This is a genomic window from Micromonospora sp. NPDC005174 (assembly GCF_040608495.1).
Lineage (GTDB): Bacteria > Actinomycetota > Actinomycetes > Mycobacteriales > Micromonosporaceae > Micromonospora.
This window is the reverse complement of the sequence record NZ_JBEXIJ010000024.1, coordinates 55,793-103,851: the sequence shown is the minus strand read 5'-3', so window position 1 is coordinate 103,851 and position 48,059 is coordinate 55,793. Positions and strand designations below refer to the sequence as shown.

At 71.5% G+C, this 48,059-nt stretch carries 38 protein-coding genes, 1 tRNA gene and 1 pseudogene (1 of these 40 cut by a window edge); 7 read left to right on the top strand and 33 right to left on the bottom strand.

What is annotated here, in order from left to right; all coding sequences use genetic code 11:
- Positions 1–612: 612 nt before the first annotated feature.
- A tRNA-Asn gene (locus tag ABZU91_RS23740) sits at positions 613–685 on the bottom strand.
- 296 nt (positions 686–981) lie between these two features.
- Between ABZU91_RS23740 and ABZU91_RS23735 the strand changes: the two genes are divergently transcribed.
- Positions 982–1,380, top strand: coding sequence for a hypothetical protein (locus ABZU91_RS23735; RefSeq protein ID WP_355244314.1), 399 nt, complete (start codon positions 982–984; stop codon positions 1,378–1,380).
- A 125-nt stretch (positions 1,381–1,505) separates the two neighbouring features.
- Here ABZU91_RS23735 and ABZU91_RS23730 read toward each other — a convergent pair whose 3' ends face one another.
- The 23 genes from ABZU91_RS23730 to ABZU91_RS23620 form a co-directional block, all read right to left on the bottom strand.
- Positions 1,506–2,513: a sugar phosphate isomerase/epimerase family protein gene (locus ABZU91_RS23730; RefSeq protein WP_355244312.1), complete on the bottom strand. Its 1,008-nt coding sequence runs from the start codon at positions 2,511–2,513 to the stop codon at positions 1,506–1,508.
- Between the two features lie 212 nt (positions 2,514–2,725).
- On the bottom strand, positions 2,726–3,220 hold the full coding sequence (locus ABZU91_RS23725) for an ATP-binding protein (RefSeq protein ID WP_355244309.1): 495 nt from the start codon (positions 3,218–3,220) through the stop codon (positions 2,726–2,728).
- Positions 3,221–3,389: 169 nt separating this feature from the next.
- Positions 3,390–5,504: a ThuA domain-containing protein gene (locus ABZU91_RS23720; RefSeq protein WP_355244306.1), complete on the bottom strand. Its 2,115-nt coding sequence runs from the start codon at positions 5,502–5,504 to the stop codon at positions 3,390–3,392.
- Positions 5,505–5,565: 61 nt separating this feature from the next.
- Positions 5,566–8,421, bottom strand: a complete 2,856-nt coding sequence (locus ABZU91_RS23715; protein ID WP_355244303.1) for a PQQ-dependent sugar dehydrogenase — start codon at positions 8,419–8,421, stop codon at positions 5,566–5,568.
- A gap of 216 nt (positions 8,422–8,637) precedes the next feature.
- Positions 8,638–9,705, bottom strand: coding sequence for a polyprenyl synthetase family protein (locus ABZU91_RS23710; RefSeq protein WP_355244300.1), 1,068 nt, complete (start codon positions 9,703–9,705; stop codon positions 8,638–8,640).
- On the bottom strand, positions 9,702–11,117 hold the full coding sequence (locus ABZU91_RS23705; protein WP_355244297.1) for a nucleotide pyrophosphatase/phosphodiesterase family protein: 1,416 nt from the start codon (positions 11,115–11,117) through the stop codon (positions 9,702–9,704). Before ABZU91_RS23705 ends, ABZU91_RS23710 begins: the two co-directional genes overlap by 4 nt.
- Positions 11,114–12,313: a metabolite traffic protein EboE gene (eboE, locus tag ABZU91_RS23700; protein ID WP_355244294.1), complete on the bottom strand. Its 1,200-nt coding sequence runs from the start codon at positions 12,311–12,313 to the stop codon at positions 11,114–11,116. The genes ABZU91_RS23705 and eboE overlap by 4 nt, the downstream gene beginning before the upstream one ends.
- Positions 12,313–13,170 (bottom strand): TatD family hydrolase, encoded by an 858-nt coding sequence (locus tag ABZU91_RS23695; protein ID WP_355244291.1) that lies wholly within the window; start codon positions 13,168–13,170, stop codon positions 12,313–12,315. The genes eboE and ABZU91_RS23695 overlap by 1 nt, the downstream gene beginning before the upstream one ends.
- Entirely contained in the window at positions 13,171–13,779 is a 609-nt protein-coding gene (locus ABZU91_RS23690) for an EboA domain-containing protein (RefSeq protein WP_355244288.1), read from the bottom strand.
- Positions 13,780–13,911: 132 nt separating this feature from the next.
- The gene (locus ABZU91_RS23685) at positions 13,912–14,949 is read right to left on the bottom strand and encodes a sugar phosphate isomerase/epimerase family protein (RefSeq protein WP_355244285.1); all 1,038 of its coding nucleotides are present in this window, start codon (positions 14,947–14,949) and stop codon (positions 13,912–13,914) included.
- Positions 14,946–15,911: an SCO3242 family prenyltransferase gene (locus ABZU91_RS23680; RefSeq protein WP_355244282.1), complete on the bottom strand. Its 966-nt coding sequence runs from the start codon at positions 15,909–15,911 to the stop codon at positions 14,946–14,948. Before ABZU91_RS23680 ends, ABZU91_RS23685 begins: the two co-directional genes overlap by 4 nt.
- Complete coding sequence (locus ABZU91_RS23675) at positions 15,895–17,061, bottom strand: inositol-3-phosphate synthase (RefSeq protein WP_355244279.1); 1,167 nt, start codon at positions 17,059–17,061, stop codon at positions 15,895–15,897. The genes ABZU91_RS23680 and ABZU91_RS23675 overlap by 17 nt, the downstream gene beginning before the upstream one ends.
- Positions 17,062–17,712: 651 nt before the next feature.
- Entirely contained in the window at positions 17,713–18,936 is a 1,224-nt protein-coding gene (locus tag ABZU91_RS23670; protein WP_355244277.1) for a Gfo/Idh/MocA family oxidoreductase, read from the bottom strand.
- 21 nt (positions 18,937–18,957) lie between these two features.
- Positions 18,958–20,010: a substrate-binding domain-containing protein gene (locus ABZU91_RS23665; RefSeq protein ID WP_355244274.1), complete on the bottom strand. Its 1,053-nt coding sequence runs from the start codon at positions 20,008–20,010 to the stop codon at positions 18,958–18,960.
- 98 nt (positions 20,011–20,108) lie between these two features.
- On the bottom strand, positions 20,109–21,236 hold the full coding sequence (locus ABZU91_RS23660; RefSeq protein WP_355244271.1) for an ABC transporter permease: 1,128 nt from the start codon (positions 21,234–21,236) through the stop codon (positions 20,109–20,111).
- The gene (locus ABZU91_RS23655) at positions 21,233–22,777 is read right to left on the bottom strand and encodes a sugar ABC transporter ATP-binding protein (RefSeq protein ID WP_355244329.1); all 1,545 of its coding nucleotides are present in this window, start codon (positions 22,775–22,777) and stop codon (positions 21,233–21,235) included. The genes ABZU91_RS23660 and ABZU91_RS23655 overlap by 4 nt, the downstream gene beginning before the upstream one ends.
- A 74-nt stretch (positions 22,778–22,851) precedes the next feature.
- Entirely contained in the window at positions 22,852–24,030 is a 1,179-nt protein-coding gene (locus ABZU91_RS23650; protein WP_355244268.1) for an ROK family protein, read from the bottom strand.
- Between the two features lie 268 nt (positions 24,031–24,298).
- Positions 24,299–25,420: a YihY/virulence factor BrkB family protein gene (locus ABZU91_RS23645; RefSeq protein WP_355244265.1), complete on the bottom strand. Its 1,122-nt coding sequence runs from the start codon at positions 25,418–25,420 to the stop codon at positions 24,299–24,301.
- A 64-nt stretch (positions 25,421–25,484) separates the two neighbouring features.
- A complete protein-coding gene (locus ABZU91_RS23640) occupies positions 25,485–26,294 on the bottom strand; it encodes an ABC transporter permease (RefSeq protein WP_355244262.1) in 810 nt (269 codons plus the stop codon).
- An 8-nt stretch (positions 26,295–26,302) separates the two neighbouring features.
- On the bottom strand, positions 26,303–27,094 hold the full coding sequence (locus ABZU91_RS23635; RefSeq protein WP_355244259.1) for an ABC transporter permease: 792 nt from the start codon (positions 27,092–27,094) through the stop codon (positions 26,303–26,305).
- Between the two features lie 204 nt (positions 27,095–27,298).
- Complete coding sequence (locus ABZU91_RS23630; protein ID WP_355244256.1) at positions 27,299–27,493, bottom strand: DUF397 domain-containing protein; 195 nt, start codon at positions 27,491–27,493, stop codon at positions 27,299–27,301.
- A gap of 170 nt (positions 27,494–27,663) precedes the next feature.
- The gene (locus ABZU91_RS23625; RefSeq protein WP_355244254.1) at positions 27,664–27,855 is read right to left on the bottom strand and encodes a DUF397 domain-containing protein; all 192 of its coding nucleotides are present in this window, start codon (positions 27,853–27,855) and stop codon (positions 27,664–27,666) included.
- Entirely contained in the window at positions 27,846–28,649 is an 804-nt protein-coding gene (locus ABZU91_RS23620; protein WP_355244252.1) for a helix-turn-helix transcriptional regulator, read from the bottom strand. The genes ABZU91_RS23625 and ABZU91_RS23620 overlap by 10 nt, the downstream gene beginning before the upstream one ends.
- A gap of 247 nt (positions 28,650–28,896) precedes the next feature.
- Between ABZU91_RS23620 and ABZU91_RS23615 the strand changes: the two genes are divergently transcribed.
- Entirely contained in the window at positions 28,897–29,103 is a 207-nt protein-coding gene (locus ABZU91_RS23615) for a flavin reductase (protein WP_355244249.1), read from the top strand.
- A 127-nt stretch (positions 29,104–29,230) separates the two neighbouring features.
- Here the strand turns inward: ABZU91_RS23615 and ABZU91_RS23610 are convergent, their stop codons facing one another.
- Positions 29,231–30,163: an ABC transporter ATP-binding protein gene (locus ABZU91_RS23610; RefSeq protein ID WP_355244246.1), complete on the bottom strand. Its 933-nt coding sequence runs from the start codon at positions 30,161–30,163 to the stop codon at positions 29,231–29,233.
- A gap of 122 nt (positions 30,164–30,285) precedes the next feature.
- Here ABZU91_RS23610 and ABZU91_RS23605 point away from each other — a divergent pair, with 122 nt between their 5' ends.
- The gene (locus ABZU91_RS23605) at positions 30,286–32,670 is read left to right on the top strand and encodes a TRAP transporter fused permease subunit (protein WP_355244243.1); all 2,385 of its coding nucleotides are present in this window, start codon (positions 30,286–30,288) and stop codon (positions 32,668–32,670) included.
- Positions 32,667–33,686 carry a TAXI family TRAP transporter solute-binding subunit gene (locus ABZU91_RS23600; protein WP_355244240.1) on the top strand — a complete coding sequence of 340 codons (1,020 nt, stop codon included), beginning with the start codon at positions 32,667–32,669 and terminating at the stop codon, positions 33,684–33,686. Before ABZU91_RS23605 ends, ABZU91_RS23600 begins: the two co-directional genes overlap by 4 nt.
- 9 nt (positions 33,687–33,695) lie before the next feature.
- Here the strand turns inward: ABZU91_RS23600 and ABZU91_RS23595 are convergent, their stop codons facing one another.
- Positions 33,696–34,229, bottom strand: coding sequence for a hypothetical protein (locus ABZU91_RS23595; protein WP_355244237.1), 534 nt, complete (start codon positions 34,227–34,229; stop codon positions 33,696–33,698).
- Positions 34,230–36,132 (bottom strand): annotated as a pseudogene (gene dnaG / locus ABZU91_RS23590) (DNA primase).
- 114 nt (positions 36,133–36,246) lie between these two features.
- Here dnaG and ABZU91_RS23585 point away from each other — a divergent pair.
- A complete protein-coding gene (locus tag ABZU91_RS23585) occupies positions 36,247–37,452 on the top strand; it encodes a low temperature requirement protein A (protein WP_355244234.1) in 1,206 nt (401 codons plus the stop codon).
- Positions 37,453–37,464: 12 nt separating this feature from the next.
- On the opposite strand, the gene ABZU91_RS23580 is transcribed toward ABZU91_RS23585, so the two are convergent.
- From ABZU91_RS23580 to ppdK, 4 genes are all read right to left on the bottom strand, one after another.
- The gene (locus ABZU91_RS23580) at positions 37,465–38,295 is read right to left on the bottom strand and encodes a siderophore-interacting protein (RefSeq protein WP_355244231.1); all 831 of its coding nucleotides are present in this window, start codon (positions 38,293–38,295) and stop codon (positions 37,465–37,467) included.
- A 14-nt stretch (positions 38,296–38,309) separates the two neighbouring features.
- Positions 38,310–39,566 carry a deoxyguanosinetriphosphate triphosphohydrolase gene (locus tag ABZU91_RS23575; protein ID WP_355244228.1) on the bottom strand — a complete coding sequence of 419 codons (1,257 nt, stop codon included), beginning with the start codon at positions 39,564–39,566 and terminating at the stop codon, positions 38,310–38,312.
- Positions 39,563–39,910, bottom strand: a complete 348-nt coding sequence (locus ABZU91_RS23570) for a VOC family protein (protein ID WP_355244226.1) — start codon at positions 39,908–39,910, stop codon at positions 39,563–39,565. Before ABZU91_RS23570 ends, ABZU91_RS23575 begins: the two co-directional genes overlap by 4 nt.
- 155 nt (positions 39,911–40,065) lie before the next feature.
- Positions 40,066–42,774 carry a pyruvate, phosphate dikinase gene (gene ppdK / locus ABZU91_RS23565; protein ID WP_355244225.1) on the bottom strand — a complete coding sequence of 903 codons (2,709 nt, stop codon included), beginning with the start codon at positions 42,772–42,774 and terminating at the stop codon, positions 40,066–40,068.
- 271 nt (positions 42,775–43,045) lie between these two features.
- On the opposite strand from ppdK, the gene ABZU91_RS23560 reads away from it, so the two are divergent.
- Entirely contained in the window at positions 43,046–44,743 is a 1,698-nt protein-coding gene (locus ABZU91_RS23560) for a beta-N-acetylhexosaminidase (protein ID WP_355244326.1), read from the top strand.
- A 499-nt stretch (positions 44,744–45,242) separates the two neighbouring features.
- Complete coding sequence (locus ABZU91_RS23555) at positions 45,243–45,902, top strand: C39 family peptidase (protein WP_355244222.1); 660 nt, start codon at positions 45,243–45,245, stop codon at positions 45,900–45,902.
- Between the two features lie 407 nt (positions 45,903–46,309).
- On the opposite strand, the gene dusB is transcribed toward ABZU91_RS23555, so the two are convergent.
- The gene (dusB, locus tag ABZU91_RS23550; RefSeq protein WP_355244219.1) at positions 46,310–47,482 is read right to left on the bottom strand and encodes a tRNA dihydrouridine synthase DusB; all 1,173 of its coding nucleotides are present in this window, start codon (positions 47,480–47,482) and stop codon (positions 46,310–46,312) included.
- A gap of 64 nt (positions 47,483–47,546) precedes the next feature.
- A protein-coding gene (locus tag ABZU91_RS23545; RefSeq protein WP_234587283.1) for a glycine--tRNA ligase crosses the window boundary here: on the bottom strand, positions 47,547–48,059 show its 3' end. Its footprint extends 867 nt past the window's final position; 513 of the gene's 1,380 nt are visible here — the last part of the coding sequence; the start codon falls outside the window, past its right edge; it ends in the stop codon at positions 47,547–47,549.

The window sequence follows — 48,059 nt, the reverse complement described above, 5'->3', positions numbered from 1 at the left end:
TCGTGCTCAACTGTGCTGGTGGCCCGCGCCCCGCGCCCCGCGCCCCGCGCCCCGCGCCCCGCGCCCCGCGCCCCGCGCCAAGATCCTCACAACTTCACCGATGTTGCTGCCTCAGACGCGCCGGAAGCAGCAACATCCCTGATGTTGCGCGGATCTTGGGCGGCAAGATCGCGCTACATCCTGGATGTAGTGGCGTCCCGCGTTGTCGAGGCCACTACATCCAGGATCGAGCACGATCTTGCGGGGCACGGCACGGCGCGGCACGGCACGGCGGGGCGGGGCGGCGCGGCACGGCAGGGCGGCGCGGCACGGCAGGGCGGCGCGGCACGGCGGGGCGGGGCGGGGCGGCCGAAGCAGACCGCGCGGGGCGGGGTGGACTCGGCACGGCGCGGCACGCACGACCGGCAGGTCGCGGCGGGGCAGGGCAGCTGGGGTCGAGCCGGCCGGCCGGAGCAAGGCGGGCCGGGGCAGCGCGGGGCAGCCGGAGCGAGGCGGGGCCGGGGCAGCGCGGGGCAGCCGGAGCGAGGCGGGGCCGGGGCAGCCCGGGCCGGAGCGAGGAGAGGATATGGGAATGCCCGTCGGCGGGTGGCCGACGGGCATTGGGTGGAGAAGCTCCCCCGATTGGACTCGAACCAATAACCTGCCGGTTAACAGCCGGCTGCTCTGCCAATTGAGCTACAGGGGATCGTGCACCGCTCGGATAACCGGATCTCGCCGGCACCGTGCGACGGGGACAAGAGTACAGGACATCCCCCGCTGGCGGTCCAGTGGGTTGCACCCGCATCTGCCTTGATCCAGTTTCGCAGGTCAGGATTACGCCGCGAATCGCAATCGGGGCAAATCGCCATCCGGGCACAAGCAGGCTTGAGCGGGGAGCAGGATGGGTAGTTAGCTGCGGACAGAGGACGCAGGCGCGAATTGGTCGTGCCCGACGGGGCAACCCGATGGGGCGACGGCGCGTCAGGTACGGAAGGAGCCGCCATGCGCGGAAAGATCATGTTTCTTGGCGGGCTGGCTGCGGGATTCGTCCTGGGCGCCCGTGCCGGCCGGGAGAAGTACGAAGAGCTCGTGGTCCGGGGCCGCAAGGTGCTCGACCACCCGACCGTGCAGGAGGCGGCCGGGGTCGCGCAGGCCCAGGCCAACCGGCTCTACAGCGAGGGCAAGGACAAGCTCGGCCAGACCAAGCTCGGCGAGAAGCTGGGTAACGGCAGCACCGGCAACCAGGAGCTGACCGCCGCCGACGACGCGTTCGCCGGCACGCCCGCCACGGTGGGCGCCAAGGCGGGCTCCAGCTCGGTCGGCACGACCTCCGGGTCGCCGTCGGCCACCACCCCCCGCACCAAGCCGTCCGGCTCGGGCACCAACGCAAGCACGCTCTGACCCACCCGCACGTCGACGGGCCGGCCGCCGCGAGGCGACCGGCCCGTGTTGTGTGCAGATCATGGTCCGGACGCACCGAGCCGTGGCCCGGCCCGGTGGTCGTCGGGCCGGGCGCGGGGGCTCGGTCAGTCCTTGCTGCTGAACGCCGCGTCGAAGGCGGCGCTCGGCGCGTCGAAGGCGAGCCGGCGGACGAACTGCAGCGCCTCCGGGGCACCCAGCAGGCGGTCCATTCCGGCGTCCTCCCACTCGACGGAGATCGGGCCGGTGTAGCCGATCGCGTTCAACGCCCGGAAGCAGTCCTCCCACGGGACGTCGCCGTGGCCGGTGGAGACGAAGTCCCAGCCGCGGCGCAGGTCGGCCCAGGGCAGGTGCGAGGCGAGCCGGCCGCGTCGGCCGTCGCCGGTACGCACCTTCGCGTCCTTGCAGTCGACGTGGTAGATCCGGTCGGCGAAGTCGAAGATGAAGTTCACCGGGTCCAGCTCCTGCCAGACGAAGTGCGACGGGTCCCAGTTCAGCCCGAACGCGGGCCGGTTGCCGATCGCCTCCAGCGTCCGCTTCGTCGTCCAGTAGTCGTACGCGATCTCGCTGGGGTGCACCTCGTGCGCGAACCGCACCCCCACCTCGTCGAACACGTCGAGGATCGGGTTCCACCGGTCGGCGAAGTCCTGGTAGCCGCGCTCGATCATCGACGGCGGCACGGGCGGGAACATCGCCAGGGTGTGCCAGATCGACGAGCCGGTGAAGCCGACGACGGTGTTCACCCCGAGCTTCGCGGCCGCCCGCGCGGTGTCCTTGATCTCCTCGGCGGCCCGCTGGCGGACGCCCTCGGGTTCCCCGTCGCCCCAGATGCGGCCGGGCAGGATGTCCTGGTGCCGCTCGTCGATCGGGTGGTCGCAGACCGCCTGACCGACCAGGTGGTTGGAGATCGTGAAGACCTGGAGGTTGTGCTTCGCGAGGGTCTCCTTCTTACGCTCGACGTACGAGTCGTCGGCGAGCGCCTTGTCGACCTCGAAGTGGTCGCCCCAGCAGGCGATCTCCAGACCGTCGTAGCCCCACTCGGAGGCGAGCCGGCAGACCTCCTCGAACGGAAGGTCGGCCCACTGGCCGGTGAAGAGCGTGATGGGTCGCGCCATTGTCCTTCTCCCCTGATGTGATGGGGATTCCGTTGTGCGGACCGGGGCGAGGGTGACCGGTCAGATCGGTACGCGGGACCGAGGCGGATCGCCGGTGGGTGCCGAGCGCACCTGAGCCCGGCGGGTTGCGCCTCCCACCGGGTCACCGGCCACCGTCACGGTCGCCGCCCCCACCCTATTTCCGTCGAGCCCATCGCGAAAGCCCTGGGGTGTCAGCCGACCGCTTCTTCGGGTGCGGGCAGGAACGCCCGGACGGTGAAACCGCCGTCGGGGTTCGGGCCGGCGTTCAGGGTGCCGCCGACCCGCTCGACGCGGCGGCGGACCGCCGGCAGACCGCCACCGGCACGCGCAGCGCCTTCCACAGGTGGCCCGCCGTCGTCGCGTACCTCGATGGTGATGCCCTGGTCGTCGTAGCGCAGGCGGACCGCGACGGCCGCGCCCGGCGCGTGCCGGCACGCGTCGGTCAGGGCCTCTTCGATGATCCGGTACGCCGCCACGTCCACCGCCTCGGGCAGCGGCCGGGGCGCCCCTCCCAGGCTCCAGCGCACTGGCTGACCTGCGACGAAGCCCTCCACCAGAGCGTCGAGGCGGTTCAGGCTGGGTGGCGGGCCGGTCAACGGGTCGGGCTCGTCGACCTGGCGCAGCGCGTCGTGCAGCCGGCGCCCCTGCGCCTCGACGACCTGGCGCCATCGCGCGTAACGCCCCATGCCGGTCAAGGTACTCCCAGCCGGCCGGGTGTCAGCCTGCCGCATCGGCACAACCGGCATGACGCCGTCGGCGCGGCGGCGGTGAGGTACCGCCGCGCCGACAGCGTCATCGGATGGTTCGCCGGGGCCGTCGGTCACGTCCGACGACCCCGGCGAGTGCTGCGCTCGATCAGGGCAGGGTCCACTTCTGGTTGGCCGCGCCGTTGCAGGTCCAGAGGTGGACGATCGTGCTGTCCGCCGAGTTGTTGCCGGAGACGTCGAGGCACTTGCTCGTGGCCGCGTTGCGCAGGCTGCCGTCGGACTGGGCCGCCCAGTTCTGCGCGCCGGTGCCGTTGCAGGTCCAGAGCTGGATCTTGGTGCCGTCGGCGGTGGCGCTGCCGGACACGTCGAGGCACTTGCCGAGCGCCTTGACCGTCGAGTTCGGCGTCACGGTCCAGGTCTGCGCCGTACTGCCGTTGCAGGTGTAGATCTGGATCTGGGTGCCGTCGGCCGTGGCGCCGCTGCGGACGTCCAGGCACTTGCCGGCGAGGCCCTTGACTGGGCCGACCCCGTTGGTACCGCCGGTCCCCCTGTTCAGGGTGAAGTCGTCCACGTCGAAGAGCCCGGTGCCGCTGCCGTTGAACGTCAGGTACAGGTTCTGGGTGCCGGACGGGACGTTGGACAGCGCGGCCGTGACGTTGGCGTACGTGCTCCAACCGCCGGTGTTCGGCACCGTGACCGTGCCCAGCAACGGCCCGGTGGCGGAGCCGGTACGGACTCCGATGGTGCCGCCCGTGCCACCCGAGACGACCCGGGAGGTGAACGAGGTGACGCCGGTCAGGTCCACGCCGTTGTACGCGGCCCAGTCGCCCGGCTCGATGTAGCCGAGGGTCTGACCGCCGTTGGCGCCCGCCTTGGTGAACGCGCTGACGCCGTTGGCCGAGCTGAACGCCTCGGCCTGGATCGTGGTGTTGCCGGTCGGCGGGTTGCTGCCGCCCAGCTCCTTGATCCGGATGTTGCGGAAGTAGGCGTCGTCACCCGTACCGTGGTTCTGGATGCCGATGTGGCCGGCCAGCGACCGTACCGGATCGGTGTTGGTGAAGTCGTTGATCTTCACGCCGTTGAGAAAGATCTGTAGGCGCTCACCCTCGACCAGCAGCTCGTAGGTGTTCCACTCCCCTGGCGCGTTGAGCGCCGCGTCGCGGGCCGCGAGGTCCGCGGACTTGAAGGTGTAGACCGATCCGGTGGTACGGTCCGCCGCGTCGGTGGCGTCGATCTGGATCTCGTAGCCGTTGTCCACGGCCGACCACGGGTCGCTCGACGGCGGGAAGCCGATGAAGATGCCCGAGTTGTCGTCGCCGGCCAGCTTCCAGTCCAGCTTCAGCGAGTAGTTCGTGAACTGCTTCGCGCTGTACCAGTACAGGCCCATGCCGCCCACCGAGGTGAGGGTGGCGTCGGAGTTGGTGAAGTTGCCCGGACCGGCCTGCGACCAGCCGGTGGTCGAGCCGTTGTAGAGCGGCGTGTAGCCGGTCTCCGGCCGGCAGTCGGCCTTGCTGCGGCCGGCCGCGTACCGGATGCCGCCGAGCAGGTGGTTACGGAAGGCCGGCTCGGCGTACGACGCCTGGGTGTGCCCGCTGCCGGTGTAGAAGGACCGGCCACCGCTGTAGCTCTTGCACCAGGAGTGCGGGTGGTCGGCGCCCATCCCGCCACCGGAGTACGACGACTCGTCGAGCGTGGCGAGCACGTGTGCGGTGGACCGGGCGTTGGTGCGGTAGTTGTACCACTCGTCGGTGCGGGTCCAGGTCTGCGGCAGGTGGCCGGTCGCCGCGTGCCCCCGGTCCTCGACCTTGACGTTGGCCTGCTGGATGGCCGGGTGCGAGGCGAACCACGCGCCGACCAGGTTGCCGTAGAACGGCCAGTCGTACTCGGTGTCGGCGGCGGCGTGCACGCCCACGTATCCGCCGCCCGAGCCGATGTACGACTCGAAGGCGGTCTGCTGGGTGGCGTTGAGCACGTCGCCGGTGGTGTTGAGGAAGACGACCGCCTCGTACTGGGCGAGGTTGCCGGTGGTGAACGCGGCGGCGTCCTCGGTGGCGGTGACGGTGAAGCTGTTCGCGGCGCCCAGGTCACGGATGGTCTGGATGCCGACCGGGATCGCGTCGTGCCGGAAGCCGGCGGTCTTGGAGAAGACCAGCACGTCGTACGGGGCGTCGGCGGCGCTGGCCGGGGTGGCCGGGGTCGTGCAGGCGATGACGGCGAGGACGGCGGCGCTCGCGCCGAGGACGTTTCGCAGGAGTCTGCGCATGTCGCTCTCCTTCGGGACGGTGGGGAGGGGCTCCCGTGCGGCGGGAGCCCCTCCGCTCAGCTCAGGGCAGGGTCCACTTTTGGTTCGCGGCGGCGGTGCAGGTCCAGAGGTCCACCACGGTGCTGTCCGCGGAGTTGCTTCCGGACACGTTCAGGCACTTGCCGGACGCGACGTTGCGCAGCGTTCCGTCGGCCTGCGCGGCCCAGTTCTGCGCCCCGGTGCCGTTGCAGGTGTAGAGCTGGATCTTGGTGCCGTCGGCGGTGCCGGCACCGGAGACGTCCAGACACTTACCCAACGACTTGATGGTGGAGTTCGGCGTGACCGCCCAGGTCTGCGCCGCGCTGCCGTTGCAGGTGTAGATCTGGATCTGCGTGCCGTCCGCGGTGGCGGCGTTCCGCACGTCCAGGCACTTCCCGCCCAGACCCTTGATCGGACCGGTCCCGCCGGTGGGGGCCGAGCCGGTGGTGAAGGTGAAAGCGTCCAGGTCGTACAGCGCGCCGGTGCCCGTACCCGCGAAGGTCAGGTAGAGCGTGGTGGTGCCGGTCGGCGGGTTGGCGATCGCCCCCGTGACGGTGGTGAAGGTTTCCCAGCCGCCGGTCACCGGGACCGTGGCCGAGCCGAGCACCGTGCCGGTGGCCGAGCCGGCCCGCACCTGGAGGGTGCCACCGGAGCCTGCCGACGAGACCCGGGCGGTGAACGAGGTGACGTTGCCCAACCGGTACGGCTGGAACGCGATCCAGTCGCCGTTGTTGATGTCGCCGACGGTCTTACCGCCCTCGGCCGGGGTCTTGCTGAACACGTTGACACCGGACGAGCTGCCGAAGAACTCGGCCTGGCGGTGGCGCGGCGGCAGGGTGTGCTGCGTGTGCGTGGTCAGACCACCGGCGTCGGTGTACTCGGCGTCGAAGATGGCGAAGATGTTCGCGGCGTCGTCGTGCTCCCCGTCGACCGGGATCGTGATCGAGCCGGAGCAGCCGGTCTTCGAGGTGATCTGGTGCCCGTGCTGGTCGTGGCCGAGCACGTAGGTCATCTTGACCTTGGTGCAGTCGACGGTGCCGTCCTCGGGGTCGGTCACGGTGATGCTGTACGGCACCGTGTCACCGAAGCTGAAAAGCTGCCCGTTGCCGGGGTTGTTGATGGTCACCGTGGGCGCGGTGTTGCCGACGTTGATCTGCACGCTGGCGCTGCCGGTGGCGCCCTGCGGGTCTCGTACGGTCAGCGTCGCCGTGTAGGTGCCGTTGGTGCTGTAGGTCTTCGTCGGGTTCGCCGCCGTGGAGGTGGTGCCGTCGCCGAAGTTCCACGAGTAGGTCAACGCCCCACCCTCGGGGTCGGACGAGCCGGCCGAGGAGAACGTCACCGCCAGTGGGGCCGCGCCGGACGTCTTGTTGGCGCTCGCGGCGGCGTTGGGCGCCCGGTTGCCGCCGGCGACGTAGTCGAAGCGGTAGAGCGCCGAGTTGACGTCGCCGTTGAAGTAGCCGGTGCCGTAGTCGAGCACGTAGTAGGCGCCGTCCGGGCCGAAGGCCGAGTCCATCACCTGCTTGCCGACCCACGGGAAGGTGTCGATGGTGCCCCGGGAGCCGTCGGAGTTGACGTGGATGGGCTTGATCCAGCCCCGGCCGAACTCGGTGGCGAAGAACTGCCCGTCGAACGACTGCGGGAACTTGGTGGTGGAGGTCGACGAGGCGTTGTACCGGTAGACCGGGCCGCCCATCGGCGACTCGGAGCCGCCGCCGAACTCGGTCGGGGTGCCGGCGTCGCCGGCGTACCGGATCCAGGCCGGCTGGGCCGGCGGCAGGGTGGTCAGGCCGGTGTTGCGGAACGAGTTGTTGGTCGGCCCGCCGGTGCAGTTGTACTTCGCCCCGCTGGCGTTGGTGGCGAAGTCCCACTCGTTGTACGTCTCGGTGCTGGTGTTGGTGCCGGTGCAGTACGGCCAGCCGTAGTTGCCCGGCGCCGCGACCCGGTTGAACTCCACCTGACCGGACGGCCCACGGGTGGAGCTGGTGGAGCCGGCGTCCGGCCCGTAGTCACCGACGTAGACGACCCCGGTGCCCTTGTCCACGCTGATCCGGAACGGGTTCCGGAACCCCATCGCGTAGATCTCGGGTCGGGTCTTGGCCGTGCCGGGCGCGAACAGGTTGCCCGACGGGATGGAGTACGTCCCGTTGGTGTTCACCTTGATCCGCAGGATCTTGCCCCGCAGGTCGTTGGTGTTGCCGGCGCTGCGCTGCGCGTCGTACGCCGGGTTGCGGTTGGTCCGCTCGTCCAGGGGCGAGTAGCCGGCCGACTCGAACGGGTTGGTGTCGTCGCCGGTGGACAGGTAGAGGTTGCCGGCGGCGTCGAAGTCGATGTCACCGCCGACGTGGCAGCACAGGCCGCGATCGGCTGGTACGTCGAGGACGTCGACCTTGCTGGCCTGGTTGACGGTGAAGTCGCTGTTGAGGGTGAACCGGGAGAGGCGGTTCACTCCCTGCCAGGCCGAGAAGTCGGTGCCGGTAGCGGGCGCGTCACCCGCGGGGGTGGACAGCGGGGGCGCGTAGTAGAGGAAGATCTGCCGGTTGCTGGCGAAGTTCGGGTCGACGCCGACGCCCTGCAGCCCCTCCTCGTCGTGGTTGTAGACCGACAGGGTGCCGATCACCGAGGTGGTGCCGTTCGCGTCGGTGCGGCGCAGGGTGCCGTTGCGGGCGGTGTGCAGGACCGAGCGGTCCGGCAGGACGGCCAGCGACATCGGCTCGCCCATGTCGGAGACCCCGCGGGCGAGTTCGACCTGCTGGAAGTCGGTGGCGTTGATCGTGTGCGCCTGGGCCGGTGTCGCGCTGGCGGTGAGGGTGACCGTGCCGGCCGCGGCCACGAGGAGCAGGGCCGATCCGGCGGAGAACCATCGTCGGGACCGTGGAGTGGGTCTGTCCTTCATGGACATGTGTGCTGTCCCTTCCTGACGGGTAGCCAGGGCGGGGCGCGCGCCGTCGCGCCGGATGCCGTAGCGGGTGGTGGGGTCGATGGGTTACCGCGCCGCCGGTTCACCTCGACGAAACATTGTCGTGTTGGCCCCGACACTAAATTGCGCGTGTCGATGTGTCCATACCTTCCGGTCGCCCGGCACGAACTTTCGTCGATCTGACCGAAAGTCGGCGGGTCAGGCGCGCCGGTCGATGGCCTGCGCGGCCAACGCGACGAGCGCGCTCCGGGCCTCCTCGCCCACCGCCGCGCTCCGCAACGCGGTCAACGCCGCCTCGGTGCGTACCCGGATCATCTGTTCGATCCGCTCGCGGGCGCCGGTGGCCTGGATGATCTCGCGCAGGTCACCGGCGCCGTCGGCGTCCAACGTGGGGTTGCCGAACAGTTCCTTCAGCCGCGCGGTCTGCGACCGGTCCGCGGCGCTGCGGGCCAGCGCCATCATCACCGTGGGCTTGCCCTCGCGCAGGTCGTCCAGGATCGACTTGCCGGTGACCGCCGGATCACCGAACACACCCAACACGTCGTCACGGAGCTGGAACGCGTCCCCCAACGGATCGCCGAACTCGCCGAGAGCCGCGATCAGCTCCGGTCCCGCGCCGGCCAGCGCCGCGCCGATCTGCAACGGTCGGGTGACCGTGTACCGGGCCGCCTTCATCCGTATCACGGTGAGGGCGCTGGCCACCGAACCGTCGCCCACCCCGGAGACCAGGTCCAGGTACTCCCCCGCGATCACCTCGGTACGCATCAACGCGAACACGGCGTAGCCCCGGTGCACCTGCTCGGTCTGCAACCCGCACTCGTGGAACATCTGATCCGACCAGGCCGCGCAGAGATCGCCACAGAGCAGCGCGGTGTTGCGCCCGTACGCCTCGGGGTCGCCGCGCCACGACGAACGGGCGTGCAGGTCGGCGAAGAGGCGGTGCACCGACGGCTCACCCCGGCGGCGGTCACTGCCGTCCAGGATGTCGTCGTGGATCAGCGCGAACGCGTGGAACAGTTCCAACGCCGCCGCGGCCACCACGATCGGGGTGCCGTCGGCCGCCCCGGCGCCACGCCAGCCCCAGTAGCAGAACAGCGGACGCAGCCGCTTCCCACCGGCCAGCACGAATCGTTGCAGCGCGGTGAACACGCCACGCGGCGCGCCGTCGGGCCAGTCCGGGCCCTGCCGGTCGAGGAACGCGGCCAGCTCCGCGTCGAAGCGCGCCCGCAGACCGTTGGTGTCGGTGGGCGCGACGGTGACGGTCACGTCCGATCTCCCGGACCCTGCGCACCGGCGGCGCTTAACCCGGCCAGTTCCAGTAACAGCCCCTTGACCTCGGTGGCCGCGATCCGGTCCCGGGCGGCGGACGGGTCGGAGCAGAGCAGCACCGGGGCGTCCGCCGGGTCGCTGGGCAGCCGCCCGTGCGAACCACGGATGGCCCGGGCGCCGGCGTCCAGTCCGACGGCGCTCATCAGGTAGCGCATGCCGAGCTTCTTGCGGGCCAGCGCCACGCCGGCACGAGCCTTGGCGGCACCGGGATTGGCCGGGTCGAAGAACAGCTCGGCCGGGTCGTACCCCGGCTTGCGGTGGATCTCCACCAGCCGGGCGAAGTCGGGCGCGTTGGCGTCGTCGAGCCAGTAGTAGTAGGTGAACCAGGAGTCCGGCTCGGCCACCAGCACCAGCTCACCGGCGCGCGGATGGTCCAGCCCGGCCGCGGCCTTGCCGTCGGCGTCGAGCACCTCGGCCACGCCGGGCAGCCCCGCGCAGAGCTTCGCCACCGCCGGCACGTCGGCCGGGTCCTTGACGTAGACGTGCGCGACCTGGTGGTCGGCGACGGCGAACGCCTTGGACGTCCACGGGTCGAGGTACTCCATGCCGGCCTGGGTGTGCACCCGCAGCAGCCCCTCGGCGCGCAGCAGCCGGTTGACGTCGACCGGCCGGGACACATCGGTGATGCCGTACTCGGAGAGCACCACCACCGTCGCGTCGCGGGCCCGGGCGGCGTCCAGCAGTGGGCCGAGGACGGCGTCCAGCTCGGCGGCGGCGGCAGCGGCCTCGGCCGACGAGGGACCGAAGCGTTGCAGGTCGTAGTCCAGGTGCGGGACGTAGACCAGGGTCAGGTCGGGCGACACGTCGGCCAGGATCTGCTCGGCGGCCTGGCAGATCCACTTCGACGACGGCAGCCCGGCGGTCGGCCCCCAGTAGGTGAACAGCGGGAACGTGCCCAGCCGCCCGGTGAGCGCGTCGTGCAGCTCCGGCGGGTCGGTGTAGCAGTCCGGCTCCTTGCGGCCGTCGGCGTAGTAGACCGGGCGGGGCGTGACGGTCCAGTTGACGTCCGCGCCCATGGCGTACCACCAGCAGACGTTGGCCACGGTGTAGCCCGGCTCGGCCCGTCGGGCCGCGTGCCACAGCTTGTCCCCGCCGACCAGCGCGTTGTGCTGCCGCCACAGCAGCACCTCGCCCAGCTCCCGGAAGTACCACCCGTTGCCGACGATGCCGTGCCCGCTGGGCTGCTCGCCGGTGAGGAAGGTGGACTGCACCGAGCAGGTCACCGCGGGCAGCACCGTACCCAGCTCGGCCCGGAAGCCACCGTCGGCGACGCCGCGCAGTCGAGGCATGTGCTTCAGCAGTCGCGGGGTCAACCCCACCACGTCGAGGACCACCAGTCGCCGGCTCATCGCGTCACCCCCATGCTCACGTTTTGGTTGGTGGTCAGCCCGAGGCCGACCAGTTCGTCGCGGGCGAAGGCCAGCTCGGCGGCGATGCCGGCGGCCAGCTCCGCGTCGGTGCCGGGCCGCCGGGCGGCCGGCAGAACACCCCAGGTGTACGTCTCGACGTCGAGGTGGTCGCAACCGGCGACCGGCCCGTCGAAGAGCGCTCTCAGGGCTGCGCGGAGAACCGGCAGGGTCGAACCGAGCGGCTCCTCGGGCGGGGCGTGCAGTGGCACGTGGTAGTGCACCCGCCACGGGCCGGGAAGCTTACGGTCCAGCGCCTCGTCGAGGTCGTCGGCGGCGTACGCCGCGTCGGCCGGGTCGGCCAGGTGCGCGCACCCGGCGCCGCGGGTCTGGTGCAGGAAGCGCGGCTCCACCCAGCGGCGCAGCGCGTCGGCTCCACCGGCCGGGTCGGCAGCCTCGACGGCGGCGGAGACCTGCACCTTCACCACCGGCAGCCCGGCGGCCCGCAGTCGGTCCAGCGCCGCGGCCGGCTCCTCCCAGGCACACGCCAGGTGTGCGAGGTCGAGACAGACGCCGAGCCGGTCGGTGTCCATGCCGGACAGCAGCGCGGCGGCCTGCCCGGTGCTCTCCACCACGCAGCCGGGCTCCGGCTCGAACGCCACCCGCACCTCGCGGCCGGTGTCGCGCTGCATTGCGGCCAGACCGGCGGCGAGCTGGTCGAGCCGCCGCCGTGCGGCGTCGGCCATGTCGCTGTCCCACGGCTGCCGCCAGGCCAGCGGCAGGGTGGAGATCGACCCCCGGGCCGCGTCGTCGGGCAGCAGGTCCGCGAGCACCCGAGCCAGATCCAGGGTGTACGTCAACCGCTGCTCGGTGGTCCAGTCCGGGTGGTACACGTCCTGCTTGACCACGGGAGCCTGGAAGGCCGCGTACGGGAAACCGTTGAGGGTGACCACCTCCAGACCCCGCGCGTCGAGTTCGGCGCGCAGCCGGCGGCGCAGCGTCGGGTCGGCGGCCAGTTCGGCGGCGACCGGGGCGGCCAGCCACAGGCCCAGCCCGAGCAGATCGCTGCCGAGCGACTGACGCACCGGCACCGCGTAGGTGTCCAGTTGGGCGAGGATGCCGGCCAGGTCCTCGGCGGGGTGCACGTTGGTGCAGTAGCCGAGGTGGACGGTCTCGCCGCCGGCATGTCGCAGCCGCATCAGCTGCCCCCGCGCAGGATCGAGTTGCCGGTCTGCGGGTCCACGGCGGCCGGGTCCTCCACGTCGCTGAGGTCGAGTCGCCCCGACTGCCCGTAGAACTCGACCGGGTTGCGCCACAGCACCTTGTCGACGTCGTCGTCGCCGAATCCGGCCTCCAGCATCGCCTCGCCGGTGGCCCGGGTCAGCAGCGGGTCGGAGCGCCCCCAGTCGGCGGCCGAGTTGACCAGCATCCGTTCCGTGCCGTACTCGCGCAGCAGCTCGACCATCCGCGACGGCGTCATCTTGGTGTCCGGGTAGATGGAGAAGCCGAGCCAGCAGCCGCTGTCCTTGACGAGCTTGACGGTCACCTCGTTGAGGTGGTCGACGACCACTCGGCCGGCGTCGATGCCGGATTCGGCGACCACGGCGAGGGTCCGCTCGCAGCCGCGCGCCTTGTCCCGGTGCGGGGTGTGCACCAGCGCCGGCAGGTCGTACGCCACGGCGAGGGCGAGCTGCGCCGCGAACGCCTCGTCCTCCTCGGGCGTCATCGAGTCGTAGCCGATCTCCCCGACCGCAACGACCGCGTCCTTGTCCAGGTAGCGCGGCAACAAGTCGAGCACCGGCCGGCAGCGCGGGTCGTTGGCTTCCTTGGGGTTCAGCGCGATCGTGGCGAAGTGGCGCACCCCGAACTGCCCGGCCCGGAACGGCTCCCAGCCGATCAGCGAGTCGAAGTAGTCGACGAACGACGCGGCGCTGGTACGCGGCTGCCCCAGCCAGAACGCCGGCTCGACCACCGCGCGTACGCCGGCGCCTGCCATCCGTTCGTAGTCGTCCGTGGTGCGCGAGGTCATGTGGATGTGAGGGTCGAAGATGCGCATTCACGCCTCCCGGGGCAGTGCGGCGGTGAGCCGGTGGAGCAGGTCGGTGGCGTCGGCGGGCAGGTCCCGGCCGGCGGCGTGCCGTTCGGCGGCGAGCGCGGCGAGCATCGCGGCCAGCTCGCCGTCGGCCCGAGCGTCCAGGTCGGCCACCGCGGCGAGGGGAACCCCGCTGAACACGCACTTGAGCACCGCCTGCCGCCACGCGGCCGCGTCGAGGTGCCGGGCGTACGGGCCGAGCGCGGCAGCGACCAGCCGGGTGTCGTTGGTCCGGATCGCGTCGTGCAGCAGAGGAACCGCCTCGGGGCCGATCGGCAGCAGCGGCAGGGCCCGCAACACGGCCCGCCGTTCGGCGGCGTCGCCGTGCTGGTAGAGGCTCTCGGCGTACGCGGCGTGCTCGCCGGGCAGGCTGGCCAGCAGCAGCACCCGGGCCGCGTCGTCGGCCGTCCAGCCGGGTGCGTCGGGCAGCGCGCCGCGACCGCAGCGCCGCCCGGCGGAGGGGAAGAGCCGGGTGATCGCGGTGGGCTCGGCCGCGACCCGGCGCAGCGCCGTGTCCAGCCAGTCGGGATCGGGTACGCCTCGCAGCGCGGCCCGCAGTGAATCCGGTGTCATCCCGTCTCCTCCCCTTGCACTGCTGTGCTGCTGAACTGCCGTGCGTGCCGTGCTGCCCTCAGTGCCGTGCTGCTGGGCCGGCCGGCTGCTGCGCGGCGCGGCGGGCACCCCAGGCACGTCCTTTGCTCTGCTTCACTCCAGGAGACGGCCGGTGTTCGAATATCGGACGGTCGCTGTTTCCTCCGTTGAAGCAGAGCAAAGGACGTCAGCGGGGACCTCGCCCCCGGTGGGCCGGGCACCGACCGTCGCGGCGGCCCGCAGGAACTCGATCGACCGGGCGGCCACGGCGGGCGCGGCGTGCGAGTCGCGGGGTAGTTCCACCGCGACCAGGCCGCGGTAGCCGGTGTCCGCCAGAGCGGCCAGCACCGGTGGGAAGTCGATCTCGCCGGTGCCGAACTCCAGGTGCTCGTGCACACCCCGGCGCATGTCGTCGATCTGCACATTGACCAGGTGCTCGGCCACCTCGGCGACGCACTGCGGCACCGGCCACGGCTCCAGGCACCGGCAGTGTCCGATGTCGAGGGTGATGCCGAGGCGGGTCGGTCCGCCGAGCGCCGCGTGCAGTCGACGCCAGTCGGCGATGTCCTGCACCAGCATCCCCGGCTCCGGTTCGAAGCCGAGGGTCACGCCCGCGCTGTCGGCGGCGTCGACAACTGTGGCGCAGCCGGCCACGAGCCGGTCCCACGCGCACTGCGGCGACACCGTGTCCGGCCGGACACCGGCCCAGAAGGAGACCGCCTCCGCGCCCAGGTCGGCACCGATCCGCACCGCCCGGCGCAGGAACTCGATCCGCCGGGTGGGGTCGTCGTGCAGCAGCGTCGGAGCGTGCTTGTGCCAGGGGTCGAGCAGGTAGCGGGCCCCGGTCTCGATCACCACCCCGAGACCCAGCTCGGACAACCGTCGACCGACCGCGGCGATCCGGCGGGTGAGCCCGGGCGCGAACGGGTCCAGGTGATCGTGGTCCAGGGTGAGCGCCACCCCGTCGTAGCCGAGGTCGGCGATGACGGCGAGCGCGTCGTCGAGCCGGTGGTTGGCGAAGCCGTTCGTGCCGTACCCGAGGCGCAGCGTCGCCGCGTCGGCCACCGGTGAGCCGGCCTGCGCGGTCGGGGCCTGCGGGGTCGGGGCCTGCGCGGCTGCGGGCTGGGCAGGTCGCGGTTGCGGCACCGTCATGTCGGTGAGACCTTCCGGGCCAGCCGGCGGCCCAGCGGCGCGGCCGCCGCGACGGCGAGCCCGAGAAGGCCCGCGCCGCCACGGGCGGTGAGCGCTCCCTGGAGGGCGGGCAGGCCGGTGATCCCGGCCCCGACCGCGGCGCGGACCTTTCCGGCCGAGGGATCACGGACCACCTGGGCCTGGGCCGCGCCGTAGCGGGCGGCGTACCACCCAGCCAGCACCGCGGGCAGCGCGGCGGCCATCCCGGTCGACCAGGCTCGGCCCGTACCCACGGCGGCCCGTCCGTCGGCCCCGGCCGGCCCGGCTCCGACATCGGCAGCGCAGCGAATGTCCGTGTCGGCGGTCCGACGTGCGCCGGGTACGGCGACGGCGGCGCTCGCGGCGACCATGGCGGTGCCGGCCAGCGTCCGCATCGGCAGGGTGGCGTCCGCGCCGCTGACCTCACGACGGGACAGTGCGGTGACCGTCCAGGTGTGGGCCGCGACGGTGGCCGCCGAGGGCAGCGCCCGCACCAGCCGGCCGTCGGATGCGCCCAGCAGCACGTCCAGCCCTCGGCAGGCGGCCATCACGGCGGGACCGGCGGCGGTGTTCTTGGCCAGCAGGTCGTACCCCCAGATGCTGGCGGCCAGCGGCACCGCGAGCGCGGCGGCGCGGCGACCGCCCACGACGGCGGCCAGGCCCACGCCGGCGGCGGTGAGGCCGGCGGCGAGACCCAGCGCGGCGGTCGGGGTGATCCGGCCGCTCGGGATCGGCCGTTCGGGGCGTTCGACGGCGTCGAGCCGCCGGTCGGCCCAGTCGTTGGCGGCCATGCCGGCCCAGTAGAGCAGGACCGACGCGCCCGCGAGGGCGGGGGTACGCGGACCGAGCGCGCCGGCCGCCGCCGCCCCGGCCACGACGTCACCGGGGACCGAGAGCGCGGCCGGCGCCCGGACCAGCTCGGCCAGGTCAGCCAGCGTTGTCATGGTCACCGTCCCGGCCGGCGTGCAGTCGCTGCGTGAAGTCGGTCAGCCGGGCCCACTGCTCGGCCAGCGAGTGGGTTGGCGTGCCGAGCGGGTCCTTGAAGAAGAAACCCAGGTCGGCCAGCGGTCCGACGAGCCCGGCGGCGTGCGCGGCAGCGGTGAGCCGGGCCAGGTCGAGCACGAGCGGCGCGGCCAGCGCCGAATCGCAGCCGTGCCAGGTGAACTCCATCCGCATACCGGTACCGAGGAAACCGGCGAAGGTGATCAGATCCCAGGCGGTTTTGAAGTCGCCCAGTTCCTCGACGTACTCGATGCGGGTGTTGCCCTGCGGGACGTAGCCCAGCGTCTCACCGAGCACGCGCTGCTTGCTCTGCACCTTCGCCGCGTTGGCGGCCGGGTCGGCGAGGGTTGCGCCGTCGCCGCCACCGAGCAGGTTCATCCCGGACCAGGAGCGTACGGCGAGGTTGCGCATCGCGAACATCGGCGCGAGCACCGACTTGACCAGGGTCTCGCCGGTCTTGCCGTCGTGCCCGGCGTACGGCAGGTGGCGCTCCTCGGCCAACGCGGCCAGCGCCGGCAGCCGCAGTCCGGTGGACGGCGTGAAGTCGACGTAGGGGCAGTCGGCGAGCAGGGCGGCGTACGCGTACAGGGAGCTGGGTGGCAGCACCTCGTCCGGACCGTCGAGGGCGGCGCGCAGCGCGGCCGGGTCGGCGTGCCCCGGGTGCGGTCGAGGCGCGGCCTCGGTGGCGGACACGTTGACCACCACCACGCGGTCCAGCCGATGGCGCGTGCGGAAGGCGGTGAGGTCGTCCACGACTGTCGCGACCCGGTCGGCCTGGGTGGCGCCGACCGGGGCCGGGCGCAGGTCCTGCTCGACGGCTGCCAGCTCGTCGCGGAGCGCGGCCACCAGGCGGCCGGGTATCACACCGGTGTCGGCGAGCGCCTCCGCCCGCTTGCTCAACGGCGTGGTGGCCACGTCGTGCCCACCGAAGACCAGGTCCGCGAAGGGCGGCAGGGCGGGGCCGCGCAGGTCCGGTAGTTCGGTGACGCAGCCGGTCGGCCCGGCCAGGCCGGCTCGCAGCGCGAGCCCCCCGACGATGCTGGTGGTCGCGACGGAACCCCGCGCTCCTACCAGCCAGACACCTGTTCGCATGGTGCTCCTTCCCCATTCACGAGGAACCGTCGGTACCGCTAAATATAGGAATATCAGAATATGTTTCGGAAAGATACGGCCCGGTTTCGGAAAAGTTTCGGACCAGGTGGATGGGGCCCCGCCCGCCCGACCCGTACCGGTGGGACACCGGTTCCGGCGTCGGCGTCGGCGGCGACGACGACGGGCCGGCTCCCGGCACGGGTACGGGCAGACGGGGCTGGTAGGCAGGGTCGGTCGGCGTCTCGACCCTGCCTCCCCCGCATCCGCCGGTCGGGGCGTTGGCATGCCCCGACCGGACGTCTCAGGTTGCCGCGCCCACCGGATCGTCGACCGACGTACGGTCCGCCGGAGAGCGGCGGACGCCAGTGGCGCGGGTGGGGGCAGCGGCGGGCGATGTCATCGGGACCTCCGAATCGCCAGGGGGGGGTGGTGGCGGTCCTCCGGTGCGGCCGGGGAATCCCGGTCCGGTCGCACCGGACGACCGTCCTGCTCGTGCGCCACCGGGCCCGAAAGGGCCCGGCTGCACACTCTCCGGAGCCGACCTCGTCCCGGCCGCGGGGCGCAAACCGCGGCCGGTCCCTCGCCGGTCGGCTCCGGAAAGCCGGTCGGGCGACGGCGGTGCGAGCACCGCCGTCGCGGATGGTCAGGGGGTCAGACGGCGACCACGGTCAGCGCCGGTTCCACGTCGGTCCACGAGGAGCCGGTCTCCGCCGAGCGGGTGACCGCGTCCAGCACGAGCTGGACCTGCAACGCGTCGGCGAACGAGGGCGCCGGGTCGGTGCCGGTGGCGATCGCCTCGATGAGATCGCGCATCTGGTGGGTGAAGGAGTGCTCGTAGCCGATGATGTGGCCCGGCGGCCACCACGCCGACATGTACGGGTGGTCGCCCTCGGTCACCAGGATTCGACTGAAGCCCTGCTCCAGCGTCGGCCGGGTGGCGTCGTAGAACTCCAACTCGTTGAGGCGCTCCAGGTCGAAGACCACGCTGCCCAGCGAGCCGTTGATCTCGACACGCAGGGCGTTCTTGCGACCGGTGGCGAAACGGCTCGCCTCGTACGTGGCGAGGGCGCCGCCGTCGAGCCGGGCCACGAAGACCGCGGCGTCGTCGACGGTGACCGCGCCGGTGGCCGGACCGTTGCCGTCGGCCGATTTGCCGTCGACAGAGGCCGCCAACCCGCTCGACTCGGCCGGCAACGGCCGCTCCTTGACGAACGTCTCGGTGATCGCGCTGACGCCGGTGATCTGCTGGCCGACGACGAACTGCGTCAGGTCGATGATGTGCGCACCGATGTCACCGAGCGCGCCGGAGCCCGCCCTGTCCTTCTGCAACCGCCAGACCAGCGGGAACTGCGGGTCCACGATCCAGTCCTGCAGGTACGTCGCTCGGACGTGTCGTATCACCCCGAGTCGTCCGTCGGCGACCATCTGGCGCATCATCGTGACCGCGGGGACCCGGCGGTAGTTGAACCCGCACATCGACCGCACCCCGGCGGCGCGGGCGGTGTCCGCCGCAGCGGTCATCGCCCGTGCCTCGGCCACCGTGTTGGCCAGCGGCTTCTCGCACAGGACGTGCTTGCCGGCGGCCAACGCGGCGAGGGCGATCTCGGCGTGACTGTCGCCCGGGGTGCAGACATCGACCACGTCGATGTCGTCCCGGTTGACCAGGTCGCGCCAGTCCGTCGTGTACGCGTCCCAGCCGAGCCGGTCAGCGGCGTCGGACACCGCTGTGGTGTCCCGGCCGCAGATCAGCGCCATTCGGGCCCGCGCCGGCAGGTCGTACACGCGGTTCACGGTGCGCCACGCCTGTGAGTGCGCGGCGCCCATGAACGCGTAACCGACCATGCCGATCCGCAGTTCTCTGTCTGTCGTGGACAAGGTGGGTCTCCCCCCGGTATGTCAGAACCCGAGCTTGTCGTAGCTGCTCGCGTTCTCCTTGGTGATCGTCTCGGAGGCGAGGGTCACTTCCTTGGGCACCTGCAGCTCCGTCAGGTCGCCCAGGCCCCGACCCTGCGCGATGAGCCGCGCGAGCGAGATCGCCGAGGACGCCATCGACGGGTTGTAGGTGACCGTCGCCTTGAGCACCGAGTTGTCGGCCTTGATCGCGTCGATCGCGAGCTTGGAGCCCGCGCCGCCGACCATGAAGAACTCGGACCGGTTGGCCTGCTTGACGGCCGCGAGCACACCGATGCCCTGGTCGTCGTCGTGGTTCCAGATCGCGTCGATCTTCGGCAGCGCCTGGAGCAGCTGGGCCGCCTCGCGCTGGCCGCTGTCCGAGGTGAACTCGGCCGAGCGCCGGTTGCTCACCTTGAACCCGTACGTCGCCAGCGCGGCCTTGAAGCCCTCGCTGCGCTCGACCGTCAGCGGGATCTCCAGACCGGCGATCTCACCGATGACCGGGTTGGCGACACCCTTGTCCTTGAGCTGCTTGCCGATGTAGTGCCCGGCGGAGACGCCCATGCCGTAGTTGTCGCCCTTGATCACCAGCCGTGAGGCCAGCGCGTCGGGGAACGCCCGGTCGAGGTTGACGATCGGGATACCGGCCTGCATGGCCTGGAGGGCAACGGCGTTGACCTCCTTGCCATCGTGCGGCAGCACGACGATGATGTCCGGCTTCTGGGCGATCAGGGTGCCGAGCGTGGAGCGCTGGGCCTCCGAGTTCGAGCCGCCGTCGACCTCCTTGAACTCCACGTCCGAGTACGCGGCGGCCTGGGCCTTGGCGTTGGCGTGGATGGCGCCCATCCAGCCGTGGTCGGCGGCGGGGGCGGAGAAGCCGATGACGACCTTCTTGCCCGGAGCGTTGTTGCCCTCGGCGTTTCCGGCGGCCTTGGTCTGGGTGCTGGCGGCCGGGGTCTCGTTACTGGTGCAGGCGGTCAGCAGGGTGGCGGCGCCGACCGCTGCGCCACCGAAGAGCAACCGGCGGCGCGACAGGTCGCGACTGTTCTGGGTCATGAACGACCTCCTGGGAGCGGGATTTCATCTGGGTGAGGGTGTGCGAGGTCCGGCCACCGTCGAAGATCTCGACGTCGCCAGGACAACGGTGCGGTGCGTCAGGTTGCGGTGGTGACCCTGTTCCGCGCGAGGAGCCGAGTGACGGACTTGAACTTGAACTGCTGGATCAGGACGGCGCCGACGATGATGCCGCCCTTGACCATGTTCTGGGCCTCGATGGAGAGGCCGTTGATGGCGAAGAGGTTCGTGATCGTGGCGAAGATGATGACGCCGAGCAGCGAGCCGACGATCGTGCCCCGGCCACCGCTGAGCAGCGTCCCGCCGATGATCGCGGCGGCGATCGCGTCCAACTCGTACAGGTTGGCCATCGCCGCCTGCGCCGAGGTGGCCTGCGAGGTGAGCATGATGGCGGCGATGCCGCAGCACAGACCGGAGAGCGCGTAGAGCAGCATCGTGTGCCGGCGGACGTTGATGCCGGCCAGTCGGGCGGCCTCCGGGTTACCGCCGACGGCGATGGTCCGCCGGCCGAAGGTCGTCCGGTTGAGCAGGACCCATCCGGCCAACACCACCGCGCCGAGGATGTAGACCAGGATCGGAATTCCGATGACCTTGCGGGCGGCGATGTCGTTGATGAAGGTGCTGCTCGACACCTGGGTCTGCTTGTTGGAGATCGACGCCGCCAGGCCGCGCGCGGCCACCAGCATCGCGAGGGTCGCGATGAAGGGCACCAACCTGCCGTACGAGATGAGGACGCCGTTGACCAGGCCGACGCAGATGCCGACCGCGAGGGCCGCGAAGATCATGCCGCCGGCGCCGTAGCTCTGGGTGGCCACCGTGGTGCACCAGACCCCGGCCAGCGCGACGATCGCTCCAACCGAGAGGTCGATGCCACCGCCGATGATCACGAAGGTCATGCCGACCGTGACCACGCCGACGACCGAGGCGAGTTGAAGGATCGCCAGGACGTTGTTCCAGACCCAGTTCGGGTCGCCGTACAGCTCGGGCTTGGTGATCGCGCCGACCACGATGAGCGCGGCCAGCACGCCGATCAGGCCGAGGTTGCGCTTCGCGCCGTCGCCGCCGTCGCCCCGCCACCAGGAGAGTTTGCCGGTGGATACCGCTTTATCGCTGGCCACCGCCGTCTCCGCCGGGTCCACCGGCGGCGACTGCGCCGGAAGCTGCGGGCGCTCCGGTGTCGCGGTGGGTGTGGGAGTCGCGTCGCTCATGCCGGTGCGCCTTCCATCAAGGACCCCGCCATCACGAGGTCAAGCACAGTGTTCTCGTCGAGTTCGCCGGCCGCGGCTTCGCGGACGACCCGCCCTTCCCGCATCACCAGCACCCGGTCGGCCAGGCCGAGCACCTCGGGCACCTCGCTGGAGACCAGCAGCACGCCGACGCCCTGCGCGGCCAGTGAGCGGATGACCTGGTACAGCTCAGCCCGGGCGCCCACGTCCACACCTCGGGTGGGCTCGTCGAGGAGCAGGAGCTTGGTGCCACCGAGCAGCCACCGGCCGACCACCACCTTCTGCTGGTTGCCGCCGGAGAGGGTGCGTACCGGCCGGTCGACGTCCCGGGGCCGCAGCTCCAGGGTCTCGGCGATCCGGTCGGCCTCGGCGCGTTCGGCCGCAGCGTTGGTGAAGCCCAGCCGCGCGTACCGGCCGAAGGTGGCGAGCGTGACGTTGCGGTAGATCGGCTCACCGAGCAGCAGCGCCTGACTCTTGCGCTCCTCGGGGGCCATGCCCATGCCGGCCCGTACCGCCGCGCCGACGCCGGGGCGCAGCACCTTGCCGTCCATCCGCACCGTGCCGGCCTCGGCCAGCCGGGCGCCGTAGATCGTCTCCAGCAGTTCGGAGCGGCCGGAGCCGACCAGGCCGGCGATGCCGACGATCTCCCCGGCCCGGACGTTCAGCGAGACGTCGGCGAACTCGCCGGTGCGGGTCAGCCCCTCCACCTGGAGCAGGTTGGCGCCGGCGGTGTCGTCGGCCGGCCGGTCCGGGAAGACGTACTCGATGGTCCGGCCGGTCATCCGGCTGACCAGGTCGCGGGTCGGGGTGTCGCGCGCCGGCAGGTTCGCCGCCGTGGTCCGGCCGTCCTTGAGTACGGTGACCCGGTCGCCGATCTCGCGGATCTCCTCCATGCGGTGGGAGATGTAGATGACGGCAATGCCCTGGGCGGTCAGTTCGCGGATGATCCGGAACAGGTTGCCGACCTCGTCGTGGGCCAGCACCGCGCTCGGCTCGTCCATGATGATCAGTCGCGCCTCGTGCGACAGCGCCCGCGCCATGCTGACGATCTGCTTGCCTGCCGCCGGCAGGGAGCGGACCATCCGCCCGGGCGGGATCTCGCCGTGACCCAACCGGCTGAGGATCTGCCGCGTGTGTCGGGCCATCCGGCCGCGCCGAACGAAGCCGAGGCTGCGGTATTCGTGCCCGAGGAACGCGTTCTCCGCGACCGACAGGTCCTCGACGAGGTCGAGTTCCTGGTAGATGGTCGCGATGCCGGCCTTCATGGCGGCCTGCGGGTTGGTGAAGGTGGCCGGTTCGCCGCGCCACTCGACGAGCCCGGAGTCCGGCTGGTGCACCCCGGCCAACACCTTGATGAGGGTGGACTTGCCGGCGCCGTTCTGCCCCAGCAGGCAGTGCACCTCGCCGGCGCGGACCTCGAGCTGGACGCCGTCGAGGGCGCGTACGCCGGGGAAGGTCTTGACCACGTCGGTGAGGCGCAGGACGACCTCGCCCGCGACGGTGTCGGGGGGAGCTTCGACCAGCGGCGCGTCGGTGTCGGCGTCGGCCGACCCGGTGGTGGCGGTCTCGTCGGACAGGGCCACGGTCTCCTCCTCGCTCACGATGCTTCCCCGAAGGCGACGTCACTGGCGAGCACGGCCGCGCCGGCGACACCGGCCCGACCACCCAACTCGGACAGCACGACGGGCAGGTTGCCGGTGGCCAGGGGAAGCGACCGGCGGTAGACCACGCTGCGGATCTCGGCGAGCAGGATGTGCCCGAGCTGGGCCAGCCCGCCGCCGATCACGATCATCGACGGATTGGTGAAGCTGACCAGGCCGGCGAGCACGCCGCCGACCCGCCGTCCGCCGTCGCGGATGAGTTGGATGCAGGTCACGTCACCCTCGACGGCACCCTCGGCGACGTCCAGGGCGGTGACCACGCCGCGCAGGCTCATCCGCTCGGCCAGGGCCGGCGACACCCCGCTGCGGGCGGCGGCGGTCGCGTCCTTGGCCAGCGCGGCGCCGCTGAACAGCGCCTCCAGGCAGCCCGCGTTGCCGCACGAGCACATCGGGCCGTGCGCGTCGACCTGGATGTGGCCGATGTCCCCGGCGCAGCCGTCCGTGCCGCGGTAGACCTCGCCGGTGAGGTAGATGCCGCAGCCGATCCCGGTGCCGATCTTCACGAAGAGGAAGTCGTCCACCGAGTGGGCGACCCCGCCGTGGCGTTCCCCGATGGCCATGATGTTGACGTCGTTGTCGACGACCGCCGGGCAACCGTGCTCACGGCTGAGCAGCTCGCGCACGGGGAACCGGTCCCAGCCCGGCATGATCGGCGGCGACACCGGGACGCCGTCGCGGAAGCTGACCGGCCCGGGTACGCCGATGCCCACCGCGTCCAGCCGCTCGTACGCCCCGTCGACCCGGGCCTTGTGCAGCAGTTCGTTGACCCGTTGCAGGGTCACCTTCGGGCCGCTGCGGATGTCGGCGGCCTCGGCGTAGTGGGCCACCGGTTCGAGGCGGCCGTTGACCACCTCGACGTCCATCGAGCTGGCGCCCAGGTCGACGGCGGCGAAGCGCAGCTTCGGGTTCAGCTCGACGAGCGTCGAACGACGCCCGCCCCGGGAGGCGGCGAAACCGGCCTCGGCCACGTACCCCAGCGCGACCAGCCGGTCCAGCTCGGCCAGCAGGCGCGGGCGCGGCATCTGGAGCCGGTCACCCAGCTCGGCGCGGGACACGGCCCCCTCGTCGCGGAGCAACCGCAACAGTCGGACGTGCAGGGGGTCGACGGTCCGCACGCGGGGTTCACCTCTTCATCGGACTCGTTCACATCGACGCAACGCCGATGTGTTGTGTCCGACACAGTAGGAGCGTTCCTCGCCGCCTGTCCAGAGCTTCAACCGTTCCGTTCCCAACTTTTGTCCGAAGGAACAAAAGCTTAAAGTGGATCAAGAAAAGGATAACGGCGAGCCCGCGGGCGCTCGCGCGCAGTTTCATCGACCGACACGAACCCGCCCCACCAGCGGCTCTTGGCTGGCGGGGCGGGTTCGTGTCGGGTGGGGCGGCTCAGCCGCCCGTGTGCGCGGTGCCCTTCTTGCGTAGCTTGCGGTCGTCGCGCAGCTCCAGGTACGGCTCGTCGTCGACCGGGTGACCGGCCGAGATGGCCCGGCCACGCTCCAACTCCGCGTCGAACTCGGCACCCAGCAGGATCGCGATGTTGGTCAGCCACAACCAGATCAAGAAGATGATCACGCCGGCCAGCGCCCCGTACGTCTTGTTGTACGAGCCGAAGTTGCTCACGTAGAAGGCGAACAGACCGGAGATCAGCAGCCAGATCACCACGGCCAGCACCCCACCGGGGCTGACCCAGCGGAAGCCGCCGTGCCGCGCGTTCGGCGAGGCCCAGTAGAGGATGGCGAACATCAGGCTGACCAGGATCAGCAGCACCGGCCACTTGGCGACGTTCCACACCGCGACCGCAGTGGAGCCGAGGCCGATCGCGTCGCCGACCACCTCGGCCAACCGGCCGGTGAAGACCACGATCACCGCGCTGGCCAGCAGCAGCACCCCGATCACGGCGGTCACGCCGAGCCGGATCGGCAGCGTCTTCCAGATCGGCCGGCCCTCCGGCACGTCGTAGATGGTGTTCGAGGCACGCATGAAGGCGCCCACGTACCCGGACGCGGACCAGAACGCGGCCACCAGACCGATGATCGCGGCGACGCTGGCCAGCCCACCGCTGCCCTGCGCCTGCTTGATCGCCTCCTCGATGATCTTCTGGATGCTGTCGTTGGGCACCGCCTGGTTGACCGTGTCCTTGACGCCCTCGGTGGCGCTGGTGCCCAGCAGGCCGAGAATCGAGATCAGGACCAGCAGCCCGGGGAAGATGGACAGCACCCCGTAGTAGGTGAGCGCCGCCGCCCAGTCGGTCAGGCTGTCGTCCTGGAATTCGCTGACGGTGCGGCGCAACGCCGCCTTCCAGCCACTACCGGGCAGGTCGGTGGGGCTGTCCGGGCCCGCGTCCGGCCCGACCGGCGCGTTGGCACTGTCACGCTCAGTGCGGGCCTGTGTGCGCGGATCATGCTCGCTCCGGCCGTGCTTGCGATCGCGGGCGCTGCTGTCGTGCGCGCTGCTGTCATGCGCGCTGGAGTCGCGCTCGCGCTGGGCGGAAGACTCGTCCGAGGCCATCGCCCCTCCTCATCGTCGGCGGTGTCACCTGCGGACATGCCCCGTCGACGGGCTCGGATAACCCTTACTTGTAGAGCAACCTGCCCATCCGACGCGCGGCCACGCCCAGCCCGACCGTCATCAGCGCCAGCAGGTAGAGCACGTCGAGCAGCCAGAGCCAGCCGCCGACGCCCAACGTGATCCCGCGGATCAGGTGCACCGCCCGGTACAGCGGGGTGACCTCGACCAGCCAGTGCAGCAGCGTCGGATAGGCCTGCGCCGGCACGAACGTGCCCGAGAAGAAGAACAGGGTGAACTGGACCGACCCCACCAGGTCGAAATCCTGCCAACTGCGCATGACCGTGGAGACCGCCATGCCGAGCCCGCCGAACGCGAACCCGACAAGCACCGCCGCCGGCAGCGCGGTGACGGCCCGGGTCACGGTGGTCAGGTCGAGCGCGACCATGACCCCGAGGAACGCGGCCGAGTATGCGCTCCCGCGCAGCATCGCCCACCCCAGCTCACCGAGGGCGATCTCGAACGGCCGTACCGGGGTGGCGATCATCCCGTCGTACAGCTTCATGTACTTCATCTTGCCGAAGAAATTGAACGTGGTCTCCGAGAGCGCCCCGGTCATCGCGGAGGAGGCCAGCATCGCCGGGGCCACGAACTCGGCGTACGACACCAGCCGCCCGTCGGGCAGCGGCAGGTCCCCGACCAGCGTCCCCACCCCCAGGCCGATGGAGAACAGGTAGAGCAGCGGTTCCACGAAGCCGGAGAGCAGCAGCAGCCAGTAGACCGACTTCAGGGCCGCGACGTTGCGCCCGATCACCGACGCCGACCGGCGGGACGCGCCGGAGACGTCGACCAGTCGGGGCAGGACCAGCGTGATCACGAGACCCCCTAGACGACGAGCTTGCGGCGGAAGGTGCGCAGCGCGAGCAGCCACCCGGCGACCGCCCAGGCGGCCAGGTAGAGCAGGTGACCGACGATCGACCACTGTGGGGCGACACCGAGCGTGGCCGCCCGGCACAGGTCGACGGCATGCCAGAGCGGCGTCGCGTACGCCAGCCACCGCAACGCCTCGGGCAGCGACTCGACCGGGAAGAACACCCCGGCGAACAGGCTCATCGGGATGACCGCGAACCGGAACAGCATCGCCAGCCAACTGTCACTGGACACCACCGCGGCGTAGGCGAAGGTCGGCGCGGCCACGGCCAGCCCGAGCAACGCCACCACCGGCAGGGTGACCACCGCCCACGGTGAGCGCAACGCCCCGAACAACCCGGTCACCAGCAGGAACACCGCGATCGAGGTGACCACCCGGAACAGCACGAAGGCCAGGTGCCCGGCCAGGATGTCGCCCACGCGCAGCGGCGACGCGCTCTGCGCCTGGTAGCTCTTGATCCACTGGAAGTTGCTGAACACCGGCCACGTCGAGTCACCCACGGTCACCTGGAGCGCGGTCGAGGCGATCAGCCCGGGGACCAGCCAGTCGAGGTAGGGCACGCCGCCGACACCCTGGTCGATGTAGCCCCCGACGCCCACACCGAAGCCGAGCACGGTCAGCAGCGGCAGGAGGAACGACGAGAAGACCCCGGCCCGCCAGGTGCGGCGCAGCCCCACCAGGTAGTAGCCGAACACCGCGGCCGCCGGCGCCCACGGCGCCCGCGCCCGCTCCGCCACACCCACCATGACCACCCCCGTCCCCGACCTTCCTACCCCCGGGGTACGACAAGTCGCCCGGCCACCCTACGGCGACCCCGTCGACGTGTCGCCGGGGTTTCGGCGGCTCCACGCGCCGTGCCAGCGGCTCTCCCGCGCGACGATCCACTCCAGATCCCCGATGTGGCGGCATCCCATCGCCCGGACACCCCCACATCGGCGACCTGGTGTGGATCACACCCTCCGGGCGGCGCCGGACCCGACGAAGGCGCGCCACGCGTCGGGCGGAAAGACCAGCATCGGCCCGCCCGGGTCCTTGGAGTCACGAACGGCCACGACCTCCGGCAGATTGTCCGCGACCTCCACACACGCGCCGCCGCTGCCGTTGCTGCGAGTGCTCTTGCGCCACCGAGCGCCGGTCAGCTCCATGTCTCCGCCACTTCCTGCGCTTTTGTCGAATGGTTACTGCTGCGCCAGTGCCTCATGGCAGATCAACTCGGCTTCCCGGGAAGCGGTGCGTTCCGATCCCGCAGACGCCCCGGTTTGCGGGAAGCCGAGTGGACCTTGGGACTGTGCGGGCCGCGCGACCGTCCAGCCACCTATCGGACACCGGCACCGAGGCTGACGAACGCGCGCCACGCCTCGGGCTCGAAGACGAGCACCGGGCCATCCGGGTCCTTCGAATCACGTACGGCCACCAGCCCCGAAAGGTTGTCGGCAACCTCCACACAGTTGCCACCGCTGCCGTTGCTGCGACTGCTCTTGCGCCACCGAGCGCCGGTCAATTCCATGTCTCCGCCACTTCCGCGATCAGGTCGAGGGACTGCTGCTGCGATAGTGCCTCACCGCGGATCGACTCCCAGACCTCGACCATCTGCCGGACGTACTCGGACCGGTCGATGACCTGCCCATGACGCTGCCCGTCGAGGTAGACGACATCCTCACCGGTGGCCGTGGTGGCGATCACGAAGGGACCATCGAGCCCAGCGTAAGCACCGGTGGACAGTGGCACTACCTGGATTCTGACCCGAGGCAGGGCCGCGCCGATCTTCGTCAGGTGTCGCAACTGCTCGCACATCACCTCCGGCCCACCGACCTGCCGGCGCAGCACGTACTCGTCGACGACCACGCTGAGCAGCGGTGGCCGGGCCCGGGTGAGAACGCCCTGCCGGTCGATCCGGGCGGTCACCTGCTGCTCGACCTCATCGGCTGCGAAGAGCCCGGCACCGGCCAGGACGGCGCGGGCGTACCCCTCGGTCTGCAACAAGCCCGGCAGGTAGAGCGGCTCGAACGAGCGCAGTGCCGTGGTCTCCTGCTCGATGCCCGCCCAGTCGCGGAACCACGGCACGACGGTCTCCCGGCTGATCCGCCGTTGGATGCGTTCGAACCTGCCGTCGGCCGCGAGCACGACGTCACAGCGACGTGCAAAGTCCAGGCTCGGCCGGCGCTCGGAGGTCTCCACCTTGGCGACCAGCGCACCCGAGTAGCTCAACGCCTCGGCGAGCGCCGCCTGGGACAGGCCACCGGCTGCCCGGGCCAGCCTCAGCTCCTCCGCGAAGTGCTCCAGCATGGACGAACTCTCCACGGACAACCTCCGTACATCTTCGTACCGTGCCGGGCCGACCCTCGTACGCGCCTGTCGTCGGCGCGCGGAACCTCCCACCGTAGTCGGACCATCACCAGACTGTCACGCAGCGGAACCGCTCACGGGAACGGACGGCGGGCGGAACCAGGCCGGGAGCGCCCCGTGACCCCCGATCCGGGGCGCTCCCACCCATCGAGCACACCGGCTACGACCAGGGGAGGCGCCGATGCCCCGCTACCGTCCACACGTGGCGGCGCGTCCGTCGTGGCGCTGCCGGGTCTGCGGCGCGGCGTGGCCGTGCTCGCCGGCACGGCTGGCGCTGCTCGGCGAGTACCGCGAGAACCGGACCGGCCTGCTGGTCTACCTCGCGACGCTGCTCGACGAGGCGGCCGGCGACCTCCCGGACAGCGACCGACTGACCGACCGCTTCCTCAGCTGGGCCAGAGCGCGATGATCGTTGGCTGCTCACCAGCACGACACGCCGGCATGAATGCCGCTGAGCAACCACCGATCGCCCCGGCTCACCCGCACCGGCCGCCGATCGGCGCGGCTCGACCACACCGGCCGCCAATCGCGGCGCTTCAGTCGACGAGGGTGCGGCCGGTCAGGTGCAGGAAGACGTCCTCCAGGCTGCTGCGCCGCACCAGGACGTTGGCGGGCTGCAACCCCAACGCGGTCACCTCGGTGACCGCCGCGTCGCCGTCCGGTACGTAGAGCAGGACCCGGTCGGGCAGCACCTCGACCCGCTCCCCCAGCCCGTCGAGCTTGTCGGCGAACGGCGCCTGCGACTCGGCGGCGAAGCGCAGCTCGACCACCTCGCGGGTGGAGTGTCGTGCGATCAGTGCGCGGGGTGAGCCCTCGGCGACGATCCGCCCACCGTCCATCACCACCAGCCGGTCGCAGAGCTGCTCGGCCTCGTCCATGTAGTGCGTGGTGAGCACCAGCGTGACGCCCTGCTGCTTGAGCCGGAACAGACGCTCCCACACCAGGTGCCGGGCCTGCGGGTCGAGCCCGGTGGTCGGCTCGTCGAGCAGCACGATGTCCGGGTCGTTGACCAGGGCACGGGCGATGGTCAGGCGGCGCTTCATCCCGCCGGAGAGCGGATCGACCCTGCTGTCGGCGCGCTCGGTGAGCTGGACGAAGTCGAGCAGTTCGTCGGCACGCGCCCGCGCCGCCCGCCGGGAGATGCCGAAGTAGCGGGCGTAGACGGTCAGGTTCTCCCGAACGGTCAGCTCCGGGTCGAGGTTGTCGAGCTGGGGGCACACGCCGAGGCGGGCCCGGATCGCCGGCCCGTCGGCCACCGGGTCCAGGTCGAGGATGCGCAGCTCCCCGTCGCTCGGTGGGGAGGTGCAGCCGATCATGCGCATGGTGGACGACTTGCCCGCGCCGTTCGGCCCGAGGAAACCGAACGCCTCACCCGACTGCACCTCGACGTCGATGCCGTCCACGGCGGTGAAGTCACCGAACCGCTTCACCAGCCCACGAGCCCGAATCAGTGGTCGCCCGGTAGTCACCGCCCGACCCTAACCGCCGGGTCCGACACCCCTCCACGCAAATACGCCGCGGCAGACCCGCCGGGAACGAAACGCCGATCAATGCCGCACCGGATCAGCTGATCGACAGGTATCGTCCCCTTGTGTCGCCCGTCAGCTCGCCCGATGGCCCGCCGTCAGCCGCCCGAGCAGCCAACTCATCCGCCGACGGACCTGCCACGAAAGCCGCCGACGAACCCGCCGCAAAGGCCGCCGACGAACCCGCCACGAAGGCCAGCGGCGAACCCGCCACGAAGGCCAGCGGCACAGCCGCCACGAGCACCGGCGACGGACCGCCCCGACCACGCCCACCGGCCGAGTCCTCGTCACCGGCGAAGGGCCACGGGCCGGCCGAGGCGGCCGAGCGCGCGACCCGGGACATGGCGGCCCAGTTCGAGGACGAGAAGCCCGGGCGGGTGCTGTCCGGGCCGGCGGCTCTGCTCCTCGGCACGGTCGCGTTGGCGGTCGGCGCGCTGGCCCTCTGGCAGGTGTTCCGTCCGCTTGCGCAGGGCAGCAAATACTATTTGATCATCTTCCTGGCCGGAGTGCTGCCGCTGGTCTTCCTCGCCTACCCGGCCGACCTGCCGCGCTGGGCCCGTCTGCGCAGGCCACGACGACGCGACGACGACGCCCACCGCGCCGACCAAACCGACCGCGCCGACGACACCGACGACGCCGACCCCGCCGACGACGCCGACCACACCGAGCGCACCGGCAGCACCCGGCCCACCGTCGTCGACTGGCTGCTGGTCGCCCTGACCGTGGCGGCCTGCCTCTACCCCGTCCTGCCGATCACGATCGGCACGGGTGGCGGCGGCTACAACGCGTTCCTCGATCGGCAGGGCCTGCTCGCGCCGACCGACCTGGTGCTCGGCACCGTGCTGCTGCTCCTGCTGCTGGAGGCGTGCCGACGTACGACCGGTTGGATCCTGCCGGCGGTCTGCCTGCTGTTCCTCGGGTACGGCTACTACGGCGGGTTGCTGCCGCAGTCCTGGCCGGTCGCGCACGCGGGGCTCGACTTCAGTCAACTCGTCGACGCGTTCTACAACTCCGACAGCGGCTTCTACGGCACCCCGCTGGACGTGGCCGCGTCGTACATCGTGTTGTTCACCATCTACGGGGCGGTGCTGGAGCTGTCCGGGGCCGGGCGGTTCTTCGTCGACCTGTCGGCTGCCGCGTTCCGTCGCTCCCGTACCGCCGCCGGTCGGACGGCGGTGGCCTCGGGCTTCCTGCTCGGCACGGTCTCCGGCTCCGGCGCGGCGACGACGGTGAGCATCGGCGCGGTCACCTGGCCGCTGCTGCGTCGCGCCGGCTATCCCCCGGAACGCGCCGGCGGCATGCTGGCCGCGGCGGGCGTGGGCGCGATCCTCTCCCCGCCCACCCTGGGTGCGGCGGCGTTCATCATCGCCGAGTACCTGGGCGTCTCGTACCTCGCGGTGCTGGGCTGGGCCACGGTGCCGACGGTGCTCTACTACCTGGGCATCCTGCTCTCCGTGGAGATCGACGCCCGCCGGTCGGGCGTACGACCGGTCGTGCTCGACGTCGGCTCGCCGTGGCGGTTGCTGGGCCGGTTCGGCTACCACTTCGCCTCGTTGATCGCGATCATCGTGTTCCTCGCGGTCGGTGTCTCGGCGACGAGGGCCGTGGTCTTCGCCATCATCCTCACCGCCGCGTTGTCGTGGCTGGACCGCACGCACCGGCTCACCCCGGCCCGGCTGGCGACCGCGCTGGTCACCGGCGTACGCGGGGTCCTCGCCGTCACCGCTGTCTGCGCCGCCGCCGGCATCATCACGGCGACCACCACGAAGACCGGTCTCGGGCCGCAGGCGGCGGCACTGCTGATCGGCGGGGCGCAGGCGGCCACCTCGGACCCGACGCTGGTCCTGGTGCTGACGGCGCTTCTCGCCGCCGTCGCCCTCAGCCTGCTGGGCCTGGCCGTGCCGGTCACCGCCTCGTTCGTGATCGGGTGGGTGATCGTCGGCCCGGCCCTGCTCGACCTGGGCGTGGCCGCGCCCGCCGCGGCGATGTTCGTCTTCTACTTCGCCGTGCTGTCCGAGGTGTCCCCGCCGACCGCGCTCGCGGCCGTGGCCGCCGCCGCCGTCACCGGGGGCCGGCTGGTGCCGACCATGTGGCAGACCCTGCGGTACGCGCTGCCGGCGTACCTGACCCCGATCGCGTTCGTCATCACCCCGACCGGGCTGGGCCTGCTCGGCATCGGCGGTGTCGGGCGGATCGCCGTCGCCGCCGTGGTCACCGCGCTCAGCGTGGCGGTACTCGCCGTCGCCGCCGGTGGCTGGCTGCCCGGTGTGGGCCCGGCCGGCGCGCCGGAGCGGGTGCTCGGCGCGCTCGGCGGGGTCACGCTGCTCTGGCTCGAACCCGTGCCGGTCGCCCTCGGCGCGGCGCTGGCCGCTGTCGCGGCGACGGGTGTTTTCCTGCGCCGCCGATCCGCCGACCGATCATCGCCCCATCCTGTTGAGGAGAGACTGTGAGACGAATCGACGTACGACTCGCGGCGGGTGTGAGCGCGCTCGCCCTCGTCCTGACGGGCGTCACCGGCTGCGGAGGGCAGAAGGGCGGCGCGGCCGAGGACGACACGGCCAGCGCGGTCACCTGCGAGGTGGCCCGGGAGACCCGCGTGGGCATCGCCACCGGCAACTCGACGGGCGTCTACTACGGCGTCGGCAACGCCCTGGCCGGGCAGCTCTCCGGTGCGACAGGCGGCAAGCTCACCGGCACCGCCGCCGAGACCGGCGCGTCGGTGCAGAACGTCGAGCAGTTGGTCGGCGGCCAGTACGACGTGGCGTTCTCGCTTTTCGACACGGCGGTCAACGCGGTCGAGGGCAAGGGCAGCTTCAACGCGCCGCAGCCGGTGCAGGCGTTGGCCCGCCTCTACGACAACTACACGCAGGTGGTGGTCCGCAAGAATTCTCAGATCACCTCGGTGGCCGGCATGCGCGGCAAGCGGATCTCCACGGGCTCCCCGAAGTCCGGCACGGAGGTGATCGCGAACCGGCTACTGGAGGCCGCCGGACTCGACCCGGCCAAGGACGTCCGGGCGCAGCGACTCGACCTCGCGAAGACTGTCGACGGCGTCAAGGACGGCAGCATCGACGGCTTCTTCTGGTCCGGTGGCCTGCCCACCACCGGCGTGACGGACCTGTTCACCACCGCCGGCGACACGGTGACGTTCGTCGACATCTCGCCGCTGCTGCCGAAGCTGACCGCGCTGAGCCCCGGCTACCAGAGCGGCACGATCGGTCGGGACGTGTACCGGACGGCGACCGACACCCCGACCATCGTCGTGCCCAACGTGCTGCTGGTCCGCAAGGACCTGGACGCCAACGTCGCCTGCGCGATCACCCGGACGGTGTTCGACAAGCGCGACGTCCTGGCCCAGGCCAATCCGGCGGCCAAGGGAATCTCGCTGGATAAGGCCCGCAGGACCCTGCCGGTGCCGCTGCACCGGGGCGCCGAGAAGGCGTTGAACGACCTCGGCGCGCGGTGACCCGGCCGTTCAGTCGGCCGGCGCGGTGGCGGCGCGCGCCGCGCTGACCAGACGGTCGGTCTCGGCGAGCAGGGCTTCGTCGTCCGCCGGGGTGCCGGGGTCGGGTCGGACCGTCCAGGTCAGACCGTCCACGCCGGCCACCCGGCGGGCCACGACGCGCGCCGCGCCGCCGGGCACCGGGTGGTGTTCGGTGTACGCGACGGAACGCGTCACCCGGGCCCGTACCTGGTGCGGCAGCTCACCGGGGTCGAGCAGCAGGTACGTCTCGGCCGGCCCGTCGGCGACCACGAGGTAGCCGTCGCGCTCGACGACGGTCTCGGCGGGCGTGACGGTCAGCTCCCGGCCCGACCAGACCGCCTTGATCAGGTCGTGCCAGCCGATGCGGTGCCCGCGCCCGGGCAGCCACAGCCCGAGGTTGCTGGCCACGACCACGCCGTCGCCCTCGCCGTTGCCGACCGCCGCCCACGCGAGTACACGCTCGTCGGCGGCCAACGGCGGCCGGTCGGCCGGAGGCAGCTTCGGCTTACGGCTGAACAGTCCCATCTAGAGCCCTCCCGCGGCCTGCTCGCGCAGCGCCCGGGCGTGCTGTTCCAGTGACAGCAGCTCCCCGAAGGCGGCGAAGTACTCGTCCTTGTTGTTGACCGGGTTGATCCGCTGGATCCGCGACTTCAGATCACGGATGCGGGCCGTCACCGACCCGAACTGCACCCGGGCCATGGTGATCGACACGTAGCGCGGGTCGGGCTCGCCGTCGATGCGCAGCGGCTCCACGGCCAGCTCACCGACCAGCGCCGCGGCGGCCAGGTCGTCGCAGGCGTCGCGGACCTTCTCGATCCAGACCGCGCCACCGGTCGCCGACGCCACGCCGCCGGCCTCGGCGACGGCCGCCCGCACGGCCACGTGCAGCGGGTGGCGATATTCGTTGGCCTCGATCGCGTCGAACATCGGCCCGGCCAGCACCGGCTGTTGCAGGGCGAGCTTCAACGCCTCGCGCTCGACCATCGACTGCGGACTGTCCACCGACACCTCGGGGCGGGTCGGGGCGGGCCGGGCGGCGGGCGCGGCGTCCCGGCCACCGGACGGCGGAGTGTTCGCGGCGGCGAGCACGGCCCGCTGCACCGGCTCGATCTCCATCCCGAGGTCCATGGCGAGCTTGCGGACGTACTCGGGGCGCTTTTCCCGGTCTTTGAGTTGCGCGACAAGCGGCGCGGCCCGGCGCATGGCCTCCACCCGGCCGTCGACGGTGTCCAGGTCGAAGCGGCTGATCTCGTGCCGCAGCGCGAAGTCGACGAGCGGTTCGCGGCGGGCGACCAGGTCGCGCACGGCCAGGTCACCCTTGGCCAGGCGCAGCTCACACGGGTCCATGTTGTCGGGGCTGACGGCGATGAACGTCCGCCCGACGAAGCGCTGGTCGTCGCCGAACGCGCGCAGCGCCGCCTTCTGGCCGGCGGCGTCCCCGTCGAAGGTGAAGATGATCTCGCCGGCCACCGAGTCGGTGTCCAGCAGGAGCCGGCGCAGCACCCCGATGTGGTCCGCGCCGAACGCGGTGCCGCAGGTCGCCACCGCCGTCGGCACGTCGGCCAGGTGACAGGCCATCACGTCGGTGTAGCCCTCGACGACGACCACACGGCCCTGCTTGGCGATCTCCCGCTTGGCCTGGTCGAGGCCGTAGAGCACGTGCGACTTCTTGTAGATCGGCGTCTCGGGGGTGTTCAGGTACTTCGGGCCGTCGTCGTCGTCGAAGAGCTTGCGCGCCCCGAAGCCGATCACGTCGCCCGCCAGATCGCGGATCGGCCAGAGCAGCCGGCGGCGGAACCTGTCGATCAGGCTGCCGGAGCGGGCCTCCCGGGACAGCCCAGCGGTGACCAGCTCCTGGTGGGTGAAGCCCTGCTGACGGAGGTGCTTGGTGAGCAGGTCCCAGCCCTCCGGCGCGAACCCGCACCCGTAGCGCTCGGCGGCGGCCCGGTCGAAGCCCCGTCGGGCCAGGAACTCCCGTGCCGGCCGGGCCCCGGCGGTGCTGAGCTGCGCCCGGTAGAACTCCACGGCGGCGGCGTGCGCGGCGACCAGACGTTGACGCTGGCCCTGCTGCGGGCGCGGACGCGGGGCGCTCCGGTCGTCCTCGACGTAGCGGAGCTGGATGCCGGCGCGCCCGGCCAACCGCTCGACGGACTCGACGAAGCTGAGGTGCTCCGCGTCCATCAGGAACTTGATCGCGTCGCCGCCGGCCCCGCAGCCGAAGCAGTACCAGACGTTGCGGGCCGGCGAGACGTTGAACGACGGGCTCTTCTCGTCGTGGAACGGGCACAGGCCCTTGAGGTTGCCGCCACCGGCGGACTTCAGGGTGACCGTCTCGGAGATCACGTCCCCGATCGAGGTGCGTTCCCGGACCAGCGCGATGTCCTCGTCCCGGATCCGCCCAGCCATGCGCCACCCCCTCGCCGTACATCCTGCCCTGCCGGACCGACGACACGCCCTCCGGGGGACGCCGGTGTGGCGGGGGCCGCCGTCGGACTCGCCCGTTCCGGCCCGGCCGGCGGGTCCGCGCGGGGACCATGACCAGATGGGCAGGGTACGCGCCAACAGGCCCCGACCACCGGACTGGTTGGCCGGCCGGCTGCGGATACGGGGGCGGGGCCCGCAGGCCGACGGGGCCGGCGAGGCCGGCGAGGCCGGCGAACGGCACGCAACCTGGCTGGAGCTGTTCCTCGACCTCATCTTCGTGTACGCGCTGGCGGCGGTGACACGCCGGTTGGGCGACGATCCCACCCCGTCGCCGAGCGCCGTGCTGGCCGTGCTGGGGCTCTTCGTCGTGGTCCAGTGGGCCTGGTTGGGCCAGGTGTTCTACGACACCCGCTTCGACCCGGACGACGTACCGCACCGGATCCTGGTGCTGGTCGCGCTGGTCGGCGCGGGGACGATCACGCTCGGGGTGGACGAGGTGCCGGAGAGCGTGCTCCTGCCGGTGGGCTACCTGATCGTGCGGGGCGTGCTGCTCCTGCTGTACGTCCGCGCCCGGCCGACCGGCCCGATGTCCCGTACGGTGACCACGATCTACCTGCTCGGCTTCGGGTCGGGCTGGCTGATCTGGCTGGCCTCGCTGGCCGCACCCACCGACACGCGCCCGACGTTGTGGATCGTCGCGATGCTCATCGAGCTGGCCACCCCGTGGGTCGGCAAGCGCTGGCTGAACCGGTTTCCGGTCGACGACCAGCACCTGCCGGAACGGATCGGGCAGTTCACCATCATCGTGCTGGGCAGCGCGCTGGCCAGCCTCCTCTTCGCGGTGCCCGACCATCCCCGGCCGCACATGATCGTCACGGCGGGACTGGCCTTCCTGGTGCCGGCGGCCGTCTGGTGGGTCTACACCACGTTCGTCACCACCCGCGAATCACAGCGACGGCTGCGCGGCGGCCAGACGTACGCCTACCTGCACATCCCGCTCGGCGGCGCGCTACTGCTGCTCGGCTGGGCGCTCGGGCAGATGGTCCGGCTGGCCGACGACGAGGTGGTCCGGCTGCCGATGGAGCTGCGGCTCCTGCTGGCCGCCTCGCTCACCGTCTGGATGCTCTGCGGGCTGGCGCTGCACTCGGTGTGGAACCGGCCGAGCATCGGTCGTCTGGGCATCGCCGGCTACGGCGTGGGCTCGGCCATCCTCATCACCGCGGCGGTGCACGGGACGAAGCTGATGCTGGCCCTGCTCTCCGTGGCGGTCGTCGGGTACGCGGTGCTGCTCACCCGACGACTCACCGCGACGGCCGAGGACTGAGCTGGCCGACGCTCACGCGGCGGCCGGCTCCTCGGCGGCGACCTGCCGGTTCCAGTCGGCCTTCGAGGAGCGCCAGCCCTCGTCGTCCATGCCCCGCCGCCAGTAGCCGGAGATGGAGAGCCGGTCGAGGGGCACCCCGCGCTCGCCGCGCAGCAGTCGGCGCAGGTCCCGGACGAAGGCCGCTTCGCCGTGCACGAAGGCGTGCACCTGACCGGCCGGGAACTCCAGCGCGCGCACCGCGTCGACAAGTGCCTCGCCCACCGGGCGTTCGCCGCGGTGCAGCCAGGTGAGCGTGACCGCTCCGGGGCTGAGCAGCTTCTGCTCGTCCGCCGGGTCGGCGATCTCCACGAAGACGTGTGCCGGCGCGCCCAGCGGCAGCCGCTCCAGCGCGGCGGCGATCGCCGGGAGGGCACTCTCGTCGCCGACCAGGAGGTGCCAGTCCGCGTCCGGGTCCGGCGCGTACGCCCCGCCGGGGCCGACGAAGTGCACCGGATCGCCCGGCCGCAGCGCTGCGGCCCACGGGCCGGCCAGCCCCTCGTCGCCGTGGTACACCACGTCCACGGTCAGCTCCCCGGCCAGCGGGTCCCACCGTCGCACGGTGTACGCCCGCAGCCGGGGCCACTGCTCGCGGGGCATGTCGCGGCGGATCGCGGCGAGGTCCAGCGGCTGCGGGTACGCGACGCCGGCGTGCGGAAAGACCAGCTTGATGTAGTGGTCGGTGAACTCGCCCACCGGCAGGCCGGCCAGCTCGTCACCGCCGAGGACGAGCCGGATCAGGTGCGGGGTGGGTCGCTCGGTGCGCAGCACCTGGACCGAGGTGACGTTCCTGGGGCGTTCCGTCATGCACTTAGGTTAACCTAAGTTGTCGAGGTGCCCGCCATCGGTGCGCCGTCGCCGACCAGACGCGTGTGCCAGCTCACCGCCGCCGGGTCGGTGAGCGAGGCGACCTGGTCGATCACGACCCGCAACCGGGCCGCGTCATCCGGCGCGGCCCGCCACAGCGGAGCGAAGATCGGGTCGAGCCCGTCCGGTGCCCGCCGGACGAGCGCGGCCACCAGTTCGGCCAACATCGTCCGCTGCTGCTCGTAGCGACCCCGAAAGCCGCTGCGCCGCATCACGTAGCGCAGGGCGATGCCCTTGAGCAGCGCACACTGCGCCCGGACCAGCCTCGGCACCACCAGATCGGCGGCGTACCGACGGTGCGGGCCCGGCCCGTACCGCTCCTCCGTGGCCGCCACCGCCGCCGACACGAACCGGCCGGTCAGGCCACTCGTGGTGGCCTTCAACGCGACCTGGGCGCGGTGGCTGCCGTCGTACGCGGCGAGCGGGGCGAGCAGCGGGTCGGCCAGCAACGCGACCAGCACCTCGGCCAGGTCGCCCGGGGACTCCCCCGAGTACGTGGCGGCCACGTCGGCACAGAGCGCGGCCCGTTCGTCGGCGTCGGTGAGCAGCGGACGCAGTGTGACGTACCCGCCGTGGATGCCGTCCTCGACGTCGTGCACCGAGTACGCGACGTCGTCGGCCCAGTCCATCACCTGCGCCTCCAGGCAGCGCCGGTCGCCGGGCGCACCGGCCCGGAGCCACTCGAAGACCGCCGTGTCGTCGGCGTACACCCCGAACTTGCGCTGCCCCGGGCGGCGCGGCCAGGGATACTTGCCGATCGCGTCGAGCGACGCCCGGGTCAGGTTCAGCCCGGCGGACGACCCGTCCGGGGCGAGCACCTTCGCCTCCAGGCGGGTCAGCACCCGCAGTGTCTGCGCGTTGCCCTCGAAGCCGCCGCAGGGCGTCGCGAGCAGGTCCAGCGCGGCCTCGCCGTTGTGCCCGAACGGCGGATGCCCCAGGTCGTGGGCGAGCCCGGCGACGTCGACGACGTCCGGGTCGCAGCCCAACCGGGCACCCATCTCACGCGCGATCTGGGCCACCTCCAACGAGTGCGTCAGCCGCGTACGCAGGAAGTCGTCGGTGCCGGCGGTGTGCACCTGCGTCTTGGTGGCCAACCGGCGGAACGCGGCCGAGTGCAGCACCCGGGCACGGTCACGCTCGTACGGCGACCGACGGTGGCCGGTGTCCTTCGGCGGCTCCACCACCAACCGATCGGCGGGATCGCTGCTCACTGCTCAGGTAACACGCAGAACTCGTTGCCCTCCGGGTCGGCGAGCACCGTCCACTGCACGTCGCCCTGGCCGATGTCCACGTGCCGGGCGCCCATGTCGACCAGACGCTCGACCTCGGCCTCCCGGTCGGCCGGGCGCAGGTCGAGGTGCAGCCGGTTCTTGCGCACCTTGCCCTCGGCCACCGGGCCGAAGAAGATGGCGGGGGTCCGATCCGCGGACTGGCGAATCTCCACGCCGCTCGGCTTCTCGGTGACGATCTGATAGCCGAGCGCCTCGGCCCACCAGCGGGCCAGCCGCGCCGGATCGCGGGCGTCGACGGTGAGGCTCTCCCAGACGCTTGTCATTCAGTCACCCTTCCCGTTCGACGGCGTGCACAATCAGCCGTTTGCGAGCGAGCCAAGGTTACGCCCGTCGCGGCCTCCTGATGCGCCCCCGACCCTTCGGCGGGTGGCGAACGCCAGCGGCGGCCCGGTCCCCCGGGCCGCCGCCGTGCCGCGCGTCAGCGACTGTCCGAGCCGTCGGTCTCCACGGCCGCCCGGCCGGCTTCCAGGCGTGCCACCGGCACGCGGAACGGCGAGCAGGACACGTAGTCCAGCCCGACCTCGTGGAAGAAGTGCACCGAGTCGGGGTCGCCACCGTGCTCACCGCAGATACCGAGTTTCAGCCCCGGCCGGGCGGCCCGGCCCTCCTCGGCGGCGATCCGGATCAACCGGCCGACGCCGTCACGGTCGATCGACTCGAACGGCGAGATGCCGAAGATGCCCAGCTCCAGGTAGCGCCAGAAGAAGGCACCCTCGACGTCGTCGCGGGAGAAGCCCCAGCCCATCTGCGTCAGGTCGTTGGTGCCGAACGAGAAGAACTCGGCGGCCTCCGCGATCTGGCCGGCGGTCAGCGCCGCCCGGGGCACCTCGATCATCGTGCCGATCAGCACCTCGACACCGCTGTCCCCGACCACCTCGGCGATGATCTTCTCGGCCTCGGCGCGTACCGTCTCCAACTCCTGCACGGCCCCGACCAGCGGCACCATGATCTCGGGTCGGGCGACGCCGCCCGCGCGGACGACCGCGACGGCGGCCTCGGCGATGGCCCGGACCTGCATCGCGAACAGGCCGGGGATGACCAGGCCGAGGCGTACGCCCCGCAGCCCGAGCATCGGGTTCTCCTCGTGCATCCGCCGGACGGCGGCGAGCAGCGCCTCCTCCTTGGCCACGTCCTCGCCGCGCTCCTGCGCGACCGCCACGTTGACCGCGAGCTGCTCCAACGGCGGCAGGAACTCGTGCAGCGGCGGGTCGATGAGCCGGACGGTGACCGGCAGGCCGTCCATCTCCCGGAAGATCTCCTCGAAGTCGGCCCGCTGCAACGGCAACAGCGCCGCCAGCGCCGCCTCCCGCTCGCCCGGGGCGCGGGCCAGGATCAGCCGCTCGACAAGCTCCCGCCGATCGCCGAGGAACATGTGCTCGGTGCGGCACAGCCCGATGCCCTCGGCGCCGAAGCGCCGGGCCCGGGCCGCGTCCGCGCCGGTGTCGGCGTTCGTCCGGACCGTCAGCCGCCGCTTCCCGTCGGCGTGCGTCATGATCCGGTGTACGGCTCGCACCAGCGGATTGTCGACGTGCTCGGCGTCGAGGCTGCCCTCGAAGTACTGCACGACCTCGGACGGCATGACCGGCACCTCACCCAGGTAGACCTTGCCGGTGGTGCCGTCGATGGAGACGACGTCGCCCTCGGTGACGGTCCGCCCGGCCACGGTGAACCGTTTCGCCGGCACGTTCACGTCGATCTCGTCCGCGCCGGAGACACAGGTCTTGCCCATGCCCCGGGCCACCACTGCGGCATGGCTGGTCTTGCCGCCGCGCGAGGTCAGGATGCCCTGCGCGGCGATCATGCCGTTCAGGTCGTCCGGGTTGGTCTCCCGGCGGACCAGGATCACCGACTTCCCCTCGGCGGCCAGCTCGACGGCCCGCGCGGAGGTGAAGACGACCGCACCGGACGCCGCGCCGGGCGAGGCGCCGATGCCCGTGGCGACCGCCTCGAACTCGTGGTCGAGCTCGAAGCGGGGGAACATGAGCTGGGCGAGCTGCGCCCCGTTGACCCGGTGCAGCGCCTCGTCCTCGTCGATCAGGCCCTCGTCGACGAGCTGCCCGGCGATGACGAACGCGGCCGCGGCCGTTCGCTTGCCCACCCGCGTCTGCAACATCCACAGCTTGCCGCGCTCGATGGTGAACTCGATGTCGCACAGATCCCGGTAGTGCTCCTCCAACCGAGCCATGATCGACAGCAGCTCGTCGTAGGAGGACTTGTCCAGCCGCTCCAACTCCTGCAACGGCACGGTGTTGCGGATGCCGGCGACGACGTCCTCGCCCTGGGCGTTGGCCAGGTAGTCGCCGTAGATGCCCTGCGCCCCGCTGCCCGGGTCGCGGGTGAACGCGACACCGGTGCCGGAGTCGGGGCCGAGGTTGCCGAAGACCATTGTCACCACGTTGACCGCGGTGCCGAGGTCGGCCGGGATGCGCTCCTGGCGACGGTAGAGCACCGCGCGCTCGGCGTTCCACGACTCGAAGACGGCCCGGATCGCCAGGTCGAGCTGCTCACGCGGCTGCTGCGGGAACTCCCGGCCGGTGTGCTTGACGAAGATGTTCTTGTACGCGTCGACGAGCCCCCGCAGGTCGTCCGCGTCCAGGTCCAGGTCGTTCTGCGTACCCCTGGCGCTCTTGACCTCGTCGAGGGCGTGCTCGAACTCCTCGCCCGGCACCTCGCAGACGGTCTTGCCGAACATCTGGATGAGCCGGCGGTACGAGTCCCAGGCGAAGCGGTCGTTCTGGCCGGCCTGCGCGGCGAGTCCCACCACGCTCTGGTCGTTGAGGCCGACGTTGAGGACGGTCTCCATCATGCCGGGCATGGAGAACTTCGCACCGGACCGGACGGACACCAGCAGCGGGTCTCCCGGGTCGCCGAGCCGCTTGCCCATCTCCCGCTCCAGCGCCTGGAGGTGCGCCTCGATCTGACCGGCGAGGCCGTCGGGCTCCCGGCCGGTCGCGAGGTACGCCTGGCACGCCTCGGTGGTGATGGTGAAGCCGGGCGGTACGGGCAGGCCGAGGTTGGTCATCTCGGCGAGGTTGGCACCCTTGCCTCCGAGCAGGTCCTTGAGGTCCTTGTTGCCCTCGGAGAAGTCGTAGACGTACTTGTGATCGTCGGTCTTTTGCGCTGCCACCAGAGCCTCCCACGCGCGCCGGATTGACACTTAACGAAGGTTCAGGGCGAAAGGTTAAGCGAAGATCGGGTGACCTGGGACCGTTCGGTGACAATAGGCACAGCCGTCACGACTATCCGTGTTCGTACCGGTTTCTGGGAACGCTTCCACGCGCACGATCACGCAATTTCCCCGGTCCTCGTATTGTTGACGACACTGATTTACCGAAGCTCGCTTTTGCCATATCCGACGCGAAATAACCCCTTCCGGAGCCGTCGTGTCCACCCTCGGAATCTCCTCCCCCACGCCCGATCCGACCACCGCCGACGCTGCCGTCCTGCACCCGCACGAGCCGGAGGCCGGCGACCTGGCGGCGCTCGCCGCCCGAACGGCCGGCGACGACCTGCTCGCCCCGCCGGTACGCCTCGACGACGTCGTGCCGGCACCGGAACTCCTCGAAGCGGACCCCGGGACGACGTTCGTGCTCGCCGGGGACACGGCCATCCGGGTCACCACGCACCCGGGCGCCCGGGAGGTGGCCGACCACCTTGCCGAGCTGCTCCGACCGGCGACCGGACTCCCGCTGCCCGTCGCCGACGCGCTCGCAGTCGACCCGGCCGGCCCGATGACGCTCACCCTGGCCGGCACGACACCGCCGCCCCCGGCCACCACCGGCGGAAGCGCCGACCTCGGGGCGGAGGGCTACCGGCTCGACGTGGGCAGCAGCGAGGTGCGCGTCGTCGCCGAGACCACCGCCGGTCTCTTCTACGGCGTCCAGACGCTCCGGCAGTTGCTCCCCGCCGCCGTGGAGAGCCCGACCCCGGTGGCCGGCCGCTGGGCGCTGCCCGGCGGCACGATCCTCGACCGTCCCCGCTTCCCGTACCGGGGCGCGATGCTCGACGTGGCGCGACACTTCTTCGCCGTCGAGGACGTCCTACGGGTGGTCGACCACCTGGCCCGCTACAAGCTCAACCACCTGCACCTGCACCTCACCGACGACCAGGGCTGGCGCATCGCCGTCGACTCCTGGCCGAGGCTGGCCACCGTCGGCGGCGCGAGCGAGGTCGGCGACGGCCCGGGCGGGCACTACACCAAGGACGACTACCGGCGGATCGTCTCGTACGCGTCCGCCCGGCACGTCACCCTCGTCCCGGAGATCGACCTGCCCGGCCACACCAACGCGGCGCTCGTCGCGTACCCGGAGCTGGCACCGGACAAGGTCGCGCCGCCGCCGTACACCGGCACCGAGGTCGGTTTCAGCTACGTCGACCCGGCCGACGAGCGCACGTACGACTTCGTCACCGACGTGCTCGGCGAGGTCGCCGCCCTCACCCCGGGGCCATGGCTGCACATCGGCGGCGACGAGGCGTTCAAGGTCAAGGGCGAGGTCTACACCGGTTTCGTGGAGAGGGCGCAACGGATCGTCGCCGACACCGGCAAGACCGTCGTGGGCTGGCACCAGCTCGCCCCGGCCGCACACGTCGACGGACGGGTCCTGCAATGGTGGGGCACGGACGCCGCCGACCCCGCCACCGCCGACGCCGTCCGCCGGGGCGCTCGTCTGATCGTCTCCCCCGGCAACCACGCCTACCTGGACATGAAGTACGCCGAGGACACCCGGATCGGACACGACTGGGCCGGCCTGATCGACGTGCGCCGCGCGTACGACTGGGACCCGGGCACACACGTCACCGACGTGCCCACCACGGCCGTACTCGGGGTGGAGGCCCCGCTGTGGACCGAATCGGTCACCTCGCTCGCCGACATCGAATTCCTGCTGCTTCCCCGGCTGCCCGCCATCGCCGAGCTGGGCTGGTCACCCCGTGCGACAAACGACTGGGCCGGTTTCCGCGAACGCCTGGCCGGGCACGGACCGCGCTGGTCCACCGCCGGCATCACCTTCCACCGCAGCCCCGAGGTCCCCTGGCCGGCCACTCCGACCATCCCGGGCCAACGCCCCGCCGCGACGTCGGACACCGCAGAACGCTGAAGACGCCCCGAGGTCGCCAACCCGGCGATGATCGACTCGGGATCGCCGATGTCGGGGTGTTCCGCACGCCCGGATACCCCGACATCCGCCGTGATCCACTGCCGCGTGTCGCGCCTGGGAGGTTTGTCCCATTGCGGGCCGTGCTGCGTTGTGGTCGGCGTCATCGTCGGGGCGGAATCGCGGGCCGGGCGGGGTCGTTGTACCCCCGGGTCGCCGAGCCTTCCGGGTCGCGGTGCGCGACGGCCACGGCCGGGAACACCCGCCCGGCCGGCGTCGTTACATCCCCCGCACGGCCGAGCACCACCGGCCAGCCCCCGGTCCGAAAAAGCCCCCCTGGCCTGGCGGAATGATCCGCCACCCCGGACCGTTGCACCACCCTCCGGGACAACCCCGAGCAGGCCCTGTCGGGTCGCCGGGCCGGCCCCCGTGAACGTTCCGCCCGGCACATGCCCCGGTGTGTCGTCGCGTATCCCCCGATGAAGCAGAGGAGCACGCCATCATGCGTACCGATCTGATTCGCAAGACCGCTCTGACCGCCGCTGGCCTCGCCTTCACCGGTGGAGCGATCGCCGGCCCGGTGACCGCCGCGTACGCCATGGCCGACGCCAAGCCCACCACCCAGACGGTGTCCGACCGCAAGGGTCACGGTGAGCGGGAGCTCGGCGTGCGCTACGAGGCGCAGCCGAACTTCTTCTACTGCGGCCCCGCCGCCACCCGTAACGCGCTGAGCGTGCAGGGTAAGAACATCGACGTGGACGCCATGGCCAAGGAGATGGGCACCACCGAGGCCGGCACCAACTCGATCAACGACATCACCCCGGTGCTGAACAAGGAGACCGGCAAGGCCGACGCCTACCGGTCGGTGGAGATCAGCAGCCCGGACGCTGACGCCAAGCAGACCGACACGCTGCGCGCCGACGTGGTCAAGACCGTGGACGACGGTCGGGCCGTGGTCGCCAACATCGCCGGCACCAGCACCGATACCGACGGCAACACCCACTCCTACGAGGGCGGGCACTACATCAGCGTGACCGGCTACCGCGACAACGGCAACGTCGTCACGATCGCCGACTCCGCCAACCCGGACACCGCCTCGTACCAGATCACCATCGAGCACCTGGCCGACTGGATCGCCACCCGCGGCTACGCCACCAGCTGACCCGCGACCCGCACCACCGACAAGGGCCGGACCCCACCACGGGGTCCGGCCCTTCGGCATGCCCAGGTCACGTCGCCCCGCGCCCCGCGCCCCGCGCCCCGCGCCCCGCGCCCCGCGCCCCGCGCCCCGCGCCCAAGATCCGAGCAACTTCCCCGTTGTTGCTGCCTCCGACACGCTCAAGACAGCAACAACCCCGATGTTGCGCGGATCTTGGCGACGAGCGGTCGGGCGAGGGCCCGTTGGTGGTGTCACGGGTCCTTTAGAGCTGATGTCGTAGACGAATCAGTGTGCGCCCGGCTGGAACCAGGCGCGACCAAGCGCGACCGAGGCGGGACCAAGCGCCATCGAGGCGGCGACCTGGGAGAAACAGCTTCTAGGTCGGTGATCCATCCGGGACCGGCCACCGGTCAGCCGCCGGAGTCGTCCATCTCGGCGCCCTCGGGGACGGTGTCGTCGTCCCGGCTGGCCAGCCAGCCGTCCGGGAGGGCGACCTTGCCCGGCGAGTTGGTACGGCCGCGCGGCTGCCCCAGGGCGGTCAGCGGGAAGGGCTCCGCCGGGTCGAGCTTGCCGAGCAGGTCGTCAAGCTGGGCCAGGCTCTCGATCATCGCCAGCGAGCGGCGCAGCTCGCCGCCGACCGGGAAGCCCTTCAGGTACCAGGCGACGTGCTTGCGGAAGTCGGTGCAGCCGTCCCGCTCACCCCGGGCCGGGTTGCGGGCGCCGGCCACGAACTGGTCGACAAGCAGCTCGGCGTGCCGGCGCATGGTCACCGACACCTCGCCGAGGGTGGGCAGCCGCCGCTCCGGCCGACCGTTGAAGGCGGCCTCCAGGTCGGCGAAGAGCCACGGCCGGCCCAGGCAGCCGCGACCGACGACCACGCCGTCGACGCCGGTGTGGGCGACCATCCGCAACGCGTCGTCCGCCTCCCAGATGTCGCCGTTGCCGAGCACCGGCACGTCCAGCGCCTGCTTCAACGTGGCGATCGCATCCCAGTCGGCGGTGCCCGAGTAGCGCTGCGAGGCCGTCCGCCCGTGCAGGGCCACCGCTGCCACGCCGGCCTCCTGCGCGGCGAGCCCCGCTTCGACGTACGTCAGGTGGTCGTCGTCGATGCCCTTGCGCATCTTGACCGTGACCGGCACCCCGGAGGGTGCCGCGGCGTCCACCGCGGCCTTCACCAGGCGGGCGAAGAGCCGGCGCCGCCACGGCAGCGCCGCGCCGCCACCCCGCCGGGTGACCTTGGGTACGGGGCAGCCGAAGTTGAGGTCGATGTGGTCGGCCAGGTTGCGTTCGACGACGATCCGCACGGCGGCGGCGGTGACGTCCGGGTCGGTGCCGTAGAGCTGGAGGCTGCGCGGCTGCTCGTCGTCGCCGAACGCGATCATGCGCAGCGTCTTCGGGTTCCGCTCGACGAGCGCCCGGGTCGTGATCATCTCGCAGACGTAGATGCCGCCGCCCTGCTCGCGGCAGAGCCGACGGAAGCCGATGTTGGTGATCCCGGCCATCGGCGCGAGCACCACCGGCGGCGACACCTCGTAGGGCCCGAGGGTCAACGGGCGCAGCACGGGCACGGTCGAGGCGGTCACCGCACAAGTGTACGGGGCCCCGACCGGCGCTTATCGCGTCGGCCGAGGCCCCGTGCCCGGTGTCTCAGCAGCCGGGGAGGCGCTCGATCAGGTACCGCTCGACCTGGTCGAGGGAGACGCGCTCCTGACCCATCGTGTCCCGGTTGCGGACCGTCACGGCGTTGTCGTCAAGCGTGTCGAAGTCGACGGTCACGCAGAACGGGGTGCCGATCTCGTCCTGCCGGCGGTAGCGGCGGCCGATCGCCTGCGAGTCGTCGAACTCCACCACCCAGCGCTTGCGCAGCAGCGCGGCGAGGTCCTTCGCCTTGGGCGACAGCGCCTCGTTGCGCGACAGCGGCAGCACCGCCACCTTGACCGGGGCCAGTCGCGGGTCGAACCGCATCACCGTGCGCTTGTCCACGCCGCCCTTGGTGTTCGGCGCCTCGTCCTCGTCGTACGCCTCCAGCAGGAAGGCGAGCACCGCGCGGGTCAGACCGGCGGCCGGCTCGATGACGTACGGCATCCAGCGCTCGCCCTTGGTCTGGTCGAAGTACGACAGGTCGACGCCGGAGTGCTTGCTGTGCGTGGAGAGGTCGAA

Bases quoted from the DNA above. Each gene is read 5' to 3' on its own strand.
- ABZU91_RS23735 (WP_355244314.1), top strand. From the start codon at position 982: ATGCGCGGAAAGATCATGTTTCTTGGCGGGCTGGCTGCGGGATTCGTC.
- ABZU91_RS23730 (WP_355244312.1), bottom strand. From the start codon at position 2,513: ATGGCGCGACCCATCACGCTCTTCACCGGCCAGTGGGCCGACCTTCCG.
- ABZU91_RS23725 (WP_355244309.1), bottom strand. From the start codon at position 3,220: ATGGGGCGTTACGCGCGATGGCGCCAGGTCGTCGAGGCGCAGGGGCGC.
- ABZU91_RS23720 (WP_355244306.1), bottom strand. From the start codon at position 5,504: ATGCGCAGACTCCTGCGAAACGTCCTCGGCGCGAGCGCCGCCGTCCTC.
- ABZU91_RS23715 (WP_355244303.1), bottom strand. From the start codon at position 8,421: ATGTCCATGAAGGACAGACCCACTCCACGGTCCCGACGATGGTTCTCC.
- ABZU91_RS23705 (WP_355244297.1), bottom strand. From the start codon at position 11,117: ATGAGCCGGCGACTGGTGGTCCTCGACGTGGTGGGGTTGACCCCGCGA.
- eboE (WP_355244294.1), bottom strand. From the start codon at position 12,313: ATGCGGCTGCGACATGCCGGCGGCGAGACCGTCCACCTCGGCTACTGC.
- ABZU91_RS23695 (WP_355244291.1), bottom strand. From the start codon at position 13,170: ATGCGCATCTTCGACCCTCACATCCACATGACCTCGCGCACCACGGAC.
- ABZU91_RS23690 (WP_355244288.1), bottom strand. From the start codon at position 13,779: ATGACACCGGATTCACTGCGGGCCGCGCTGCGAGGCGTACCCGATCCC.
- ABZU91_RS23685 (WP_355244285.1), bottom strand. From the start codon at position 14,949: ATGACGGTGCCGCAACCGCGACCTGCCCAGCCCGCAGCCGCGCAGGCC.
- ABZU91_RS23680 (WP_355244282.1), bottom strand. From the start codon at position 15,911: ATGACAACGCTGGCTGACCTGGCCGAGCTGGTCCGGGCGCCGGCCGCG.
- ABZU91_RS23675 (WP_355244279.1), bottom strand. From the start codon at position 17,061: ATGCGAACAGGTGTCTGGCTGGTAGGAGCGCGGGGTTCCGTCGCGACC.
- ABZU91_RS23665 (WP_355244274.1), bottom strand. From the start codon at position 20,010: ATGACCCAGAACAGTCGCGACCTGTCGCGCCGCCGGTTGCTCTTCGGT.
- ABZU91_RS23660 (WP_355244271.1), bottom strand. From the start codon at position 21,236: ATGAGCGACGCGACTCCCACACCCACCGCGACACCGGAGCGCCCGCAG.
- ABZU91_RS23645 (WP_355244265.1), bottom strand. From the start codon at position 25,420: ATGGCCTCGGACGAGTCTTCCGCCCAGCGCGAGCGCGACTCCAGCGCG.
- ABZU91_RS23635 (WP_355244259.1), bottom strand. From the start codon at position 27,094: ATGGTGGGTGTGGCGGAGCGGGCGCGGGCGCCGTGGGCGCCGGCGGCC.
- ABZU91_RS23630 (WP_355244256.1), bottom strand. From the start codon at position 27,493: ATGGAGCTGACCGGCGCTCGGTGGCGCAAGAGCACTCGCAGCAACGGC.
- ABZU91_RS23625 (WP_355244254.1), bottom strand. From the start codon at position 27,855: ATGGAATTGACCGGCGCTCGGTGGCGCAAGAGCAGTCGCAGCAACGGC.
- ABZU91_RS23595 (WP_355244237.1), bottom strand. From the start codon at position 34,229: ATGGGACTGTTCAGCCGTAAGCCGAAGCTGCCTCCGGCCGACCGGCCG.
- ABZU91_RS23585 (WP_355244234.1), top strand. From the start codon at position 36,247: ATGGGCAGGGTACGCGCCAACAGGCCCCGACCACCGGACTGGTTGGCC.
- ABZU91_RS23580 (WP_355244231.1), bottom strand. From the start codon at position 38,295: ATGACGGAACGCCCCAGGAACGTCACCTCGGTCCAGGTGCTGCGCACC.
- ABZU91_RS23570 (WP_355244226.1), bottom strand. From the start codon at position 39,910: ATGACAAGCGTCTGGGAGAGCCTCACCGTCGACGCCCGCGATCCGGCG.
- ABZU91_RS23555 (WP_355244222.1), top strand. From the start codon at position 45,243: ATGCGTACCGATCTGATTCGCAAGACCGCTCTGACCGCCGCTGGCCTC.